Source organism: Achromobacter sp. 1014246743 (assembly GCF_059760725.1).
This window is the reverse complement of sequence record NZ_JCBANA010000005.1, coordinates 56,363-111,146: the sequence shown is the minus strand read 5'-3', so window position 1 is coordinate 111,146 and position 54,784 is coordinate 56,363. Positions and strand designations below refer to the sequence as shown.

The window sequence follows — 54,784 nt, the reverse complement described above, 5'->3', positions numbered from 1 at the left end:
GGCCCGGGGCCACGTGGGCCAGGAAGACCACCGGCTGCCCGTGCACGTGTACTGCGTACCGACCGCGCTGACCCAGGGCGACGACACGGTGCGCGGCTTTTCGGGACGGGTGCTGCCCCGCGGCCTGTCCACCCCCGAAGACGCCTTGTCGCTGGCCGAGGCCATCTGCGACCGGGTGGTGTATGCCCCCGACGACGAGGCGGCGGGGGGCGAACCTTCGGGCGCTGCCCAGGTGCTGGCGTCGGGCCGGGGCGGCAGCCGCGACCAGGCCCACCTGTTCCTGGCCTGCGCCCGGGCCTGCGGCACGCCGGCGCGCTACGTCAGCGGCTATCTCTACACCCAGGAAGACCAGGCCGTGGCCCACGCCTGGGCCGACATCTGGCTGCCCGAACCGGGCTGGGTCAGCGTGGACGTGACCCATCGCCGCTTTGCCTCGGACCGGCATTGCCGCCTGGCGGTGGCGCGCGACCACGATTCCGCGTCGCCGGTGCGCTGGCTGCACGGCCAGGGCGCCGACATGTCCACGCAGATTTCGGTGACGATGCAAGCCGGCGTCTGACCGCACGCGGTTTTCCGCTATCCCTTTTTTTTGCGGCATTCAATCCGCGCCTGGTCCGGCGACCGACCCGAGCCAGGCGCGTTTCAGTATCCCGGCCCCAGGCCCGGTATCCGGAGAAGGCAGTGACGATCCACGTAGCGCTCAAGCATGTGACGCAGTACCGATATGACCGGTTGGTGGGGCTGTCTGCCCAGGTGTTGCGGCTGCGGCCGGCGGCGCACAGCCGCACGCCGATCCTGTCGTATTCGCTGAAGGTCGAACCGGAAAACCATTTCATCAACTGGCAGCAGGACCCGTTCGCCAATTACCTGGCGCGGCTGAATTTTCCCGACAAGACCCGGGAATTCAAGATCACGGTGGACCTGGTCGCCGAGATGGCGGTCTACAACCCGTTCGATTTCTTCCTGGAGCCGGGCGCCGAGGAATACCCCTTTGACTACGACGACGGGCTGGCGCGCGAACTGGCGCCGTACCGGGTGCGCGACGAGGCCACGCCGCGCTTTCTCGACTTCCTGGAACGCGTGGACGTGCGGCGCCAGCGCACGGTGGATTTCCTGGTGGGCCTGAACCGCCAGATCCACCAGGAAATCAAATACCTGATCCGCATGGAACCGGGCGTGCAGACGCCCGAGGTGACGCTGACCCGCAACGCCGGCTCGTGCCGCGATTCGGCCTGGCTGCTGGTGCAGGCGCTGCGCCACCTGGGCCTGGCGGCGCGGTTCGTGTCCGGCTACCTGATCCAGCTGAAACCCGACGTGAAGGCGCTGGACGGCCCGTCCGGCGCCGACAGCGACTTCACCGACCTGCACGCCTGGTGCGAGGTCTATCTGCCCGGCGCGGGCTGGATCGGGCTGGACCCGACCTCGGGCCTGCTGGCGGGCGAAGGCCACATTCCCCTGGCGGCCACGCCCGAGCCGGGCAGTGCGGCGCCGGTGACGGGCGCGGTGGACGAGGCCGAAGTCGAATTCACCCACACCATGGAAGTGACGCGCATCTTCGAATCGCCGCGCGTCACCCAGCCCTATACCGACGACCAGTGGCAGGCGATACGCGACCTGGGCCTGCGCATCGACGACCGGCTGGACCAGATGGACGTGCGCCTGACCATGGGCGGCGAGCCGACCTTTGTGTCGGTAGAGGACCGCGACGGCGCCGAATGGAACACGGCGGCGCTGGGGCCGACCAAGCGCGGCTATGCGGTGGCGCTGCTGAACCGCCTGCGCGAGCGCTACGGCGCCAACGGCTTCCTGCATTTCGGCCAGGGCAAGTGGTATCCCGGCGAGCAGCTGCCGCGCTGGGCGCTGTCGATCTACTGGCGCGAAGACGGCCAGGCCTGCTGGCAGGACCCGGACCTGTTCGCCGACGAACGCGAACGCAGCCGCTACGGCGTGGCCGATGCGCGCCGCTTCATGGGCGCCCTGTGCGCACGGCTGGGCCTGGGCGATGAATACATCGTGCCCGGCTACGAGGATGTCTTCTATTACCTGTGGCGCGAGCGGCGCCTGCCGGTCAACGTCGACCCGTTCGATGCGCGGCTGGACGACGAGATGGAACGCGCGCGCTTGCGCCGCGTGTTCGAGGCCAAACTGGACAGCGTGACGGGCTACGCGCTGCCGGTGCGGCGCGGCGACGGGCCGGACCTGAACGGGCCGGCCTGGGTGTCCGGCCCCTGGTTCCTGCGCGATGAACGCATGTACCTGTTCCCGGGCGATTCGCCCATGGGCTACCGGCTGCCGCTGGATTCGCTGCCCTGGGTGGCCGAGGCCGACGCGCCGGTGCTGCTGGAGCGCGATCCGTTCGAGGCGCGGCGCGCGCTGCCGGCCGCGGCGCCGCTGCGGATGCAGCCGTGGACGGGGGGGATGGCGGCGGGCAGGGACGCGGGCCAGGGCAACGGTCCGCGCGGGAACGGACAGGCGGGCGCGGGCCAGGCAGGTTATGCCGGCCTGGCCGCGGGCACTGACCCGAACGGCAACGCCGGCCGCAGCCCCGACAAGTTCGAGTCGGCCGCCTGGGTCACCCGCACGGCGCTGTGTGTCGAGGCCCGCGACGGGGTGCTGTGCGTCTTCATGCCGCCCCTGCAACGCCTGGAGGACTATCTGGAACTGGTGACGCAGGTCGAAGCCACCGCCGGCGACCTGGCGGTGAAGATCGTGATGGAAGGCTATCCGCCGCCGCGCGATCCGCGCCTGAAGGTGCTGCAGGTCACGCCGGACCCGGGGGTGATCGAGGTCAACATCCACCCGGCGTCGAACTGGTCGGAACTGGTGGACCACACCGAATTCCTTTACCAGGCCGCGTTCGAGACCCGCCTGTCGACCGAAAAATTCATGGCCGACGGCCGCCATACCGGCACCGGGGGCGGCAACCATTTCGTGCTGGGCGGCAAGACGCCGGCCGACAGCCCGTTCCTGCGCCGGCCCGACGTGCTGGCCAGCCTGCTGGCGTACTGGGTCAACCATCCGTCCTTGTCGTACCTGTTTTCGGGGCTTTTCATCGGTCCGACCAGCCAGGCGCCGCGCATCGACGAGGCCCGCAACGACCAGGTGTACGAGCTGGAACTGGCCTTCCAGGAAATCCACAAGCGCTGCCGCGAGCAGGGTGCCCAGGTACCGCCCTGGATGGTGGACCGGGCGCTGCGCAACATCCTGGTGGACGTGACGGGCAACACCCACCGATCCGAATTCTGCATCGACAAGCTCTATTCGCCCGACGGCCCCACGGGGCGGCTGGGCCTGTTGGAACTGCGCGCCTTCGAAATGCCGCCGCACGCCCGCATGAGCCTGGCGCAGCAGCTGTTGCTGCGCGGGCTGGTGGCGCATTTCTGGAAAACGCCCTATACCGCCGGACTGACGCGCTGGGGCACCGAACTGCACGACCGCTTCCTGCTGCCCGCCTTCGTGAAGATGGATTTCGAGGACGTGATGGCCGACCTGAACGAGGCCGGCTACGCGTTCGACGCGGCCTGGTTCGCGCCGCATTTCGAGTTCCGCTTCCCGCTGTTCGGCGACGTGGTCGCGCGCGGCATTCGCCTGGAACTGCGCGGCGCGCTGGAACCCTGGCATGTGATGGGCGAGGAAAGTTCGTCGGCCGGCGCGGTGCGCTATGTGGATTCGTCGCTGGAACGGCTGGAAGTCCGGGTGACCGGCCTGAACGGCAGCCGCCACGTGGTCACCGTCAATGGCCGCACGCTGCCGCTGCAGCCCACCGGCACGGTGGGCGAGTACGTGGCCGGGGTGCGCTACAAGGCCTGGTCGCCGCCGTCGGCGCTGCATCCGACCATCCGCGTGCATGCGCCGCTGACCTTCGACATCGTCGACACCTGGAACCAGCGTTCGCTGGGCGGCTGCCGCTACCACGTGGCGCATCCGGGCGGGCTGAACCCCGAGAGCTTCCCGGTCAATGCCTACGAAGCCGAAAGCCGCCGGCTGGCCCGTTTCGAAAGAATCGGCCATACGGCGGGCCGGCTGGACCCGGCGCCGGCTCGGCCCAGCCGGGAATTTCCGTTCTCGCTGGATTTGAGGCACGATTGACGCCTCTGGTCATTCGATTTCGACGCGTCGTCACCCTTTATGCCGCAATTTCTCTTCCAGACGGACCCGTCCCAGGACGTGGTCTCGCTGGCGGTCCACGCCGCCCTGGCCGCCCGGCCGGGGCACTATGACGAACTGCGTGCGCCCCCCGACGCGTCGGGGGCGACCCAGCTGCGCGAGCCCTGGCCCCGGTTCTTCGAACTGCTGGGCACCGACGGCTTTGCCGACCTGGACCGCCGCGCCGACGGCGTGGCCCGGCAGATCCGCGAAAACGGCATCACCTACAACATCTACGCCGATGCCAACGGCCCGACCCGGCCCTGGTCGCTGGACCTGTTGCCGTTCATCATCGACGACCAGGACTGGGCCACGATCGAGCAGGGCCTCTCCCAGCGCGCCGCGCTGTTGAACCGGGTGCTGGCCGACGTCTACGGCACGCAGGAACTGCTGCGCGAAAGGCTGCTGCCCCCCGCCCTGGTGCAGGGCCACCCGGGCTACCTGCGGCCGCTGCGCGGTTACCTGCCGCCGGGCGGCACCTACCTGCACATCGCCGCGTTCGACCTGGCGCGGGCCAGCGACGGCGGCTGGCGGGTGGTGTCGCAGCGCACCCAGGCGCCGTCGGGGCTGGGCTATCTGCTGGAAAACCGCCTGACCGTGTCCGGCCTGTTTCCCGAGGCCTTCAAGGAACTGCGGGTGCAGCACCTGGCCAGCAGCTACCGCCGGCTGATGGACATGCTGTACCGCCTGAGCCCGGCGGCGGCCCCGGGCACTGCCCGCATCGTGCTGCTCACGCCCGGCCCCTACAACGAAACCTACTTCGAGCAGACCTACCTGGCGCGCTACCTGGGCGTGACCCTGGTGGAAGGCAGCGACCTGGTGGTGCGCGACAACCTGCTGTTCCTGAAGACGCTGCACGGGCTGGAACGGGTGCACGCGGTGCTGCGGCGGCTGGACGATGATTTCTGCGACCCGCTGGAGCTGCGCTCCGATTCCACGCTGGGCGTGCCCGGACTGCTGCAGGTGATGCGGGCCGGCAATGTGCTGGTGGCCAATTCGCTGGGCACGAGCTTCCTGGAATCGCCGGCCATCAATGGCTTTCTGCCGGCCATCAGCCGCCGGCTGCTGGGGCAGGACCTGCTCTTGCCGTCGCTGCCGTCGTGGTGGTGCGGCGAGGCCGCGGCGCGCGAACAGGTGCTGGCGGATCTGCCGGGGGCGGTGGTCAAGGCCACGTACCCCGGCCACGCGCGCGGCGGCTTCGAACCGGTGATCGGCGGCGCGGTGTCGCCGGCCGAGCGCGATGCGCTGCAGGCCCGCATTGCCGAACAGCCGGACGCCTACACCATCCAGCAATACCTGCCGCTGTCGCAGGCGCCGACCTGGGCGGCGGGCCACATCGTGCCGCGCGCGGCCATGCTGCGGGTGTTTGCCATTGCCGACGGGGCAGGGGGCTGGCACGTGCTGCCGGGCGGCCTGACCCGCATCGCCAGCCGCGAACAGCAGATCGTGTCGATGCAGCGCGGCGGCAGCAGCATGGACACCTGGGTGACCACCCGCGGGGCGGTCGACACGTTTTCGATGCTGCCGGCCAAGCTGCGGCCCGAAGACCTGGTGCACAGCCACCGGCCGGTATCCAGCCGCGCGGCCGAAAACCTGTTCTGGATGGGCCGCTATACCGAGCGCGCCGAAAACGACGTGCGCCTGGCGCAGGTGACGCTGACCTGGCTGAACAGCGACGACGACAATGCCCGCGACCTGTTCGAGGCCGTCTCCACGCTCTGCCGCCGCAGCGGCCTGATGCCGCTGGCGCCGACCTTGTCGGTGCGCATGTTCGAACACACGCTGGTGGCCGAGCTGGCCGCCGACGGCGGCGGGCTGGCGCGCAACCTGGCGGCGCTGTCCTTTGCCGCGGGCCAGATCCGCGACCGCCTGTCGCCCGACCACTGGCGCCTGGTCGTCACGGCCGCCGGCTGCCTGGACGGTCTGGCGGTCGACCCGCAAGCGGCCCAGGACGAGGTGCCGGTGTCGGTGCCCGACGTGGTCGCGGCCCTGAAGCGCCTGGGCACGCACCTGTCGGCCATCACGGGGTCGCAGACCGACCGCATGACCCGTGACGACGGCTGGCGCCTGCTCACCCTGGGCCGCCAGCTGGAACGCCTGTGCGCCATGGCCAATCTGCTGAGCGCGCTGTTTCAACGCAACGCCGTGCTGGGCGACAGCGCCTTCGGCCTGTTGCTGGATCTGTTCGACAGCACCATCACCTATCGCGCCCATTACCCGGGCCGCCAGGAAATTCCCGCCTTGCTGAACCTGTTGGTGCTGGAACCGGCCAACCCGCGGTCCATCGCCTGCGTGCTGGGCGTACTGCGCAAGGAATTGGCGCGGCTGCCGGGGGCCGCCGACGGGCCCGGCGCGACGTTGGCCGACCTGTTGCCCGTGCTGGCCGAGGGCGGCGCGGCGGGCACGGCGCTTGCGGCCTTGTGCGAACGCGACGGCCAGGGCCGCTACCAGGCCCTGCTGGACCTGGCCGCGCAGCTCGATGCCGCCGCCAGCGCCTTGTCCAACGAAATCAGCCGCCGCTATTTCAGCCATGCGTCCGGCCGCGACCAGACGCTGACGGCGTAGCAGGGATGCCCGCTCTGCTGCCCAATCGCCGCCGACAGACCCCGAGACCGCCGTCATGACCCTGCCTGTTTCGCCCGACCTGCCCGACGCTTCCCAGACTCTGGGCCTCAGCCACGTCACCGCCTACCGCTACGACGCGCCGGTGGAACTGGCCCACCACCTGTGCTATTTGCGTCCGCTGCACGACGCCTGGCAACAGGTGGACGACTACACGCTGGCCATCACGCCCGCGCCGGCCGACTACGCCGAATCGCTGGATGCCTTCGGCAATCGCCGCGCGACCTTTGCGCTGTACGCGCCGCACGAGGCGCTGACGGTGTGCGCCACCAGCCAGGTCACGGTGCGCCCGCGCTTTGACGGCGTGGACCCGGCGGCCAGCGCCCCCTGGGAGGCCGCGGCCGAACGCCTGCGCTACGACGCCGGCGCCGACTACGCCCCGGAAGGCGAATTCGTGTTTCCGTCGCCCTACGTGCCGCTGCATGGCGAACTGCGCGATTACGCGCTGGTGTCGTTCACGCCGGGCCGGCCGGTCGCGCTGGCGGCCATCGACCTGATGCATCGCATCCACCACGATTTCACCTACGACCCGGCCCATACCCAGGTGTCCACCCCCATCCTGGATGCGTTTCGCCAGCGGGCCGGGGTGTGCCAGGATTTTGCCCACGTCATGATCGGCTGCCTGCGCGCCATCGGCCTGCCGGCGCGTTATGTCAGCGGCTACCTGATGTCGCAACCGCCGCCGGGCCGCGCGCGCCTGATCGGGGCCGATGCGTCGCACGCCTGGGTGTCGGTGCACTGCGCGGGCCTGGCGGCCAACGGCGGCTGGCTGGACCTGGACCCCACCAACGACCTGGTGCCAGGCGTGTCGCACGTGGTGCTGGCGCACGGCCGCGACTATGGCGACGTGACGCCGCTGCGCGGGGTGATCCGTGGCGGGGGGCATGAATTGCGGGTGCAGGTCACGGTGGCGCCGTTGGCGGAATTTCCGACCGAGCCGGCGCCGCCCTTGTTTCCGGAGGCCGACGCATGACCTATTTCTTCGATGCGCTGGGGCGCCAGCTCAATGCGCCCAAGCGCCAGCGCCTGCGGCAGCGGCATGCCCGCGCCAAGGCGTTCCAGTGCGTCTGCGGCCAGCAGATCTTCTTTGGCAATACCGAATGCCTGAACTGCCACCGGCCCTTGGGTTTCGACCCCAAGCGCGGCCACGTGCTGGCGCTGGACCCGGGCAAGACCGAAGGCGTGTGGGCCGAAGCCGGGCGGGTGCGGGGCCGGACCTTCAAGCGCTGCGGCAACTTCGCCACGCCGGCCCTGTGCAACTGGCTGCTGCCGGCCACGTCCCCCGATACGCTGTGCCTGGCGTGCAGCCTGAACCGCACGATTCCCGACCTGTCGATTCCCGAGAACGGCCCGCTGTGGTTCAAGGTCGAAGCCGCCAAGCGCCAGTTGATCGCCCAGCTGATGACGCTGGGCCTGCCGATCCGGCGCTCGCAAGAGCCGGGGGATGGCGGGCTGGCGTTCGACCTGCTGGCCCCGGGGGCGGACGGCGCGCCGCTGCTGACCGGCCACAACCAGGGCCTGATCACCATCAACATCCTGGAAGCCGACGACGCCTACCGGGTGCAGGTGCGCGAGTCCATGCGCGAACCCTACCGCACGCTGCTGGGGCATTTCCGCCACGAGATCGGTCATTTCTACTGGGACCAGCTGGTGGCCGGCGGCCCCTGGCTGGAACCCTTTCGCCAACTGTTCGGCGACGAGCGCGCCGACTACGCCCAGGCGCTGCAACGCAATTACGAGCAGGGGCCGCCCGCCGACTGGGCGCTGCATTTCATCAGCACCTACGCCTCGTGCCACCCCTGGGAAGACTGGGCCGAGACCTGGGCGCACTACCTGCACATGATGGACACGCTGGACACCGCCATCAGCTTCGGCGTCACGCGCATGGCGGTCGAGCAGGCCTACGAACCCTTTACCCGGGTGTCGCTGTACGACCAGGACGACCCCGAGGGCCAGGGGTTCCTGGACCTGGTCAATGCCTGGGTGGCGTTGACCGGCGTGCTCAACGAGCTGTCGCGCAGCATGGGGCAGCGCGATTTCTACCCCTTCGTGTTGCCGGGCGAGGTCGTGGGCAAGCTGCAATTCGTGCATCGGGTGGTCAAGGGCGCGGCGCGCTGAGGAGGCAGGCGGCGCCACGCGGACCGGTCCTGCCCAGGCGCCGGGCCGCGCTCAGCTTCGCCGCGCCGACCATTCGCCCTTGCCGGCGGCGCTGCCGCGGATGGTGGCGCCGTTCACCTCACCCGTGTAGCGCACGCCGTCCACCGAAAACGAGATCTTGCGGCCGTCCATGCGGGCGTCTGAAATCTCGCGGGCCCCCAGCTTGCCCGTCAGCATCTGGTACTGCTGTTCCAGCCGCAGCGTCTGGCCGCCCACGTCCCATTTGCCGTCGACCTTGGCCGGCACGATCCACAGCAGGGCATTGCAGTAGGTCTGGCAGGCCTCGGTGATGGTCTCTGACGCGTCCGGTTCCCAGTCGCCCATGCGGAAGGTGTTGGACACGATGCGCGTGCCCGGTTCCAGCTGCAGCAGCTTCGGGCGCAGCTTTTCGTTGATGGTCGACAAGAGGAACATGGTGATCACGTCGGCCTGCGACAGGTCGGTCTCGAACAGGTCGGCCACCTCGAAGGTGGCGCGGCTGGCCACGCCGGCCTGGGCCGCGTTGCTGCGCGACAGCTTGACCAGGTCCGGGTTGTATTCGATGCCCTTGGCGGTCAGGCCGCGCCGGGCGGCGGTGATGACGGTGCGGCCGTCGCCCGAGCCCAGGTCCATCAGGCGGTCCTGCGGGGTGACGGCGGCCATGTCCAGCATCTTGTCGACCAGGGTCTGGGGCGTGGGCACCCAGATGACGTCCTTGCCGTCCTGGCCCACGTCGGGCACATAGGCATCGGACCTGGCCTCGGGGGGGGCGGCGACCGGTTTTGCCGGGGTGACGGGTAGGGCGGCCGGCCCGGCGGCGCGGGCCTCGGCCAGCACGGCCAGGGACAAGGCCAGCGCCAGCGCGGATGCCATGACGGTCCGGCGGCGGACGGGCGATAGGAAAGCGTGGGCACGTTGCATGGTGAAGACTCCTGGGGCTAGGGAAGGGGGCTGGCCGGCTTGAGAACCCGCAGCATCGGCACGCCCGCGGCCAGCACGGCCAGGCCGATCAGCGCACCGGCGCCGGCGTAGGCCGCGCTGGAATACACCAGCCCGGCGCAGGCCAGCGCCAGCAGCGCGGGGGTCAAGGGATACAGCGGTACGCGAAACGGCCGCGGGCGGTCGGGGTCGCGCCGGCGCAGGCGCCAGACGGACGCGGCCACCAGCAGCATGAACAGCCAGAACACCGGCGCGGTGTAGGCCACCATGGCCTGCACGCTGTTCTGGCTGAAGGCGCCCACGGCCAAGAGGGCCAGCGTGATGACGCCCTGGGCCAGCAGGGCGCTGACGGGGGTTTCGTTGCGCGTGTTCCAGCCGGCCAGGGCCCGCAGGCGCGGCACGTCGCGGCCCAGCGCGTAATACACCCGCGCCCCGGTGATGATGGTGCCGTTGATGGTGCTGAGCGCGGTGGCGCAGATCACCAGGCTGAGCAGCGCCGCCGCATACGGCCCGGCGGCCAGTTGCATGACGGCCGCGCCCAGGGCGGGCGTGTCGCGCAGGCCTTGCAGGCCGAACAGTTCCAGCAACGCCAGGTTGGTCAGCAGGTACGCGCCGGTCACCACCGCGGTGCCGATCAGCAGCACCCGCGCCATGTTGCGCCCGGGGTTGCGCAGTTCGCCGCTGAGGTAGGCGGCTTCGTTCCAGCCGCCGTAGGTGAGCAGCACGAACACCATGCCCATGCCCATCAGCCCGGCGGCGTTGCCGGTCAGGGGCGCCGGCACGGGCGAGACGGGGGACTGGGTGAAGAGCGCGGCGGTCAGCACCGCGGCCAGCGCGGCCAGGGTCAGCAGGGTGAACAGCCATTGCAGGCGCTTGGAATGGCGGGTGCCGGCCACGTTCAGCGCGGTCAGCGCCACCACCGACAGGGCCGCGTGCGCGGTCGCGCCGTGGGTGCCCAGGGGCACCAGTTGCTGGGCGTAGTCGCCATAGATGAAGGCCACGACCGCGATGGCCCCGGTCTGGATCACGGTGCAGCGGGCCCAGGCGAACAGCAGGCCCACCTTCGGCCCCCAGGCGCGCGACAGGTACAGGTATTCGCCGCCCGCGCCGGGGTAGGCCGCGCCCAGCTCGGCGTAGCACAGCGCGCCCACCAGCATCACCAGCCCGCCGGCGAGCCAGAACGCCAGGTACATGACTTCGGACGAGGCATGCTGCGCCACCAGCGGCGGAAAGCCGAAGATGCCGATGCCGATCACCACGCCGACCAGCACCACGGTGGCATCCATCACCGACAGGCCCGGCGGCCCCAGGGCGTCCGCCGCCGCGCCGCCGACCCGCCCGCCGGCTGCGCGAGCGCTGGGGGGCAGGGGGCGGGAATCAGGCGGCATGGAATTCTCCGGTAGGTCGCCGACGCGCGGGCACGCAGCCGGCCGGGCAGCAATTCTGACAATAAGCTGAATAAATAGGGACCCCGGCCGGCCGAAGAAAGTTTCTACGGGATTTCCCGCAGGAGTGGCCAAGGCGGGCGGTAACGGCTAGGCTGGCGGCCATGATGATTTCGCCGCGCCCCACTCCCCCTTGCTTGCCCCCGTCGTGGCGTCCCGACGCGGGTCCTGGCGCCACGGCCAGGCGGGTTGCCGCCGTGGGTATCCTGCTGTGGGCGGCAGGGGGCAGCCTGGCGCAGGCTCAGTCCGCGGGCACGGCGTCGACCGCGCCGGCTTCAGCGCCGCCCGCGGCAGCGACCGCGCCCTACACCGACTACCAGGCCTTCTACGAATCCCTGGGCGGCAACCTGTTTCCAGGCAATGGCGCGCCCTTGGCACGGGCCTGCACCGACACCCCGCGCCGCTGCCTGTGGGTCAACGCCATGCGCGTGGCGGTGCGGCGCTACGCCGCCACCCAATGGATCGCGCCGGGCGAACTCGACATGGACCCGCCCAAGGGCACGCCGGGCATCGGTTTCGATGGGCAGTCCTTGTCGATCGGTGAGCGGCGCTGGCGACTGGCGCAGGGAACGGATTTGGCGGTGGTCGGCCCCCACCGCGTCGCGGCCGCCCCTGACGCGGGTAAAGCGGCCGCCGCTGCCCAGGCCGGGGCCCCGCAGGCCACGCGCCAGGCCATCGCCGCCATCGACCCGGAAAACCTTGCCCAGGTCGCCGTCTGGCGGCGCGCGGGAGGGGCTTGCGTGGAGATGCATTTCAATTCCAGCGGCCGGGGCGGTCGCTCTGCGCAGGTGCTGGTGGCGCAGGGGGACCGCCTGTACGCGCTGCCAAGGTTGTTCTCGGCCTGCGCGGCCGTGCGCGAAGCGCCGGGACAGCGGTTCAGCTATCCCGTCAATACCTACCTGGGGGCGGGCGGCGAGGCCGAACCCGATGGCTTGCAGGTGGACTACCTGCTGTCCGACGGCAAGACGCGCGTCGGCCGGTATCGGTTGCGTTATCTGCAACCGGATAACGTCTATCTGTTCGAGGTCGTGCCGCAGGACCGCCCGCGCTAGGTGTCCTGCCGCGCCGGCTTGATCCGCGAGGGCACGTCGTCCAGGTCGCTGCACACGGCCAGCACTTCGGCTGGCCTCTTGCTCAGCGACAGGTACACGTGGCCGATGCCGCTGTCGAAATAGGCGGATTCCAGCTTGTCCAGCACCACGCTGTCGCCGTTTTCGAACTGGATGCGCACCTTGCCCGACAGCACCAGGGCGAATTCCTGGCCGGGGTGGCGGATGTAGTCCTCGAATTCCACGACCTCGCGCGCGTCGATCAGCGCCACCATGGGCATCATCTTCTTGCCCGGGTACTCGCCCATCAGCAGGCGGTAGTGGTAGTTGTCGGTGACGTAGTCGCGCGCGTCGCGCAGCGTGTTCTTGACGAAGGTGGGCGCCTGGGCCGCCTGCGAGGCATCGCGCAGCATGAACATGCGCGTCATGTCGATGCCCAGGGCGCGGGCCAGCGCGGCGAATTTCTCGTAGCTCAGGGCGATCTGCCCCAGCTCGGCCTTGGACAGGGTCGACACCGCGATGCCGCTGGCCTGCGACAGCGCCTGCAGCGTCATTTTCCGCGCCTTGCGCTCGGCGCGCAGGCGGGCGCCCATTTCTTCCTTGCCCACGATGTCGGGCGGGGGCGTATTGCGGGGTGGGGCCATGTAGCGGTCTGGCGTCTAGGGTTGGGGTGAGAGCGGGGCCCGCAAGCCCCGCTGCGTACGCCGGATTGTAAGGGCTGGCGCGGCTCAGGCGGCGGTCCGGGCCAGCACCCGGCCGGCGTGCTGGCCGGTGAACGCCTGGTCCTGCCAGACCGCCACGCCGTTCACGTACACCGAATGGATGCCGGCGGCGCGTTCGGTGGGGCGTTCGAACGTGGCGGTGTCGGCCACCGTGGCCGCGTCGAACACCACCAGGTCGGCAAAATAGCCCGGCTGCACCTGGCCGCGCTCGGCCAGGCCGAAACGCGCGGCGGTCAGGCCCGTCATCTTCCATACGGCGGTTTCCAGCGGGAACAGGCCCAGGTCGCGCGAATAATGGCCCAGCACGCGGGGAAAGGTGCCCCACAGGCGCGGATGGGGGCGCTCGTCATGCGGCAGCCCGTCGGACCCGATCATCGTGGGGCCGAACGCCAGGATGCGCTGCACGTCGGGCTCGTCCATCATGAAATAGATGGCGCCGGCCGGTTGCAGGTCGGGCACCACGTCGAACTTGGACTTGCCGCGTTCGGCGGCCACCTCGTCCAGGTCGCGTCCGCTCAGTTCGGGAAAGGGCTTGCACCAGGTGATGACGGTGCGCCCGGCCAGCAGCACGCGGTCTTGCTTGAGCATGGTGGAGCCGGCCACGTAGGGGTAGGCATCCAGCGACACGTCCTGGCGCGCCATGGCGGCTTCGATCAGCGGCAGCGTTTCGCGCGAACGGCCGAAGTTGGGCTGCCCCATGACCTTGTGATGCGAGATCACGACCGGCACGTCCAGCTCGCGGCCGATGCGGAAGGTTTCCTCCAGGGCCGCGACGATATGCTCGCCTTCGTCCCGCATATGGGTGGCGTACAGGCCGCCGTGGGGCCGCAGCGGCCGGCAGACCTCGATGATCTCTTCGGTGGTGGCGTGGGCCGCGGGCGGGTAGAAGGTGCCGGTCGAGATACCGATGGCGCCGCTGGCCATGGCCTCTTCGGCCAGCGCCTGCAGGGCGTCGATTTCGGCGGCGGTGGCGGCCCGGTGCAGGTCCGGCATGACGGCGGCGCGCAGGGTGGAATGGCCGACCATGCAGGCCGCGTTGACCGCGGCCGGCGTGGCGCGCAGCGCGGCCAGGTAGTCGGCGAAACGCGTGAAGTGGTACGAGCCGCCTTCGTCCAGCAGGTCCAGCGGCGGGGGCGGGGTGGCATGCGTCAGCGGCGCCAGGCTGATGCCGCAGTTGCCGGTGACCACCGTGGTGACGCCCTGCGAGATCTTGGGCATCATGTGGCGGTGCTTGAGCAGGTAGTTGTCGTCGTGGGTGTGCGAGTCGATGAAACCGGGCGCCACCACCTGGCCCGAGACGTCGATGCGCTGGCGCGCGGCGGCGCCGGCCAGGTCGCCCACGCCGGCGATGCGGTCGCCGCGCAGGCCGACGTCGGCGCGCCGGCCGGGCGTGTTGCTGCCGTCGATGACGGTGCCGCCGGCAAGAATCAGGTCAAAGGGCTGGGTGTCGAGGTGTGGCATGGAAGGCTCCGGCTGAAGGGGGGCGCAATCTATACAGGGGAGGGTCGTCGACGCCAGGACCGGGCGGCGACCAGGTGGGCCGTCAGTGGGGCTGTCATGTGGGCCGTCAGGTGGGCCGTCATGCGGGCCGTCATGCGGGCCGTCCGGCAGGGGGCGGCGCGGCAAAATGGCACGCCACCTCCTGGTCGGGTCCGACCTGGCGCGGGGCGGGCGTTTCCTCGGCGCAGCGCGCCTGGGCCATCGGGCAGCGGGTGCGGAACGCGCAGCCGGACGGCGGCGCCAGCGGGCTGGGGATTTCGCCTTTCAGCACGGCCACGGGGGCGCGTTCGCCCCGGCGAGCCGACGGCACGGCGGCCAGCAGCGCCCGGGTGTACGGGTGCGCCGGCTGGTTGAACACCGCGTCGCGGCTGCCGGTTTCGACGATCTTGCCCAGGTACATCACGGCCACGCGGTGGCTGATGTGGCGCACCACGCTCAGGTCGTGCGAGATGAACACGTAGGTCAGCCCCAGGTCGCGCTGCAGGTCCATCAGCAGGTTGATCACCTGCGCCTGCACCGACACGTCCAGCGCCGACACGGGTTCGTCGCAGACGATCAGGCCGGGGTCCAGCGCCAGGGCGCGTGCGATCACGATGCGCTGGCGCTGGCCGCCCGAGAATTCATGCGGATAGCGGTCGGCAGCATCGGGCCGCAGGCTGACGCGGGCCAGCAGCTGCGCCACGCGTTCACGGATGGCGTCCCGGCCATGGCCGAAATTGCGCAGCGGCTCGCCGATGATGTCGCGCACCCGCATGCGCGGGTTCATCGACGAAAACGGGTCCTGGAAAATGAACTGCATGCGCTGGCGCATGGCGCGCAATTGGCGGCTGTTCATGCCGGCCAGGTCCGCGCCTTCGAGCAGGATGCGGCCTTCGGTGGGGTCGGTCAGGCGGATCAGGCACTTGCCGGTGGTGGACTTGCCGCAGCCGGATTCCCCCACCAGGCTGAGCGTCTGGCCGTGCGCGACCGACAGCGACACGCCATCCACGGCCCGCAGCACGCGGCCCCCTTCGACGGCGAAATGCTTTTTCAGGCCGTCGACCTGCAACAGCGGCGGGGCGGACCGGGGCCCCGCCAGGTTCGCCGCGGACGCGTCCGCCTTCGGCGCAAACGGTGCATCGTGCAGGTTCATCGCGCTTCTCCCGTCATCATCGCCACCGGTTCTTCCTGCCGCGCCCAGCACCACACCCGGTGGCGTTCCCCGGCCGCGACCTCCGGCGGCGTCTCGTCGACACAGCGCGGCAGCGCCTGCGGGCAGCGCGCCGCAAAGGCGCAGCCACGCGAGTCCGGCGTCATCACCGGCACGATGCCCGGCAATTCCGCCAGCCGCGCCGTGTGGTCCTGCCCATCGACAAAATCGGGCAGCGACCGGATCAGCGCCTGGGTGTACGGATGCGCGGCGTGGTCCAGGATGTCGTCGACCGGGCCTTCTTCGACCTTGCGTCCGGCGTACATCACGATGACGCGCTGGCACATCTGCGCCACCACGCCCAGGTCGTGCGTGATCAGCACGATGGCCGTGCCCAGCCGCGCCTGGATGTCGCGCAGCAGGTGCAGGATCTGCGCCTGGATGGTGACGTCCAGCGCCGTGGTCGGCTCGTCGGCGATCAGCACCTTGGGCTGGCAGGCCAGCGCCATCGCGATCATGGCGCGCTGGCGCATGCCGCCGGACAGCTGGTAGGGATACTCGCGCACCCGCCGGGCGGGGTCCGAAATCTGCACCAGTTCCAGCAAGGCCTCGGCCTGTTTCAAGGCCTGGCGTTTGGTCAGCTCCTGGTGCAGCATCAACGATTCGCTGATCTGCCGGCCCACGGTGAACACCGGGTTCAGCGACGTCATCGGTTCCTGGAAAATCATCGACACCTGGTTGCCGCGAATCGCCCGCATGGTTTTCTCGGGCAGGGCCAAGAGGTCGCGGCCTTCGAAGTCGACGCGGCCGCGGGCCACCCGGCCCGGGGCGCGCAGCAGCCGCATGATGGACAGCGACGTGACGCTCTTGCCGCAGCCGGATTCGCCGACCAGCCCCAGGGTTTCGCCCGGCATCAGGTCGAACGACAGGCCGTCCACCGCCACGACCGTGGTGTCGTCGCCGTCGAAACAGGTGGTCAGGTCATGCACTTTGAGTACGGGATCGGATCGCATGGCGGCTCCTAGATCTTTTTCGCCAGGCGCGGATCGAGCATGTCGCGCAGCCCGTCGCCCACCAGGTTGACGGCCAGCACGGCCACGCCCAGGAACAGGCCCGGATACAGGATGATGTGAAACGCCACCGCCACGAAATTGCGGCCTTCGGCCATGATGTTGCCCCAGCTGGGCGTGTGCGGCGGAATGCCCACGCCCAGAAAGCTCAGCACGGCCTCGGTCAGGATGGCGGACGCGGCAATGAAGGTGGCCTGCACCATCAGCGGCGCGAACAGGTTGGGCAGGATGTGGCGCAGCAAAATGGCGGGCACGCGCGTGCCGGACGCCACCGCGGCTTCGATATAGGGTTGCTCGCGGATCGTCAGCACCAGGGCGCGCACCAGCCGCACCACGCGGGGAATTTCCGGCACCACGATCGCCACGATCACCGTGCCCAGCCCGCCTTTCAGGGTGGCCATCAGCGCAATCGCCAGCAGCACGCCGGGAATGGCCATCAGGCCGTCCATGATGCGCATGATCAGCGCATCCAGCCGGCGAAAGTACCCGGCCAGCATGCCCAGCAGCACGCCGCCCACGGTGGCCGCCAGCGCCACCACCACGCCGACCAGCAGCGAAATCCGCGCGCCCCACACGGTGCGCGAATACACGTCGCGGCCCAGCACATCGGTGCCGAACAGGTGTTCGGCCGACGGCGGCTTCATGCGCGCCATCGGGTTGATGTCCTGCGGGTCGACCGTGGCCAGCCAGGGCGCGGCCAGCGCCATCACGGCCAGGACCAACAGGATCGTGCAGCCCACGTACAGCATGGGATGGCGCCGCAGCGAGCGGGTGGCGCGGCGCCAGCGCGGGCGGGCGGTGGCCAGGGGCAGGGTAGCGGTGGTCATGGGTGGCCCCTTTCAATAACGGATGCGCGGGTCGAACAGGCGGTAGCTCAGGTCGACCAGCAGGTTGATCAGCACGTAGATGCCCGAGGCCACCAGCAGCACGCCCTGGATCACCGGGTAGTCGTGGCGCAGCACGGCGTCGATGGTCAGGCGGCCCAGGCCGGGAATGGCGAACACGGTCTCGGTGACCACCACGCCGCCGATCAGCAGCGCCACGCCCACGCCGATGGTGGTGACGATGGGGTTGGCGGCGTTTTTCAGCGCATGCCAGACCACGGGGCCGGCCGACAGGCCCTTGGCCCGGGCCGTGCGGATGTAGTCTTCGGACAGCGCTTCCAGCATGGTGGCGCGGGTCATGCGCGTCAGCAGCGCGATGTACACCAGCCCCAGCGACAGGCACGGCAGCACCAGGTGCCGCAGATAGGGCACCAGCCCGTCGGCCAGCGGCTTGTAGCCCTGCACCGGCAGCCAGCCCAGCTTGATCGAAAAGCCATACACCAGGCAGTAGCCGATCAGGAACACCGGCACCGAGAACGCGCACACCGCGCCCACCATCACCAGCCGGTCCAGCAGCCGGCCGGCATGCCAGGCCGCCAGTACGCCCAGCGGCACGGCGATCAGCACGGCGAACAGCATGGTGAAGGCGGCAATCGACAGCGTCGGCCCCAGGCGCTGGCCGATCAGTTGCGCCACCGGCATCTGGGTGGCGATGGACGTACCCAGGTCGCCGGTGGCCAGGTGCCCCAGCCAGATGCCGAACTGCTGCAGCAGCGGCTTGTCCAGCCCCAGGTTCTGGCGGATCTTTTCCACGTCGTCGGCCGTGGCGTTGTCGCCCGCGATCACCGCCGCCGGGTCGCCCGGCGACAGGTGGATCAGCATGAACACCACGACCGCGACCACGGCCATGACGGGTATGACGGCCGCGATGCGGCGCAGAATGTATTTCACGGTGGCTATCCCCCTGGCGGACGGCCGGACGCGCCAGGCGCCCGGGTGCCGCGTGTTCGCTTGTCCGATACGCCGGCCGCTACGGCTTTTCGACGTTCCACATCACGGGGATGCCGGTCTTCATCAGCTCAGTGTGTTTCAGGCCGCGCACGGCCGACACCGGCTTGAATTCGCCCCACATCACATACGGCACCGTCTGGTAGGCCCGCGCTTGCAGCTGCGCGGCAATCTCCTTGCGTTTGGCCGCGTCGGTTTCCTGGATCCATTGGGTGCGCAGCGTGTCCAGTTCCTTGTCGCAGGGCCAGCCCGGCAGGCTGTTGCCGCAGGCGGCCGACAGCCACGGGTTGGTGACCGGCGTGCTGGCGTCGAAATAGCCGCCCCAGGTCAGGAACACGTTCCAGCCGCCTTGGGCGGGCGGGTCTTTCTTCAGGCGGCGCGCCGCCAGCGAGGCCCAGTCCATCGATTGCAGGTCGACGTTGATGCCGGCCTTTTTCATGTTCTGCGCCATCACCATCACCGCCGGGGCGCTGATGTGGTCGGTGGGGTACAGCAGCACCACCTTTTCGCCCTGGTAGCCGGCCTCTTGCAGCAATTGCCTGGCGCGGGCCAGGTCCGGCTTGGCGTAGGGCGCGGCGCCGGCGTCGGTGGCCAGCGGCGAGCCGCAGATGTACAGCGTGGGGCAGTAGTCCACCCGGTACTTCTCGGGGTAGCCGATGGCCGACACCATTTCCTTCTGGTTCACCAGGTAGTACAGCGCCTGGCGCGCCTGCGGCTTGTCAAAGGGCGGGTGCAGCGAATTGACGATGACCATGCCCTGCGACGCCACGGACGTGCTCAAGGTGATGTCGGGGTTGCTTTCCAGCACCGGCAGGAAGTCGGGCGTGGTCTGCTCGATCATGTCGACTTCGCCGTTCATCAGCGCCGCGGTGGCGGTGTTGCCGTCGGGGATATAGACCCATTCCACCCGGTCGACCTTGGCCACCTTGCCGCCCGCCAGCCCGTCGGCGGGTTCTGCGCGCGGCACGTAGGCCGGGTTCTTCACGTACACCACCTTGTTGCCGGGCACCCATTCATCGCGCTTGAACAGGAACGGGCCCGACCCCACCATTTCGGTCACCTGGGTGTTCGGGTCGGTCAGCGCCAGCCGCTTGGGCAGGATGAAAGGCGGCATGCCCGACGGCTTGGCCAGCGCGTCCAGCACCAGCCCGAACGGCTGCTTGAGCGTCAGCGTGAAGGTATCGTCGCTGGTGGCGGCCAGTTCGGCGCCCGCGGCCATCATCGCCTGGCCCAGCGTGTCTTTCTTGGCCCAGCGCTGTAGCGAGGCCACGCAGTCTTCGGCGGTGACCGGCGTGCCGTCATTGAATTTCAGGCCGGGGCGCAGGGTGAAGGTCCAGCGCTTGCCGTCGGGCGAGGTGGTCCAGCTTTGCACCATCTGCGGCTTGGGCTGGCCCTGGCTGTCCTGCGCGAACAGCGTGTCGAACACCATGTAGCCGTGGTTGCGCGTGATGTAGGCGGTGTTGAACAGCGGGTCCAGCGTCTTCAGGTCGGCGTGCGGCACCATCCGCAGCGTGCTCGGCTTGGGCTGGGCCTGGGCCTGCGGCGCGGTGGCCGCGCCCAGCGCCAGCAGGGCGGCTGCGCCCAGCAGGCTGAAACGTTTCATCATGGTCATCCCCTTGGTCTTGTCAGCCGCCGCCTGTGTGGGCGGCGGCTGTGATTTCAGTGAGTGAAGGCATCAGCCCTTGAAAGGCCATTTCGGCAGCTTGCGCTTGGTGAACGGCAAGGCGTTCAGGTCGTTGGTGATGGCGCCCGGCGTTTCCACATAGATGACGTGGCGGCCCACCTTCGAGTACGAGGCATAGAAATGCTGCGACGACTTCACGATGATCAGCTTCATCGCGTGCAGGTCGACGCCGAACTGGGTGAACAGGTCGGTATCCATGGCCTGGATGCGGTTGGTCGTCAGCACGATCGTCACGCCCTGGCTGCGCACCACGGCCACGTCGCCCAGCAGGGCCGGCGTGCCCGCCAGCCCGGTCATGACCGCGTCGCGCTTGAGCGCCACGATCTCGCAGTCCACATCCAGCGGCAGCCCCGACACCGGCGCCACCTTGCCGCCGATGCGCAGCTGGATGCGCGCGCCCGGGCCGGCCTCGAAACAGAGCTGCACCGCCACCGGGTCCCAGAACGGGCCGGTGGCCACGTCGCGGATGCCGCGCGCCAGCACCCGGTCCAGGATGAAGGTCGCATCGCTGGGCGCGCCGCCGCCGGCGTTGTCGGCCGAGTCGGCCAGCACCACCGGAAAATCGTTCAGCGCCAACGCCTGGTCCAGCGCCTCGTCGGCCCCCGGGTAGGGCGGGGCCAGGCGGTCGCGGAAACCGATCAGTTCTTCGCCCAGGGCCTTGGCCAGCGCGTCCGCCTGGCCCTGGTCGCCATCGGTATAGACCAGCACCTTGGACCCCATGTCCGGCGTATCGCCCCACGGAAAGCCATGGGCGATGGACACCGACAGCACGCCTTCCTTGCCTTCCATGGCCAGCAGGCGGTCGACGAAGCTGCGCATCGGTTCGCGGCTGGTGTGCATGATCGAGATCATGTTGCAGTCGAACACCGCGCGGGTGGGGTGGGTGCGGCCTTCGGCGCGCGCCACGCACAGGTCCACCAGGTCGTAGGCGCGGTCCAGGATGTCGGTGTGGGGGTATTCCTTGAAGCACACCAGGAAATCGGCGCTCTGCACCATGGTGTCGGTCAGGTGGCAGTGCGGGTCCAGCTCGGCGCCAATGACCGTGTCCGGGCCGACGATCTCCCGGGCCCGGCGCAGCAGGTCGCCTTCGCAGTCGTCATAGCCGTCGGCCACCATGGCGCCATGCAGGCCGAACAGGGCGATGTCCACCTTGCCCGCGCGGCGCAGGTCGTCCAGCAACTCGTCGCGCAAGGTTTCGTAGGCGTCGCGGGTGGTGATGCCGGCCGGGGTGGCGCCCGCCGTCATGCCTTCGACCAGCGTCCAGTCCTTGCCCTGGGCGCGCTGGCGCGCGGCCCACAGCGGTCCCGAGAACATCTGCATGCGGTCCGGGTGCTGGCCGGCGGGGAAATAGCCGCGGGCCCGGTAGGCCGACAGGCCGGTCGGGATGGGGGAAAAGGTGTTTGTTTCGGTCGCCAGGGACCCGGAAAAAATCTTCATGCAACCGCTCCGCTCGAAAAGGGATGAAGGGGATACGACGGGGACTGCGTTCAGCGCAAGCGCTCGGGGCGTACCGCGTGGGCATCCACCCCGTGCGCCTGTAAATGGGTCGGGACGGGCTGGTGGGTCAAGAGCGCCGCGGCCAGTTCGGACGTCGCGGCGGCCGTCTGAATGCCGTAGCCACCCTGGGCCGCCAGCCAGAAAAAGGCCGGCGCCTCGGCGTCCCAGCCCACGACGAAATCGCCGTCGCGCACGAACGAGCGCAGGCCGGCCCAGGTGTGCCTGGGGCGCCGGATGGTCATCGAGGTGGCCGCTTCGATGCGGTAGATGCCCGTCGCCACGTCCAGCTCTTCAGGCATGACATCGTGCGCGGCCACCGGGTCGGCGTTGGCGGGCGACCCCAGCAACTGGCCCGCGTCCGGCTTGAAGTAATAGCTTTCGTCCACGCCCACCACCGCCGGCCAGTGGGAAAAATCCACGTCGGTCGGCCCGGCAAAGGTGAAGGCAGTGCGCCGGCAGGGCTGCAGGCCCACCGGCTGCGCGCCGCACAGCGCCGCCGTCTGGTCGGCCCAGGCGCCCGCGGCATTGACCAGCACCCGCGCTCGCAACGTTTCGCCGCCGGCAAGCGTCAGCGTCCAGATACCGTCGTTGAACGATGCCGCCGTCAGCTCGGCCTGGTTGCGCAGCACCGCGCCCTGGCGCGTCATGCCGCGCAGGAAACCCTGGTGCAAGGCATGCACGTCGATGTCTCGGGCATCGGGTTCTTCGATGGCGCCGCAGAGCTGGTCGCCGCGCAGGCAGGGCACCCGCGCCACGGCCTGGTCGGCGTCGATCAGCGTCACGTTGGGCGACTGGCGGCGAAAATCGTCGTACACGTCGTGCAACAGGTCGCGCTGTTCAGGCGTGGCGATGTACAGCACCCCGCGCGGATGCAGCAGCGGATGCTCGGCAAAGCCCTGCGGCGGCTGTTCGTAGAATGCGCGGCTGGCGCGGGTCAGCGCCTTGATCTGGGGCGTGCCGTAGGTTTCCATGAACATGGCCGCCGAGCGGCCGGTGGAGTGGTAGCCCGGCTGGGCTTCGCGTTCCAGCACCGCCACGGAAGCCGCCGCGCTCAGGCGGTAGGCCACGGATGCCCCGGCGATGCCGGCGCCGATGACGGCGTAGTCGTAGAGGGTGTCTGCGGTCATGTTTGTCGGAAGCGAGAATTCTCTTATTTGATAATTCTCGAATACGATAGTTGTTTGAGTCCGGCCGGGTAATAGGGGTTGTCCCGATGCCCGTAAAATCCCGGCCATGCTTCCTACTCAAGTCATCGTTGCGCTGCTGGTTTTGCAGCTTGCCCTGGTCGTGCCGCTGGTGGCCGTCGTCATCCAGCTGTTCCGCCTGATTCACTGGCAATTCCGGGCCGACCCGCAGACCCGCGGCGAACGCCCGCATTTCACCGGCCCGGTGCTGGCCATGCTGTTCAGCGCCCTGGCCGCCAGCGACTTCATCGGTTTCGAGCCGTTCAAGACCGTGTCCGAACTGAACCCGGTGCCGCTGGACGCGCGCGCCTATTTCACCGTGGCCATGCTGGCCCTGGCGGTGTGGTGCTGGGCGTATGCCGGCGCGATCCGCACGCGGATGCGCGCCATGGTGGGGTTTAAGTAGGCCGCTTCGTCCGTGCGCCGAGGGGCGCCTACGCCGCCCACAGTGCCGGCTTGACCACCATCAGGAAATACACCGCCACCATTGCCAGAAAGGCGGGGTAGCCCAGCATTTCCCACCACCGCGCAAAGCGCCAATAGCGCGCCGGCAAGGCGACCGCGCCGCCGGCATGCGCCTGGGCGGCCATCTTGGCCATTTCGTATTGCAGCCACACCACCGGCAGCCAGCACACACCCGCCAGCAGGTACAGCCCGATCGACAGGCTGACCCAGGGCGTGCTCCAGTGCCAGCCGGCGATGTGTGCCAGCCACAGGCCCGACAGCGGCTGGAAGATCACCGCCGGAGTCGTGAACCACAGGTCGGCGCGCACCACCAGTCTCGACACCGCCGCAATTGCCGGAATATTGCCTGTGCGGTTGGCGAAGAACAGGTAGAACGCCGTGCCGAAGCCCGTGCCCACCAGCAGCACCGACGACATAATGTGCAGGGTCTTGATCGTGAGATACGCATTCATGGCCGGGTTTCCTCGCTGAGCAGCATGATTAACAGGGCAAGCACGGCCGCGTTTTTCAGGACGGGGCCGAAGGGATGCAACAGGAATGCCGGCAACGCCACGGCAATCACCACGGAATAGACCAGCACCAGCCCGGCCTGCAGGGCCCAGAGCCGGCGGCCGGGCCGCCACAGCGTGGCGATGCCCAGCCCGAAATCCAGCGCCGCGGCGCCATACAGGGCCGCCAGGGCGGGCGTGCCGTGCAGGCCCACCGGCGCCAGCAGCGCCAGGCTGCCGCCCACGGGGTAGAGCAGGGCGCTGCACACGGCCGTCCACAGCCAGATCAGCGCCAGGGCGCCGCGCAGCAGGCCCGGGCGCCAGGCGGCCAGGGCCTGCTGGCGCATGGCGGGCGCGTCCACCGGGCGGATGAAGGTGTCGATGCCGGCCGGCAGGCGGCCCAGCGCCTGGGCGGTGGCGGCGACGTCGGCCGTGTTGCCGGCCCGTAGCATCCGCCAGGTGTCGCGCGTCAGCATCGAGCCGGGCACGCGGTCCAGCAACGCCGCGCTGGCGCCGATCAGCCAGCCGGGCACGGTGACCCGCCAGGCCGGCGCAAAGCCCATCGATGCCCGATAGGCGGCGAGCATGTCGCGGTACGTGACCTCGGTGCCGCCGACCAGGTCCAATACGGCCGAGGCGCCGTCCGTCGTGTGCATCGGCCCGCGCAGCCACCGCACGACGACCTCGGCCAGCTCGTCCACGTGTATCGGGCGCAGGCGCTGCTGGCCGCCGGCCGGCAGCCAGTGCAGCGGCGCCGACGCCAGCGCACGAAAGAACCGCGCCGATGCCCCGTGCGCGCCATAGACCAGCGCCGGCCGCAGGATGCAGTGCGCCACCGGCAGCGCTTGCAGATGCCCGTCGGCCGCGCGCTTGCTCTCGAAGTAGGGCGTGTCGCCCGTTGCCGCGCCCAGCGCCGACAACTGCACGATGCCCCGCACGCCCGCCTGGCAGGCAGCGTCGAACAGCGCGATGGGTGCGCGGCGGTGAATCCGGTCGAAGGTGGCGTCGCCGCGCTCGACCAGGATGCCGGCGGCGTTCACCACCACGTGGATGCCGCGCAGCCGGTCGGTCCAGGCGGCCGGGTCCGTGTCCGCCAGGTAATCGATGGCGATCTCGTCGGGCTGCACGGGATGGCGCACGCCTTTCAGGACCCGGTGGCCGTCTTGCAGCAGGGCCGCGCACAGGGCCCGGCCGACAAAGCCGTTGGCGCCGCAGACCAGGATGTTCATGCCGTTGCCCTCATCAGGTGGGTGCATCGATCGGTTCTTTTATTTCTGTTATTTCTGTATAGACAGAAATAAAGGTTTAAAAAAAGGGGGTGAAGGGCGGCGACGGGGTTGGCCTGACCCGGCCAGGCCAACCCCGCCCCGAGCCCGTCGCGTCAGCCCTTGCCGCGCCGCATCGTCTTGCTGAGCTTGGCGCCCATGCCCAGCGTCTTCATCAGGGTTTCCGGTTTCATGCGCAGCATTTCGTCCGACCAGGTGGTGAGGATTTCCATGAATTCCAGCGTTTCGCGCACGCGTTGTTCGGTCAGGCGGCTTTCGTTGGCCATCTCGGGGCTGGCCAGGCTATCGCGCAGCACGGTCAGGGTGGGATCGATCTCGCGCTGGCGGCGGCCTTCGACGATCAGCTTGAACAGTTCCCAGATGTCGGTGGACGTCTCGAAGTGGTCGCGGCGGTCGTCCATGACGTGCACCACCTTGGCCAGGCGCCAGGCCTGCAGCTCTTTCAGGCTGTTGCTGACGTTGGACCGCGCCACCCCCAGGGTGTCGGCGATTTCTTCCGCGGGCAGCGGCCGGCCCATCAGGTAGAGCAGGGCGTGGATCTGGGCCACGGTGCGGTTCACGCCCCAGCGCGAGCCCATTTCGCCCCAGTGCAGGATGAAGCGTTCGGCAATCGGAGTCAGTTTCATGGAGCCACTGTAGGGGGTTTCTGTTATTTCTGTCAAGACAGAAATAACAGAAACCCATTCATCCGGTACGCTTGCGGTTTTCGTCTCGCCTGCCTGTGCAATGACCCGACAAGACTACCAGGACACCCTGCGGCGCGTGCTCGACGCGCATACCGACACCGCACTGCGCACGCTGGCCGGCCTGTTTGCACGCCTGCCCGAGAAGGCGCGCGAAATCCAGTTCGGCATCTTTCCCGACCAGGATGGCGAGGGCACGTTTTCGGTGGTGATCGGGCTGGACGGCCCCGACCTGTACGTCTTGAACAAGGCAATTGACGGCTACCGCCACGTGTTCGACGTGGTGCATGGCGAAACCGGCGTCACGCCGCGCGTGCCGCTGTTCGGCGACGAACCGGACTTCTGCGTGCAGGACGCCATTGCCGATACCGCGGCGGACTGGATCGAAGCGCTATGGGAGCAGGGCGGCCGGGCCGTGTCGCCCCTGCCGGCCTGCATCTATGCCGACGAAGACTACGGCACGACCTTGCCCCGCGAGCTGCGGGCGGATGCCGCGCGGCCGGTGCGTTGACGCTTGCCTGTCAGCTGGCCTGCGCCAGCGCCCGCTGCACCGCCGGGCGGGCCGCCACGCGCGCCAGGTAGGCCGTCAGCTTGGGAAACGCCTTCAGGTCCACGCCGTCGCCTTCCAGCCAGCTGCCGATCGTGTACAGATAGGCATCGGCCACGCTGAAGCGTTCACCCGCGACCCACGGCCCGACGATCTGCGATTCCAGGTAGGCGGCGCAGGCCGTCATGGTTTGCGGCACCTTGGCGCGCATGGCTTCATGGGCGGCCGGGTCGTCGGCCCAGCGGGCGCCGCGGCGCTTGTGCGCATGGGCCACGTGGGCGGTCGACGCCAGGTAGCTGTTCAGTTCCTGCAATTGGGCGAACGCGAACGGGTCGTTCAGCGGCGCCAGCCCGGCCTCGGGAAAGCGCTGCGCCACGAAGGCCAGCAGCGCGGGGGTTTCCGTCAGCACGCCGTGTTCGGTTTTCAGCGCGGGCACGCGGCCCTTGGGGTTGATGGCCAGGTACTCGGCGCTTTGCTGCTGCCCGGCGGCAAAGTCCAGCTTCACGACGTCGAAGTCGGCGCCGGCTTCCTGCAAGGCGATGTGGGTAGCCAATGCGCAGGTACCCGGAGCGGTATAGAAGGTCCAACGAGACATGTGCGTCCTCAAGGGAAAGTGCGGGGGTCGAGAGCGCCATTATCGCCAGAATGGGCGCTTGCAGGCCGCTCTTGTGAACGGCGGCGATGACGCGCTGCGGCAATGGCCCAGGCCCCGTCAGCGTGCCCGCGCCGCCAGCGACGTGCGCGCCAGAAAGCGGTCGAACGCCGCCAGGAAGGCCGTTTCCACCGGGCTCAGCTTGCGCTGCTTGTGCCAGGTCAGGAACACGTCGATCTCGGCCACGCTGTCGTGCGGCGGCAGGCGCCGCAGTTCGCCGTTGACCACGTCCTGCGCAATCAGGTGTTCGGGCAGGAAGCTCAGGCCGATGCCGGCCACCACCATGCGGCGCACTTCTTCCAGGTGCGGCGAGGTGCCGACGATGCGCCCGGTAAAACCCTGCTGGTCCCGGAAAATGGTCAGCGGCGACAGCGTGTCGCCAAGCTGGTCGCTGGCGAAGCACACGAAATTCTGGTCCAGCAGGTCTTCGATGGCCACCCGCGGCCGCGTGAACAGCGGGTGCCGCCGGCCGCACACCACCGCGTACTGGTGACGCAGGAACAGCTTGCGTTCCAGCGTCTCGACCGGCTTGCGGCACAGACAGATGCCCAGCGCCGGCACGCGCTTGGCCAGCGCATCGAGAATATCGGCGCTGGGCTGCATTTCCATGTGGAATTCCACCTTGGGATAGCGCTGGTGAAAGTCCGCCAGGAAATCGTCGTAGGGCGTGCTCTGGATGCGGCTCATCACCAGCAGCCGCAAGGTGCCGGCCACCTCGGCCTGGTCCTGCACGGCCGCGTTCTCGATGCGCGCCATGGTGCCGTACATGTCGCGGGCGATGGCGTAGATTTCCTCGCCCAGGCTGGTCAGGCGGAATTCGCCGTTGCGCCGGTGCAGCAACAGCCCGCCCACCGCGTCTTCCAGCCGCTTGAGCGCCTGGCTGACCGCCGGCTGGCTCAGGTGCAGCGCCTGCGCCGCCCGGCCCACGCCGCGCGCCTGCACCACGAACATGAAGGTGCGCAGCAGGTTCCAGTCCATGCGCTCGGGCGCCAGCGGCAAGGCGTTGGCGGGGCGGACGGCGGGGCGGTCGGAAGTGGGGGCCATGACAAAAATGGATGCGGCATTCAAGGGAACGCGGGCAGGACGATGCATCGCCTGCCCGCCGTCGTGCCCCGGCGTGGGGCGGGGTTGGCGGGGCCCCGTCCGCCAGGCCGGCCCCGAATCAGGCGCCGGCCAGTCCCGCGAAGAATCGCGCGGCGTTCGATTCCAGGCCCTCGATATAGTAGCCGCCTTCCTGCACGATCAAGGTCGGCAGCTTCAGGCTGCCGACCTCGCGGCCCAGTCGCTCGAAGCCGTCTTCCGACACCGCCACCATCGCCTGCGGGTCCTTCTCGAAAATATCGAAACCCAGCGACAGCACCAGCACGTCCGGCTGGAACTTCTCGATGGCCGCGCGGGCCTGGGCCAGGCGGTCAAAGAACACCGACTCGGGCGAGCCGTGCGGCATCGGCAGGTTGACGTTGTAGCCGTAGCCTTCGCCCGCGCCGCGCTCGTCCTCGAAACCCGCCACCACCGGATAGAAATTCTCAGGGTCGCCGTGAATCGACACGTACAGCACGTCGCTGCGTTCGTAGAAGATGTCCTGGATGCCCTGGCCGTGGTGCATGTCGGTATCCAGGATCGCCACGCGGCCATATTTGCCGCGCAGGCGCTGGGCGGCAATCGCCGCGTTGTTCAGGTAGCAGAAGCCGCCCGCCGCATCGCGCCGGGCGTGGTGGCCGGGCGGACGGCAGATGGCGTAGGCATGGCGGTCGCCGGCTGCGATGCGGTCGGCGCCGGCAATGGCGCACTGCGCCGCCCAATAGGCCGAGCGCCAGGTGTTCGGCCCCACCGGGCAACTGCCGTCGGCCAGGTAGCGCGCCGCCTGCGCCAGCACGCCGCGCAGCGCGTTGGGCTCGCGCACGAAGACGTTGGACACGACCTCGTCGCCCCAGTCCTCGGGCAGTTTTTTCCAGTCGGCGTGGGCGTTCTGCAGGAACTGCAGGTAGGCCGGCGTGTGCACCGCGGCCAGCGGCTCGGTGCCGTGGTCGGCCGGGGCCTGCACGTCAAAGCCCAGGTGGCGGGCGGCCTGCGCCAGCGCGTCCAGGCGCGACGGCACTTCCTGCGGCGTGCGCATCTTGCCGCGCGAGAAGTAGGTCTGCGGATGATGCAGTTTCTGGTCGTCGTGGAAAAATGCCTTCATGCTTGTTGCCCCTTCAGTTGAAATTGAACGCGGCGCTGGCCATAAGCCCCCAGCAATAGCACGGATACCAGCGACAGCAGCGAAATCGCCGAGAACAGCAGCGCCAGCGGCCACCACTGGCCCTTGAAATTCTCGGCCAGCACCGTGCCCAGCATCGGCGTCAGGCCGCCGAAGATCGCGCCCGACAACTGATAGGCCATCGAAATCCCCGTATAGCGGATCGCCGTCGGAAAGCTGTCGCTGACAAAGCCCGCAATCACCGCATAGTAGGCGCCCATGAACAGCACCGCCACGCCGATGCCCAGCGTGATAGACGAGAGCGACCCCAGGTCCACCAGGTTGAACATCGCGTACGGCGTGAAGATCGACACCAGCGCGGTGAACGCCAGAAAGCGCAGGTTGCCCACGCGGCTGGCAATGTAGGCGGCCACCGGCGTGATGAAGAACTGCATGATCGACACCACCAGCAGGCAGTCCAGGATCACCGCGCGGTTCAGGCCCACGTACTGCGTCGTGTAGGCGATCATGAACGTGCTGGTGAAATAGAACCCCGCGATGCCCAGCACATTGGCGCCCACCGCCATCGCCAGCAGCTTGGGCGCGCCGGTCAGCACCTGCGCCAGCGGGGCGCGTTCGGGCTTGGCGTGTTGAGCCAGCTTTTGCTTTTCGGCTTGGGCCAGCTTTTGCTTTTCGGCCTGGGCCAGCTTCTGCTTTTCGGCCTGGGCCAGCTTCTGCTTTTCATCCCGGGCCTGCTTTTCTTCCAGGAAATCAGGCGACTCGTTCACGCTCAGGCGGATCACAAAGCCCACCGCCAGCAGCACGGCCGAGAACAGGAACGGCACGCGCCAGCCCCACGACAGGAAGGCCGCGTCGTCCAGCCCCGTCACCAGCTTGAACATCAGCATCGACAGGATCAGGCCGGCCGGGCTGCCCAGCTGCGCGAACGACGCGAAGAAGGTGCGCTTGTTCTGGTCCGGCGAATGCTCGCCCGCCATCAGCACCGCGCCGCCCCATTCACCGCCCACCGCCACGCCTTGCACGATGCGCAAGAGCACCAGCAGGATCGGCGCCCAGACGCCGATCGACGCGTAGGTCGGCAACAGGCCGATCAGCACGGTCACCGTGCCCATCATCAGCAAAGTGATCACCAGCGATTTCTTGCGCCCGATGCGGTCGCCGATATGCCCGAAGATCGCGCCGCCCAGCGGCCGCGCGAAAAAGCCCACCGCAAAGGTGCCGAACGCCGCCAGCGTGCCGTAAAAGCCCGTGGCCGACGGAAAGAACAGCTTGCCGAACACCAGCGCGGCGGCCGTGGCGTAAATGTAGAAGTCGTACCACTCGATCATCGTGCCGACGAAAGCGGCCGTGGACGCGCGCACCGGCTGGTGGCCCGTCTTGGAATTTCCCCTCATGTTTATCTCTCTGAAATGGGTTGAGGATGCTGCGTCAGTCGTTATACGCGCGGCCTCGCCATAAGAAAAATTCTGAATTCTTATTCGCGAAATTCAGCGAATTTATGAGTGGAAACCCTAGGATTGGGCTCAGATGCCGTGAAATGCGTCGCCAGGGCAGGCTGGCGGCCCGCCAGCCTGAGCGTGGCTTGCTGCAGGATCTGGTCTGCCGCCAGGGGCGGTGCCGCCTGGGTTCTGCCACGGCCCGGTAGCGGCCGCTTTTCATGAGAATGGCCGCGCAGTGCGCTAGTCGCGCCAGGGCTGGTCCTTGCCGTACACCGTCTTGAAATGCGCCAGCACGTCGGGCGATTGCACATCCTCCTCGGTCAGCGTGACGCCGGTTTCGGCTCGTACCTCATGAATCACGCTGACGATGCAGCCAGGGATCAGCTGTCCGTCGAGAGAGGGCGCTTTGTAGTAAAGCTCGGCAAAGCAATAGAGGGGATACCAGCGCGCCACGGCGGCCTGGTCGGCCGTCAGAAGCGGATGCCCATTGCTCATGGCCTTGAGCAGGCTGTAGCCACTGAGCAGCAGCACGGCCCCACCCATCAGACCCCATGTCCAGAGAAGCTTAGACACAACCTTGTTTCCCGATTGATCTGCGTTGAATATTCAAAGTTGTGCGGCGGCTCGCCGAGCGTGCTCGACGTGGATGCCGTCCGCCAGCTTCGTATCGACGATCGATACGCAACGCGAGATTCTAGGGGTGGCGACGTCGGCAAAGCGTAGGAAATTTCAGATCATCGGGGGACGTGCGCCAAGTCGCTATTTGGGCTGCCGGGCGAGCAGATTCGCCCGTATCGTCGCCATCGCGGCGGGCGAATCCGCCAGCACGGCATCCACCCCCAGGCATGCCGCGGCCTGGTAATCGGCGGCATTGTTCACGGCAATCGCCACGATCCGCACCTGTGGCGATCGCTGGCGAAAGCACGCCACTGACTCGGGCGACCACAGCGTCGCGTCGATCTCCGACCGGCCTTCACCCAGCGTGAACTTCTCGGTCACCGTCACCTTGCGATGCAATTCGAACGCCGTCCAGGTCGATGCCGCCGGCGGCTCGATGCAGCCGGCGCCCAGGCCCACTTGCAGCAGACGCAAACGCGTCGCGTCGCGCGATTCGAACAGGCGGGCTTGCGGATAGGTGGAAAAACTCTGCTGGTAATCGGCTTCCGTCGAATAGATCACCACGCGCGGCCAGGCTTGTTCCTCGGTCAGCACGCGAGCCACGGCCTGCGTTTGCGGGGCGGCGGGCAGGGCCTTCATGTCCAGGATGACCGGCATCCCGGGCGGAATGGCGCGCAAGGCCTCGCGCAGGGTTGGAATGCCTGTCGGGTAGTTGCGGTAGGGGTAGTTGTTGGTGTCGCTGCTGCTGCTGCTGCTGCTGCTGCTGCTGCTGCTGCTGCTGCTGTCGTTGCCCTTGTCTTTGTTGCCCGTACCCGGCCGCTGGAACGTCCACCCGGCATTGACCCGCGCCAGTTCGGCCGCCGTATGGCTGGCGACGAGGCCGCGCGCGTCGGTCAACGCCGACAGGTCGGCCGGTCGGTACAGCACCGGAACCCCATCGCGGCTCAATTGCACCGTCAGCCACAAGGCGTCAGCGCGGTGCTCGATGGCCAGCCGGATCGCTTCCAGCGTGTTCTCCGGCGCATCGGCCGTGCCACCCCGGTGCGCGATGACCATTGGCAGGGACGCGGCGGGGCGGGCTGGGGGAGTCGATGCGCAGGCAGTCAGGAGGGCGGCGCAAAGGGCAAGCAGGCTGGCGCGCAGGGGGGCTTGGGGCACGGGGACTCCGAGGGGACGAGGGCATTCCGACAGGCGTGGCGGGGAGGCTGGCCGTTACCTGGGCAGCCCAAAACGCGAAACGTGCGAGGCATTTTAGGCGCGGTGCGTAAACGGCGGCCAAGGGCTTCGCACAATCGGAATTTTCCGACGTTTTGCGGGGTGTGATTCGTCTAGAGTTTTGGGTTGCCGTCTGGCTTTCCAGGGAGCTGTGTGACGAGATATCAGCCGAAGCTTCCCGTCCCCATGGACGTTGGCCGATATGACGTACAGCATGAGCGGCCTTGTAACTGCTTCATCAAACAAATCGACAGCAACAAGGGTACTAAATGATCAATCTCAAGCCGTCAGTGTTGATTGTCTCCATGATTGCCGCCGCAGTTGTCGGCGGCGTCGCTTCCTGCATCGTTCTCAATGTGCTTTCCTCAAATCCAAAGACGGCCGCTTGCGAACCGGCAGCAGGTCAAGGGAAAAACACGCAGCGCCACGGTGATTTGGTCAACACGGGTCGAGACAAAGGGTATTGAGCTACGAAATGACGCGGGCAACATCAGTTTTTGTTGTCGGATGCTGCTTGCGTAGCTCGCCGATGCGAATGAAAACGTAGTGTGGTTCTCTAGCTGGCGGATAGTTATTTTCTACGCGATCTCTCAAACAAGTTTCCAATGAAATGAAAAACAATAAATTTCTCACGTCAAAGATGTTTGGGGCAGCTGCCATGAGCGTGGGATTCTGCGGCACCAGGGTGACTCGTTCAATCGAATACGACGATTACTGGCTTTTGATAAACCATCAGAAATCGCAGTACAGCAAGTTCTTCTATATCAATGTTTGTATGGTTTACAAAGGATTGATCTTCCCAGGCTTTACAGAGCAAGACGCGTGGAATTTGTATAAGAAGGATGCTGGCTGGTTTCCCCATGTGGCGTTTCGGTTAGAAAACTGCCCAGGAGTTCCGACCTCTCTCATGGAAGATATCGATCGAAGCGTTGAGTGCCAAGATGAGCAACGTTTGAAGGAAATCCTTGTGAGTGGTTTGCGAATGCTCTTGAACTTTATGGAGGATCACCACAGTAGAGAGTCCATACGTCGCCTTTCGAATGAGAAAAAACTCTCGGCCATAGTTTGCAAAGAAGTGTGAGGGCTGGGATGCTCCCGAAGAAAATAACGTGCCCGACTACGCTTTCCCCATTTCAAACTTGAAGCTCCCAGCACAGATACGCCACGCGCTGTTCTGCCTGCTTTTGCTCTGCGTTCCGCTATCAGCGCTCGCCGAAGGCTCTGTGCGCTTCAAGGAAGACATTCTTCCTTTGTTTGCTCGCCAACCAATGCTTGAACGCTTTGTCTTGGCAACATTCGACATCCCGGGGTCGGCAGAGGGCGTCAGGGTCTCGCAGGACGCAATGCCTGCGCTGGCGGGCACCAGAATCAGACCGTATTCGATGCCGGTCTTGTGGAAGGGTCAGGGCAATGCTGTAGCTGTGATGTTGACGATCCACACCACGCAGCGGTTCTATGACGTGAACGGCCAGCTTCTGGCCGGTGATCTCAGGAAGGCCGTGAAGATCGTCGAGGCGGTGGATGCCATCGAGTTGTCCGCCATACCGGAAACGCAGCAGAAATAGCGCGTCTATCCAGGCGCTTTCGAGCCGACCTGAGCCGCCTCTACGCGCATCACCCACCGACGGGCCCGAACGCCAGCCGTTCAACCACCGCCCCGGTATGAAAGTCCACAATCTCCCCCCCATGCGTCAATAGCCGATCACCAAACCAATCCGACGCCAGCCGGGCCGGCGGCCCGCGGTGGCGCAGGATGGCGTTGGCGACCGCGCCGGTGCGGGCGTCGATGACCAGGTCTTCGCCCCAGTTGCTGCGGGGCGTCTCTGACAGGGGCAGGCACAGGTAGGTGCCGTCTTCATTGAAGTAGATGTTGCCGGCGCGGACTTCGCCGTATTCGCCGATATCGCGCGACCAGCGCACTGCGCCGTCGCGGTCGCAGCACAGCAGGCGGTTGTTGGCGGCCGTGGCGAACAATGCGGTGCCGTCTCGGGCGAAACGCACCCGCGCCACTTTTTCGCCCAACGGGAGCCTGACCTTTTGAATGTCGCCGCTGCGGCAGTCGACGGCCAGCACCGAGTCTTTCGCGCGTTCGTCCGGGGCCCACAGGCGGCCATCCAAGGGGTCGACGTCGCCGAAGCGGGCGTCGAGATCGCGCGCGATGGGGTCGCTGCTTTCCCCGGCGTCCAAGTCGATCACTACGGGGCGGCGCTTGCCATTGAAGGCGCTGACCAGGGCAAAACGGCCCGAGGGGTCGAATCGCGACCAGAACGACAGGAACTTGTCGGTCTGGTGTGCCACGGCGCCTTGGGTCACGAAGGTCAGGCGGGTGCGGCTGGCATTGCGCACGGTCACCCAGTCGGCCGAGGCCAGGGCCAGCCTGTTGCCGTCGCGGGACACATCATTGACGACATCCCCAGCCTGCGCGCCGGGCACGGCCGACAGCTGGCCGCTGGCGGGGTCGTATCTGACCAGCCCGGGCTGGGCCAGAAAGCGATCGGTCTGGTCGAAAAACACCGTATGGCGGCGCACATCTACGTACATCCAGGACTCCGGCAAAGGGGCAGGGCAGCACTATATAGGCTGCCGCGCCTGTCCGCTGGCGCCCGGGTATCATTGCGCGATGGTGCGGGCCCGTCGGTGGGATCGCCCGATTTTTGACCGGAGACTCCCATGTTCCCCCTTGAAGTCCTGTTGCCCTATCTGCTCGCCTGCTGGATCGTGGTGGTGTCGCCCGGCCCCGACAACATCCTGGCGCTCAGCCGCGGCCTGAGCCAGGGCAAGGTGGCGGCCGCGGTGTCGTCGCTGGGCGCGGCCGCGGGCATCATGGTGCATACGGTGGCGGCCACGTTTGGGCTGTCGTTGCTGATGCAGACGTCCGAAGCGCTGTTCTGGGGCATCAAGCTGGTGGGCGCGGCCTACCTGATCTACCTGGGCATCAAGGCCTTGCGCGCCAAGGACCTGATCACCTTGCGCACGTCGCAGCACCTGCCGCTGCGCAAGGTGCTGAGCGTGGGTTTTCTGTCGAATGTGCTCAATCCCAAGCCGGGGTTGTTCGTGCTGGCGTTCCTGCCGCAGTTCGTGGATGCCGGGCGGGGCTCGGTGCAGGCGCAGATGCTGGTCTACGGCGCCATCTTTGCGGTGCTGACGTTCGTGACGTTTACCCTGGTGGGCGCCTTTGCGGCCCGCTTGTCGGGGTGGCTGGTGTCGCGGCCGGCGGTGGCGGCGCGGTTGAACACGACGGCGGGGCTGACGCTGGTCGGGGCAGGGGTGCTGGTGCTGTCGTTGAAGTCGGGCAAGCAATGACGGCCGGGTTCGTTACCCCATCCACGGGGCCGTCAAGGGCTGCCACAGCGCGCGCCCCATCGGGGACCATGCCAACGCGAACGTGGCCAGGTTCAACACGACCGTGATCCAGTAGACGATCCGAAACGGCCGTTTCACCGATTTATGCCGCAGCCAGCGCTGGGCAAGCAACGCGCCGGGCCAGCCGCCCGCCAGCGACAAGCCATGCAGGGTGCGTTCGGGAATTCGCCACAGGCCGGCGCGAGCCAGGGCCTTGTCGCGGGCGTAGATGCCGAAGGTGATGAGGCTCAGCACCATGTAGGCAACGCCCACCCACAGCGGCACGGCCCATGAATGGACAGCCAGGCCATAGGCAGCGGCGCAAGCCAACAGGAAGATCGGGCCTTTCATGGGCGGGGCGCCTTGTCACGGCGGCTCGTCGCGACCACGAGGGCGTGGGGGGGACTGGATGGGTTCATTGCATGCGTTCCGTCGCTGCGTTGGAGGGGGGTGACCGCTTGGCGCGCCCAGGGGGCCGACGCAGGCCGGCCGCCTGCACCGCGCCTACCAGCACCGCGCCCGGCGCAAGTCACCGAGTGTAGAGAATTCTGAACAAGCGCATCACGGGGGCCGGCGCCGCGGGCGGCCTCGCCATGGGCGGCGGCGCCTGCCCGCCGGGCCTCGGGGGCTGGGCGCCGTCACCGATGGAGATATTTGCGACCGTGGCGTTAATGTTTTCTTAAATCGGCGGCCCGTAGACTCTGGGCAGACGCCGCCCGGCCGCCCCGTCGGGCGGTGGCGTTTGGCTACGACATGGAACCCTGCAATGACGACACACGCCCGGTATTCGGACTATCTGCACTTCTTCGCGGCCTGGCTGGGGAACCCGCTGAAGGTCGCGGCCATTGCGCCGTCGGGCGCGGCGCTGGCCGACCTGATCACCCGTGAAGTCCGGCCGCGCGGCGGGCCGGTGCTGGAGCTGGGTCCGGGCACCGGCGCGTTCACGCGGGCCTTGCTGCAGCGGGGCGTGGATGAGGCCAGCCTGGTGCTGGTCGAGCCGGACGCCCGCTTTGCCGATCTGCTGCAGCGGCGCTATCCGCGTGCCAGCATCCACCGGATCGATGCGGCGCACCTGGCGCGGGCGGGGCTGGCGGGCGGCGAAGCCGAAGCCGTGGTCAGCGGCTTGCCCTTGCTGGCGATGCCGCCGCGGCAGGTCATGGCCATTCTGGCGGGTGCGTTTGGCCAGCTGGCGCCGCAGGGCTGTTTCTATCAGTTCACCTATGGCGTGCGCTGCCCGGTGCCGCGCGTGATCCTGGACCGGCTGGGCTTGAAGGCGACCCGCATGGGTCGCACGCTGTTCAATCTGCCGCCGGCGACGGTGTACCGGTTTTCACGCCGGCCGCCGGCGCGCGGCTCAGCCGTCCAACCCGGCCCGTCGTACCCGCACCGGCACTGACTTGTAGGACGGCGTGCCGCTGTCCTGGTCGATGTAGTCCAGCGGCACCAGGACGTTGGCTTCGGGGTAATAGGCCGCCACGGTGCCGCGCGCGATGCTGTATTCGATGGCGGTGAGGTTCCTGAGCGTCAGCTGGCGGCCCTCGGTGGCGGTGTCGATGTCGACCCGATCGCCATGTTCCAGGCCCAGTGCCGCCAGGTCGTCGGGGTTCATGAACAGCACGTCGCGCCGGCCGAACACGCCGCGGTAGCGGTCGTCCAGGCCGTAGATGGTGGTGTTGTACTGGTCGTGGCTGCGGATCGTGACCAGGGTCAGGACATCGTCTTCCCACGCGGTGTTGCTTTCGCGGATGCCGGGAAAGACCGAGAACATGGCCTTGCCCGACGGCGTCGGCCAGCGCCGCTCGGTGGGCGGCAGCGGCATGCGAAAGCCGCCCGGCACGCGGATGCGGGCGTTGTAGTCGTCAAAGCCCGGGATGGTGCGTTCGATCAGCGCGCGGATACGGTCGTAGTCGTCCACCAGGCCCAGCCAGTCGACCTTGCTGCCGGGCAGCACGGCGCGGGCCATGCCGGCGACGATGGCCGGTTCGGACCGCAGGTGCACCGAGGCCGGCTTCAAGCCGCCGGCGGACGCGTGCACCATCGACATGGAGTCTTCCACGGTGATCGATTGCGGGCCGCTGGCCTGCACGTCCAGTTCGGTGCGGCCCAGCACGGGCAGGATGAAGGTTTCCTGGCCCACCAGCAGGTGCGACCGGTTCAGCTTGGTGCCCAGGTGCACGGAAAGGCGCAGCTGCTTCATGGCCGCGAAGCAGCGTTCGGGGTCGGGCATGGCCATGGCGAAGTTGCCGCCCAGGCAGATCAAGGCTTGGACCTGGCCGGCGATCATGGCCTGCATGGCCTGCACCGAATCGTGGCCGTGGGCGCGCGGCGGCGAGAAGCCGAACACGTCTTCCAGGTTGCGCAGAAAGCGCTCGGAGGGCTTTTCGGTGATGCCGACGGTGCGGTTGCCCTGCACGTTGGAATGGCCGCGCAGCGGGCAGATGCCGGCGCCGCGCTTGCCGATATTGCCGCGCAACAGCAGCAGGTCGGCGATCAGCCGCACGTTGGCGGTGCCCTTGTTGTGCTGGGTGATGCCCATGCCGTAGGTGACGATGGCGGCGGTGGATCGCGAATAGGCGTCGGCCACCTGTTCCAGGCTGGCGCGAGGCAGGCCGCTGTGTTTTTCGATGTCGTCCCACGAGGTCGCTTGCAGGTCGGCGACCAGCGCGTCCAGGCCCTGCGTGTGCTGGGCGATGAAGTCGTGGTCCAGCGCGTCGCCGCGCTCGGCGTCCAGCGCCAGCAGCGCCTTCATGATGCCCTTGAGCGCCGCGGCGTCGCCGCCGGCCTTGACCTGGTAGTAGGTCGAGGCGATGTCGGTGGACCCGTAGGTTGCCATCTCGACGATGCTCTGCGGGTCGGCGAAGCGTTCCAGGGCGCGTTCGCGCAAGGGGTTGAAGACGATGATCGGCACGCCGCGGCGCGCGGCTTCGTGCAGGGTGCCCATCATGCGCGGGTGGTTGGTGCCCGGGTTGTGGCCGATCGAGATGATGAAATCGGTGTGGTCGAAGTCGTCCAGCGACACGGTGCCCTTGCCGATGCCGATGGACCGCGGCAGGCCGACGCTGGTGGCCTCGTGGCACATGTTCGAGCAATCGGGAAAGTTGTTGGTGCCGAATTCGCGGGCGAACAGCTGGAACAGGTAGGCCGCCTCGTTCGAGGCCCGGCCCGATGTGTAGAACTCGGCCTGGTCGGGCGTTTCCAGTTCGCGCATGACCTGGCCGATGCGGGTGAAGGCGTCGTCCCAGGACACCTCGCGGAAGGTGTCGCTGGCGGCGTCGTAGGCCATGGGGTGGGTCAGGCGGCCGAAGTTTTCCAGCTCGTGGTCCGACAGCGCCAAGAGCGACGTGACCGTGCGCTGGGCGAAGAATTCGGGCGTGACGCGCTTGCTGGTGGCTTCCCAGGTGACGGCCTTGGCGCCGTTCTCACAGAACTGGAAGGTGGATTTGTGCTCTTTGTCGGGCCAGGCGCAGCCGGGGCAGTCAAAGCCGGTGGGCTGGTTGGTGCGCAGCAGCAGCACGGGGGCCTGCACCACTTCCATCTGCTGGCGCACGGCCTGGGCGGTGGCCTTCAGCGCGCCCCAGCCGCCGGCCGGGCCGTTGTAGGGGCGGATGCCGGGGACTTCTCGTTGCTTGCTCATCGTGACTCTCCTGCGGGCGACGGGCCGCGGCCCGTGACGGCAAGACGGTGCCGTCCACGCCCAAGGTCGATAGCCTGCCTTGCGGCGGTGCAGCAGGCCAATCGTTTGACTGAATTTCGTGATAACCAGGGGTTATCACGGGGGGGTAACGCAGTGAATTGTGCGGGTTGAGCCGGTATCGCGATTCAGCGGCTATCGCGATTTGCGGCGGCATCCCGGTTCAGCGGCTCGTTCAGCGCGGCTTCCAGGTCCATCCCCGTGGCGATCTGCCAGGCCGCCTCGGACAAGGCCGGTTGCGGCTCGCGTCGCAAGCGGATCAGGCAGACGTCCTGGGTGATTTCCGGGGTGATGGGATGCACCCGCAGGTCGGCGCCTTCATGGCGGGTGGGCAGGGCGCTCAGCGGCAGGATGCTGAAGGCGCGGCCGCTCTGGCATTCGGCCAGCAGCATGCGCATGTCGTTGGTTTCCAGCACCACGTCGGGCTGGGCGCCCGCCGATTTGAATTGTTCGTCCAGCGTCTGGCGGTTCTGCATGTCGCGGCTGAGCAGGCACAGCGGCAGCTCGGCCACTTCGGCCCAGCCCATCTGGCGCGGCAGCGAGGCCTGGGCGTCGGCCACCAGCACATAGCGTTCGGAGAACAGCGGCAGCACGTCGTAGTCGGCGCCGGCCACGGACCGGTCATACAGGATGCCCAGCTGAATGTCCTGCGATTTCAGGCGCTTGAGGATTTCGGGGGTGCTCAGCGCGGCCACTTCCATCGAGAGCTGCGGCAGGATCTCGCGATACTGCGCGCTGAGCAACGAGGCCGCATGGCCGGCGGTGGGAATGACGCCGAGGGCCAGGTGGCCCTTGGGCACGCTGCGGATCAACCCGGCTTCCTGGCGCAGGCCTTCCAGCGACGTCAGCATCTGCCGCACCCACTGGATCACGCGTTCGCCTTCGGGGGTGATGCCCTGGAAGCTGCGATTGCGCCGCACGATGGTGATGCCCAATTCCCGTTCCAGCTCGCGGATGCCGTTGGACAGGGCCGGTTGCGACACGTGGCAGGCTTCGGCCGCGCGGCCGAAATGCCGGTGCTTGTCCAGGGCGATCAGGTAGTTGAGCTGGCGGATGAACATGGCGGCCTACTTGTCGCGGTCTGAACTCAGGTTGTCCAGCAGGTCGTCCAGTGAGTTGAATTCGACGGTTTCCACGCCATCGCGCTCGTCGATTGAAATATCGTCCAGCGCCAGGTCTTCGTCCAACTGCGCACGCACCCAGTAATCGGGAAACTGCTGCGGCGCCACGAATGACAGTAGCACCGCATCGGCAAAAACGGCCACCGACTGCAGGCGCAGGTCGTCGCGCAGGTCCGTGGGCTCTTGGACCTCGTCGTCTCCCACCGCGTCTTCGACCTCCCGCGCAATGTCGTCGATCAGCTGCGCCCAGTGATCCGCCGGCATCGCCAGCAAGCGCCGCGTGTTGGCGATGAGGGCGTCGACATCCGTCTGCGGGTTGTCGGCCAGTTCCGGGTCAACGTTGACATGGATGTCAGCCCCTGCCGCCTCAAACCGCACGCGGCCGAACACAAAGCCGTCGTCGGCCTGCACGTCCTGGAGAAGCTGGCTCGCCGCGAGGGCGTCACGAAGATCGGCAAGCTGTGTCATGGGGCCATCCTTGCGTTGAAGAAAGTGGCCATCATAAGCGGCGGCTTGCGAGGCCACCAGCGTGCCCACGTATCGCTTCCCTACGCCGCGTTGTCCGCCAGCAAGGGCCGCGCCGCTGACGCGCCGCGCAGCGACTGCAGCAGCACGCGCTTGTTCTCGCGGCTGCGGTAGGCGTGTTCGCGCATCAGGTTTTCGGCGCGCACGGCTTCTCGCCGGGTGATGGCGCGCAGCAGGTCTTCGTGGTCCGCCTGCGCTCGCAGCACAAAGGGCGTTTCCAGCAGGGAAGGGGTGGACGGCAGCGTCAACGCGGCCGGGCCGGCCAGCGGGGTCTTGTTGTTGTGTTCCAGCGCGGACAGCAGGGCGCGGTTGCCGGCGGCCTCGCACAGGATTTCGTGAAAGCGCCGGTTGATCTGGCCCCAGGCGCGCGCGTCGACGGTGGTGTTGGGGTCGCGCCGGGCGGGCGCCAGCAGCGTGCGGCCTTCTTCGACGGCTTCGGACAACTGGGCCAGCACCGTCTCGGACGCGCCGCGTTCGGCCAGCAGCCGGGCCGCCATGCCTTCCAGCACGCCCCGCACATCCACGGCGTCGCCGATTTCTTCGACCGTGAACGCCCGCACCCGGAAGCCCCGGGACGGCAGCCGTTCCAGCAGGCCTTCCTTTTCCAGTTCCGTCAGCGCGATGCGCAGCGGCGTGCGCGACACGCCCAGGCGGGCGGAAAACTGCAATTCGACCACGCGTTCTCCGGGCTGCAAGGCACCCGAAAGCACCATGTCCCGAAGTTCGGAAATCACTTTGTCGATCTGTGCGGCCATAGCGGAGCGTCAGCTGAAGATTGTCTGAAAGGGGGGCTCCAGTGTACCCAGAAAATTGCATGCAATCGCGCAGAGAATTTGGATTTCTGTCTTGCGATTAATCAAAATTGCATGCAATAATCCAGAAAAACAGCGTTCAAGACGCAAATAATTGCCTGAATGCATGCAAAGAAAACTCAATTGCATGCCGTCGGGCACTGCAAAAGCCCAGGAGACAAGATGAAGCTGATCAGCTTCCTGCACGCAGGCCGCCCAGGCTGGGGCGTGTTGCGCGGTACCGAGGTGGTGGTGCTGACCCCCGTATGGCCAGATGTCATCGCCGCGCTGGCGGCCGGCCCCGACCAGATCGCGCAGGCCGCCCAGGCGCCGGGCCTGTCCTGTATTGCGTTGGCGCACCTGCAATGGCTGCCGCCCGTGCCCGCGCCCCGCAAGATTCTGTGCGTGGGGCTGAACTACGGCCGCCATGTGCGCGAGGCCGGACGCGAACTGCCCGCGCACCCGTCGCTGTTTCCGCGCTTCGCGGACAGCGTGGTCGGGCACGGAGAAGCCGTGTGGAAGCCGCGCGCGTCCGACAAGTTCGACTACGAAGGCGAACTGGTGGTGGTGATTGGCCGGGGCGGGCGCCATATCGCCGCGGCGGATGCGCTGTCGCACGTGGCCGGCTACACCTGCATGGCCGAAAACTCGGTACGCGATTTCCAGAAGCACAACGCCCAGGTAACGCCGGGCAAGAACTTCGAGCGCAGCGGGGCGATCGGCCCCTGGCTGGTGACCGCCGACGAGATCGGCGACCCCGCGCGCCTGCAGGTCATCTCGCGGCTGAACGGCGAAGTCATGCAGCACGGCGACGTGTCGGACCTGATTTTTCCCATTCCCGAGCTGATCGCCTACATCAGCGCCTTCACCCCGCTATCGACGGGCGACCTGATCGCCACGGGCACGCCGGAAGGCGTGGGCGCCAGCCGCCAGCCGCCGCGCTTTCTGGCGGCCGGCGATCGGCTGGAAGTGGAGATTCCCGGGATCGGCACCTTGAGCAACCTCGTGGCGGACGAACCCGCCGCGCAACCAGGAGACGCGCATGGCTGATGCGCTGCGGTACCTGACGGAGCGCGATGTCGTGTCCGTCCTGGATATTCCCCGGGCCATCGACGCCTTGCACGACATGCTGATCGCGCAGGGCAGGGAACAGGCGCGCAATCTGCCCAAGACGCTGGCCACCTGGGGCGACGGCAGCTCAATGCATGCATTGGGCTCGGTGCAGACGGGCGAAGGCGGCTACGCCGGTTTCAAGACCTGGGTGCACACGAAGGCAGGCGGCGGATCGCTCTTCAGCCTGTTCGACGCCGGCTCGGGCGCGCTGCGCGCCATCATCGAGGCACGCGCCCTGGGCATGCTGCGCACGGCGGCGATCAGCGGCGTGGCCACCCGGGCGCTGGCGCCGGCGGATGCCACCCGCGCCGCGCTGATCGGCACCGGTCCGCAGGCCGTCACCCAGCTGGCCGCGCTGGCGGCGGTGCGACCGCTGCGCCAGGTCCGCGTCTACAGCCCCACGCCCGAGAAGCGGCGCGCCTTCGTGGCCAGCGTGGCGGGCAAGTATGCATTCGACATCCAGGCGGTGGACACGCTGGAAGCCGCCTTGGCGGGCGCCGAGATCGTCACGCTGATCACGCGCGCCGTCGAACCCTTCGTGGACGCCGCCTTGCTGGCCGATTGCCGGCACCTGAATGCCGTGGGTGCGATTCTGCCCGCCAAGGCCGAGTTCGCGCAGGACGTCTTTGCGCGGGCGGACTGCGTTGTCGTGGACGACCTGGAAAACGCCCGCCGCGGGTCGCGTGAACTGCGCGAACGGTTTGGCGCCGACGGCAGCCCCTGGCAGGGCGTGCAGGCGCTGGGCGATTGGCTGGCGGCCGGACAGGCACGGCCGGACGGCGCCCGCCTGACGATCTTCAAGGGCATGGGCATGGGGCTGTCCGACCTGGCGATGGCCCGGGTGGTCTACGAGCATGCGCGCGAGCACGACCTGGGCCTGGCCCTGCCGCCCCAGACGCGCGAGAACCTGCTGCTGGCGCAGCCCTGATCCGGATTCCATCAACCAAGACAGCCGGCGCGACAGCCCGGCGGCTAGAGGAGACAAGCATGTTCATCGACGTCAGCGGGGCGGCGCCCCGCGAACAGAACAGGTGGCCATCGATCGTGATTCCCAAAGAGGACATCGATCTGGAAATCGCCCGCCTGATCGACGCGCCCCGGCCGGACAACGGGCGACGCGCCTCGCTCATCACCCATCCCGAGGCGACCGTGCCGGGCCTGGGTCTCGCCCCCGGCACGGACGTCACCATCAACGTGGTGAACCCGGGCGAACGCACCTTCAACCTGCGCAAGAACTCCAACATGCTGGAAATCTGTATCAGCGGAGAAGGCGTGGCCACGGTGGCGGGCCGCGACATCCGCGTGGGCCATTGGGACGTCTGGAATACGCCCGCCATGCAGGTGCATTCGTATCGCAACGAGGGCAAGACGCCCTGGGTGCGGCTGTCTTATTCCAACGCGCCTCTCTTGGAAAAGCTGGAGATCCATTACGTCGAAGAGTTCGACGGCGCCGTGCCGCCGGCCGACGCCAATACCCGGCCCGCGCCGCCCCGGGCGCCGGACGCCGCCCGGTCGCGCGACCTGGCGCTGCGCGAACAGATCACGCCCGAGGGCGCGTGGCTGCTGGGCTATGAATGGCTGATCGATATCGACGTGCTGGACTCGAAGGCGCTGCATTGGCCCTGGCAGGCGGTGTCGCGCCACCTGCCCACGGTCGAGGACATGGCGCGGGGCTACAACGGCCGGCGCCTGTTCGTGCTGTACAACCCGGCGACCGAGCGCCGCATCGGCACCACGCACAGCTTTTTCGCGACCATCTCGTCGTCGCCGCCCGACAACCACCATGTGCCCCATCGCCATAGTTCGTCGGCCATCAACTATTACCTGCGCGGCAATGGCTACAGCAAGGTCAACGGCGTGCGGCTGGACTGGAAGGCGGGCGACCTGATCCTGTCGGCTCCCGGCTGGGCCATGCACTCGCACCACTCGGGCACCGAGACCACGTCGGCCCTGACCGTGCAGGACCACCCGCTGCAGATCGCGATGGAATCGCTGATCTGGCAAGAGCGCATGCAGGAACCCATCCTGGCGCTGGGCAGCCAGAGCGGCTTTGAAAGCAATCTGGCCCAGCTGGCCGTGGCCTCTTGAACCCTTGTTTCGCCCCCCCGACATCCGGATCCACCATGACCTTGACCGAACCCTTGTCCGATGCGCCGTCGTTGCGCGCGCGCCTGCGGGATTTCTACGATGACTACGCGTTCTGCCTGGACGAAGACCGGCTGGAACAATGGCCGGACTTCTTCACCGAAGACTGCCATTACCGCGTGCTGTCCCGCGAAAACCACGACGCCGGCCTGCCGCTGGGCCTGATCTACTGCATGAATCGCAACATGGTGCGCGACCGCGTGACGGCGCTGCGCGAAACCACCATGTTCGAGCCGCGCTCGCTGCGCCATTTCATCAGCGGCGTGCGCGTCATGGAAATCCAGGGCGACCACGTCGTATCGCAAGCCAATTTCGCCGTGATGGAGTCGCTGTCCGATCGCGAGCCGACCCTGAACATGGTCGGCCGCTACCTGGACGTGCTGCGCGTCACGCCGGGTGGCATCACGATCAGCCGGCGCGATTGCGTGTACGACAACTACCGCGTACGCACCTCGCTCATCGTTCCCATCTGAACCCGCCGCAAGGAAAACCTGCCATGACCTGTTCCGACTCCGCCGTGCTGGACACGCCTGCCGCGGCCCCCATCCATCTTGAACGTCGCTGGCCCAAAGAGGGCTACACCCGCATTCCCAACTGGGTCTATACCGATCCGGCCATCTTCCAGAAGGAAATGGACGTGTTCTTCGCCGGCCAGACCTGGAACTACGTCGGCCTGGAATGCGAAGTGCCCGAGGTCGGCTGCTACAAGCGCAACTGGATCGGCAACCGTCCGGTGATCATGGTGCGCACCGAAACGGGCGAGGTCGGCGTGCTGGAAAACCGCTGCGCGCACCGGGGTGCCCAGATCTGCTGGCACAACACCGGCAAGGTGAGCGACTTCACCTGCCCCTACCACCAGTGGAACTACGACCTGAATGGCAACCTGCAAGGGGTGCCGTTTCGCCGCGGCGCCATGGGCAAGGGCGGCATGCCCAAGGACTTCGATCCCAAGCAGAACGGCATCCGCAAGCTGCGCAGCGTGAACCGCGGCGGCTCGATCTGGGCCACGTTTTCCGAGGATGCCCCCAGCTTCGAAGACTATTGCGGCCCGGAAGTGCTGGCCGAGATCGACCACATGCTGCCGGGCAAGCCGCTCAAGCTGCTGGGCTACAGCCGCCAGCTGATCCCCAGCAACTGGAAGATGTACCTGGAAAACCTGAAGGACCCGTACCACGCCACCTTGCTGCACACCTTCTACATCACGTTCGGCCTGTGGCGCGCCGATTCCAGGTCGGAATGCATTCCCACCGGCGGCGGGGCGCACAGCGTCATGGTGTCGCACAACGAGGGCAAGAAAAAGACCGAAGCCACCACCGAGATGAGCCGCTTTCGCGACGACCTGGAGCTGCTGGACCTGGAAACCGTGACGCCGCGCGCCGAGTTCAACCGCGGCCGGGTGGGCGGCGCCTGGGTGTTCCCGGCGGCCCAGTTCGGCATCCAGGCGAACTCGCTGAAAACCCGTCACGTCATTCCCCGCAGCCCCACCGAGCACGAACTGGTGTTCACCTATTACGGCTACGAGGACGACGATGAGGAAATGACCCGCTTGCGGCTCAAGCATGCCAACCTGCTGGGGCCGGCCGGTTTCGTGTCGATGGACGACAGCGAGATGCTGAACCAGGTGCAGATCGGGGTGACGGGCTACCCCGAGGCGCGCGGCATGGTCGAGATGGGCGGCCGCGATACCGAGCCGGCCGACTACATGGTGACCGAGGTGCTGATCCGGTCGTTCTACGACTACTACCGCAAGGCAATGGGGCTGTGACCATGGATATCTGGAAACCCGTTGCCCGCGTGGCGGACATTTCACCGGACACTGGCACCCTGCGCGTCGTGCACGAGGGCGAGGCGGTCTGCCTGTACGACCTGCAAGGCGAAATCTGCGCCACCCAGGACCGCTGTCCGCACGGCAATGCCAGCCTGGCGGACGGCTACCTGGAAGACGGCAGGATCGAATGCCCGTTGCACCAGGGGGTGTTCGACGTCCGCTCGGGCAAGCCGCAGTGCCCGCCGGTCACGACCGACCTGCGCCGGTACGAGGTGCGCATCGAGGCCGATACGGTCTACCTGAAGGCGCAAGCAACGTGAGCGCGGACGCCATCGTCATCGTCGGCGCCGGCCAGGCGGGCGGCTGGGCCGCGACCACGCTGCGCGGCCGCGGCTTTGGCGGCCGGGTGGTGCTGCTGGGCGACGAGCCGCATGCCCCCTACGAGCGGCCGCCGCTCAGCAAGGCCGTGCTGGGCGGACAGGCGCCCGCCGAGAGCACCGAACTGTTTTCGGCGCAGCGCCTGGCGGAACTGGACATCGCGTTCCACCCCGGTATTGCCGCCACGCGGCTGCGGCTGGCGGACAGGCAGGTGGAGACGTCAGACGGCGCGTCGATCAGCTATGCCAAGCTGATCCTGTGCATGGGCGGCCGACCCGTGGTGCCGCCGCTGCCCGGCGTGGACAGCCCGGGCGTGCACGTGCTGCGCACCCGCGACGATGCGTTGCGGCTGCGGGCGCGACTGGGGCCGGACCGGCATGTCGTCATCGTGGGCGGCGGATGGATCGGGCTGGAAGTGGCCGCCACGGCGCGCCAGGCCGGCAGCAGGGTCACCGTGCTGGAACAGGCGCCGCGCCTGTGCGCCCGCAGCGTGCAGCCCGGCGTGTCCGCCCACCTGGCCGCCTTGCATGGGGCGCATGGCGTCGACCTGCGGCTGGGCGCCAGCCTGTTGGCCATCCATGCGTTGCCTGACGGCCGGCCGGTCGCCGAGCTGGCCAACGGCACCCGGCTGACGGCTGATGCCGTGGTGCTGGGGGTCGGGCTGGCCGCCAACGATGCGCTGGCGCGCGAAGCCGGCATTGCCTGCGACCGCGGCGTGCGGGTCGATGCGCATTGCCGTACGTCGGCGCCGGACGTCTATGCGGCCGGCGACGTCGCCGTGTCGACGCATCCCGCCACGGGTGACGCCATGCGCCTGGAATCATGGCAGAACGCCCAGGACCAGGGCATGGCGGCAGCCTTGGCGGCGCTGGGCGAGTCCGCCCCGTATGCGCCGACCGGCGCGGTCTGGTCGGAGCAGTACGGCGCCATGGTGCAGATCGTGGGGTTTCCGGCGCTGGCGCAATGCGAAGTGCTGCGTCCGCAAGCCGATCGCCGGATGCTGCTGTCGGTATCGCTGGATGCCGCCGGCCGCGCCGTGGCCGGCGTGGCGGTGGATGCCCCGCGGGAATTGCGCCAGCTGCGCAAATGGATCGCGCAGGGCGCAGTATTGGACCCGGCGTTGGTACAGCGGCCAGACGTGCCGTTGGCCAGCGCCCAGATCGGATGACGAGAATGATGGATCACACCTCCCAGCAAGCGCACGCGGTCAAGGCCGCCTGCGAAGCCGTCGTGCTGACGTTTTTTCACGCGCTGGACACCCGCCGCCATGACGCCGCCGCCGCCTTGATGGCCGCCGACGGGGTGTGGCTGCGGCAAGGCCAGCGGCTATGCGGGCCCCAGGAAGTGCTGGATGCGCTCAATGCCCGGGCGCCGGACCGCAGCACCTGCCACGTCATCACCAACCTGCGCCTGCTGGCGCAGGGCGAGGGCGGCGCCACCGTGGGCTATTTCCTGATCGCCTACGACAGCGTGCCGCAAGCGCAGGGCGGAGCGCCAGGGCTGGCCGCCATTCGGGAATGCCGCGATGTCCTGGTGGCCACCCCCGATGGCTGGCGCCTGGCCGACAAGAGCAGCCGCCGGCACCTGCCGCCGGAATAGCCCTGTCCAGGAGAGCGACCGAACCGATTTTTTCGCATCACAAGAGCGTGCCCGATACACCTAAAACGCCGCGGGCGCGCGCAACAGCATCCCAAAGGAGACAAACCATGAATACCCCCAAGAGCTTGATATGCCTGGCGGCCGCCGCGAGCGCGTGGCTGGCGGCATCCCCCGCGCTGGCCGAGCAGGCGGCCTGGCCCACCCACGCCATCACCCTGGTCGTGCCCTTCGCGGCCGGCGGTGGCGGCGACACGCTGGCACGCCTGGTGGCCGAGCCGCTGTCGCGTGAACTGGGCCAATCCATCATCGTGGAAAACCGCCCCGGCGCGGGCGGCAACATCGGCACGTCCATCGCCGCGCGCGCCGCGCCGGACGGCTACACGCTGTCTTACGGCACCAACGGCACCCAGGCGACCAACCACTGGCTGTACAAATCACCCGGCTACAAGCCGAACGACTTCGAACCGATTTCACGCTTCACGGTGATCGCGGCGGCGCTGGTCGTCAACGGCACGGACGAGCGTTTCAAGACGCTCGCGCAACTGGTGGATTACGCCAAGGCGCACCCCGGCGAGCTGACCTGTGGCTCGGCCGGCAACGGCACCTCGTCCCATCTGGCCTGTGAACTGTTGAACCAGATGGCCGGAATCAAGGTCATGCACATTCCGTACAAGGGTGGCGGCGCCGCCATGACGGACCTGCTGGGCGGGCGCATTTCGTTTTTGATCGACGTCATGCCCAACGTATCGGGCCAGATCGCGGCGGGCAAGCTGCGCGCCCTGGCCGTGACGACGCCCGAGCGCGTGGCCTCCAACCCCGACATTCCCACCCTGAGCGAGGCCGGGGTGAAGGGCTACGAGTTTTTCGCCTGGGACGGCCTGTACGCGCCCAAGGGCACGCCGGCCGCCGTGCTCGACAAGCTGAACGCCGCCGTCAACCGGGCGTTGCAGCAGCCCGAGGTGAAAAAGGCGCTGGAATCGCGCGGCGCCATCCCGTCGCCGACCTCGCGCCAGTCGTTGGCGGAGTTCGGCGCCGAGGAATACACGCGCCTGGGCAAGGTCGTGAAGACCGCGGGCGCCGCCATCGACTGATGGCGCTCAGGGCGCCATCGCCTCGCGCGCCAGCCGCGCGACTTCCTGCGCCACGCCTTTGCGTTCGCTGTAGCGGTCGGTCAGGTAGTCGCTGCGGTCGCGCACCAGCAGCGTGAATTTCATCAGCTCTTCCATCACGTCGACGACCCGGTCGTAATAGGACGACGGCTTCATCCGGCCGGCGTCGTCGAATTCCTGGAAGGCCTTGGCCACCGACGACTGGTTGGGGATGGTCACCATCCGCATCCAGCGGCCCAGCACCCGCAGCGCATTGACGGCGTTGAACGACTGCGAGCCGCCCGACACCTGCATCACCGCCAGGGTACGGCCCTGGGTGGGGCGGACGCTGCCGGTTTCCAGCGGCAGCCAGTCGATCTGGCTCTTGAAAACGCCGGTGATCGTGCCGTGCCGCTCGGGACTGCACCAGACCTGGCCTTCGGACCACAGCGACAGCGCGCGCAGCTCGGCCACCTTGGGATGGTCGGCGGGCGCGCCGTCCGGCAGCGGCAGGCCATGGGGGTCGAAGATGCGCGTTTCGGCGCCCAGCCGGGTCAGGATGCGAGCGGCTTCTTCCGTGAGCAGCCGGCTGTACGAACGCTCGCGCAGCGAGCCGTACAGCAGCAGGATGCGCGGCGGATGCGTGGCGCCGCCGTGCAGCGCCAGGTGGGCGTGGCGGGGCGGATCCAGCAGGGTGTCGTCCAGGTTGGGCAGGGTGAGGTCGGTGAGAGAAGAGGCGTGTGTCACTGGGGCTTGCTCTGGGGGGAGGGGAAGGAGGGTATCGCGGCGGGGCGGCTGAACCAGGCGGCGAGCCAGAAGCTGGCCGCCAGCATCAGGGCCACGACCACGATGGCGATCAACACGGTGCCGTAGGACGCGCCGACGGACCACAGCAGCGCGGCCCCGACCGGCGCCGCGGCGCGCGCCAGGGTCATGGGCACCGTCAACAGGCCGTTGATCGCGCCGTAGGCGTGGCGGCTGAGCATCTCGGGCACCACCATGCCGCGCACGATGGTGAAAATGCCGTTGGCGCCGCCGTAGACGACGCAGATCGCGGCCACGGTGGGGAAATCGGCGCCCAGAAATGCCAGCGCGCCAAACGCCAGCGGAAATATCGTGACGACGGCCGCACCGACGGCGCGCATCGACGCCTGGGCGGCGAACAGGCTGACCACGATGCGGCCCGCGACCTGGGCCGGCCCGATCAGGGCAATGGCCTGCACGACCGATGCCGTGTCCAGCCCGCGTTCGCGCAGCAGCGGATACATATGGAAGGTGAAGGCGGAGAAAGCTGCCGCGTAGGCGGTCAGCGACACCAGCAGGGCCCAGAACACGGGGCGGCGCAGCGCCTGCCGGACGGCCTGGCGGTTGTGGTCGCGCTGCGTCTGGGCAGTGGCGCCCGCGGCGGGTGGCAGGTCTCGCGCCGGGTCGATGAACAGCAGGTAGGCGCCGGCGCACACCAGCGCGTTCACGGCGGCCAGCACCATCAGGGCCTCGCGCCACCCCCAATGCGTCAGCAGCCACTGCACCAGCGGAATGAACACCGTGCTGGCAAAGCCGCCCCATAGCGTCAGCGACGTGATGCCGGCGCGGGAATGGGCCGGGCCGACGCGGCGCGCGACGACGGCGAAGGCCGGCTCGTACAGCGTGGCCGCCTGCAATGCGCCGATGCCCGCCACCAGCGCGTAGAACGCGGCCAGCGACGTCACCTGCGACCACAGCAAGAGCAGCGCCCCGGCCAGCAGCGACGACAAGCCCATTACCCAGCGGCCGTGGCCGCGGTCGACGGCCACGCCGACCGGAAACGCGGCCAGCGCAGCCAGAACCAGGCCCAGCGTGGCGGCGCCGTACAGATCCGGCTTGCTCCATCCCAATTCGGCGCCCATGGCCTCGGCGATCAGGGGAAAGCTGTAGTACAGCGATCCCCAGGAACAGATCTGGCCGATGCCCAGCGCCGTGATCAGGCCGCGGGCCTTGTCGGGCGGCGGGGCCGCGGCCGGCTGGTGCGCGGCGCGATCGCCCGGGCCCGGGCGGGACGACAGGGGGGAAGTCATGGCGGTCAGGGGGTAGGGGCGTCTTGGAGGAAGGCGGCGACGTCGGCGGCCGTGGATTTGGCGGTACGCAAAATGCCGATCAGCGTGGCGGACGCGAAGCCGGTCCATTCGCCATAGCCGACCAGCCACAGGCCCGGCACGGCGGCTGCCCGCGTGCCGTCCAGGGCGATCTTGCCGTCGGCGGCCAGCACGCCCAGCGGCGCCAGCGGGTCCAGCGCGGGCTGGAAACCCGTGCACCAGATCACGGCATCGACCTCGGATTCGTGGCCGTCGGGCCAGACGACGCCGCTGGGGGTGAAGCGCACGAAGGGCCGCACGGCGTGCAGCACGCCGCGGTCGCGCGCCTCGCGCACCGGCGGCACCATGACGATGTCGCCGAAACCGCCGGGCAGGTCGTCGGCCGGCCGGCCTTGCTGCATGGCCTGCCAGCGCAGCGTGGCGCGTTCGAACAGCACGCGGCCGTCCACCTCGTCCGGCAGGAATTGTGGCGGCGCCTGCGTGACCCAGGTGACGTGGGCCGTCTGCGAAAGCTCGGCCAGGATCTGCGCACCGGAATTGCCGCCGCCCACGACCAGCACGCGCTGGCCCGCGTAAGGGGCCGGCGAACGGTAATGGGCCGAATGGGTCTGCGTGCCGCGAAAGGTGGACGCGCCGTCGATGGCGGGCACGAAGGGTTTGCTCCAGGTGCCGGTGGCGCTGATCACCGCGCGGCTGTGCCACGGGCCCTGGTCTGTCTGGATGAGGAAGCCACCGTTTTGCCGCTGCACGGCCTGCACCTGCACCGGCCGGTGCACGGCGAAACCGTAGCGGGCTTCGTAGCGGGTCAGGTAGTCCACGACGTGATCGCGCGACGGATAGCCGGGTGTCGCAGGCATGGGCCAGCCCGGCAGCGAGCTCCATTGCGCGGGAGAAAACAGCCGCAGCGAATCCCAGGCCTCGCGCCAGGCGCCGCCTGGTTGCGGGCGGGCGTCCAGCAGGGCGACATCAAGCGCGTGCCGTCTGGCGAAGTAGGCCGTGGCCAGCGCGCTTTGGCCGGCGCCGATGATGACGACGTCGGCGCGGCGGGTGGGGTGGGCGGTCATGCCGGCAGGTCCGGGTCGGCCGGCAGCGGGGCGCACGCCACACCGCTGCAGCATTCGGCCGTCAGGTACTCGACCAGCCCGAACATCAGGTCGGTATTGGCGCGGTAGCGCATGTAGCGGCCTTCCTGTTCGACGGTCAGCAGGCCGGCCTGGGTCAGCGCTTTCAGGTGAAACGACAGGTTGGTGGGCGGCAGCTGGAGTTCGGCGGCGATCTGGCCGGCCACGCAGCCGGCGGGTGCGGCGCGTACCAGCAGGCGGAAGATGTCCAGCCGCACGCCGGAGGCGAGCGATTCGAAGACGGTGACAGCGGTGTTTTTGTCCATGCAGCAATACTACAACTATTGTTGAACAATTAAAACTTTACGCTTTTCGATATTTCCACTAAAGTCGAATTATGGAAATGAAAGATGCCGTGAAAGCCCTGGCCGCGATCGCCCACGAATCGCGCCTGACCGTGTTCCGTCTGCTGGTGCAAGCCGGGTCGGCCGGTTTGCCCGCTGGCCAGTTGGCCGAGAAAGCGGGCATTCCGCCGTCGTCGCTGTCGTTCCACCTGAAGGAACTGGTGCACGCCGGCCTGTTGCAATCCCGCCAGGAAGGGCGGTTCGTCATCTACGAAGCCCGCTTCGAATCGATGGCCGACCTGCTGGCTTATCTCACCGACAACTGCTGCGGCGGCGCGCCTTGCGCGGTGCTGCCGCAGGTGGCGGGTACCCCAGCCCCCGCCGACGCGGGGCGCGCCGATCCCCTCTGATCCTTCTATCTCATCATGGCTGACAAGGTCTACCACGTACTCTTTCTGTGCACGGGCAATTCCGCCCGCAGCATCATGGCCGAAGCGCTGCTCAATACCCTGGGCAAGGGCCGCTTCCAGGCCTACAGCGCCGGCAGCCACCCCGGCGGCACCGTCAACCCGTTCGCCTTGGAAAAGGTGAGGGTGCTGGACTACCCGCCGGAACGCCTGCGCAGCAAAAGCTGGGACGAATTCGCGGTGCCGGGCGCGCCGCAGATGGATTTCATCATCACCGTCTGCGACAACGCCGCGGGCGAAGTCTGCCCCATCTGGCCGGGCCAGCCGATCTCGGCGCATTGGGGCTTTGAAGACCCCGCCGCCGCGCAGGGGTCCGACGACGACAAGCGCCGCGTCTTCGAAAAGGTGTTCCGCCAGATCTCGGCGCGCATCAACATCTTCGCCAACCTGCCGCTGGCCGCGCTGGACAAGGCCGCGATCCAGCGCGAACTCAAGCAGATCGGCGCCGAACCGCCGGCCGCCTGACGCACGCATGCCGCCACAGGGCGCCGGCCGGCCGCGGCCGCGCCTTTTTTTCATCTTCGACAGACGTATTCATGCTTACCGCCATCGCCATCTTCGTGTTCACCCTGGTCCTGGTCATCTGGCAGCCGCGTGGGCTGGGCATCGGCTGGAGCGCCAGCCTGGGCGCGGCGCTGGCGCTGGCCTTGGGCGCCGTGCACCTGGCCGACATCGCGGTGGTGTGGCAGATCGTCTGGAACGCCACGGCCACCTTCATCGCCGTCATCCTC

55 protein-coding genes (2 of these 55 cut by a window edge) are annotated in these 54,784 nt (G+C 67.9%); 25 read left to right on the top strand and 30 right to left on the bottom strand.

Going from position 1 to position 54,784, the window contains the following annotated elements; genetic code table 11:
• From AC6LJ2_RS03875 to AC6LJ2_RS03855, 5 genes are all read left to right on the top strand, one after another.
• Positions 1-559, top strand: the 3' portion of a protein-coding gene (locus AC6LJ2_RS03875) for a transglutaminase family protein (protein ID WP_445659001.1). 248 nt of this gene lie to the left of the window's left edge; the window shows 559 of its 807 coding nt (coding positions 249-807); its start codon lies off the left edge, out of view; its stop codon occupies positions 557-559.
• A gap of 122 nt (positions 560-681) precedes the next feature.
• Positions 682-4,089: a transglutaminase family protein gene (locus AC6LJ2_RS03870; RefSeq protein ID WP_498150833.1), complete on the top strand. Its 3,408-nt coding sequence runs from the start codon at positions 682-684 to the stop codon at positions 4,087-4,089.
• Between the two features lie 39 nt (positions 4,090-4,128).
• Entirely contained in the window at positions 4,129-6,711 is a 2,583-nt protein-coding gene (locus AC6LJ2_RS03865; protein ID WP_498150832.1) for a circularly permuted type 2 ATP-grasp protein, read from the top strand.
• 55 nt (positions 6,712-6,766) lie between these two features.
• Complete coding sequence (locus tag AC6LJ2_RS03860) at positions 6,767-7,741, top strand: transglutaminase family protein (RefSeq protein WP_263913334.1); 975 nt, start codon at positions 6,767-6,769, stop codon at positions 7,739-7,741.
• Positions 7,738-8,886: a zinc-binding metallopeptidase family protein gene (locus AC6LJ2_RS03855; RefSeq protein WP_498150831.1), complete on the top strand. Its 1,149-nt coding sequence runs from the start codon at positions 7,738-7,740 to the stop codon at positions 8,884-8,886. The genes AC6LJ2_RS03860 and AC6LJ2_RS03855 overlap by 4 nt, the downstream gene beginning before the upstream one ends.
• A gap of 51 nt (positions 8,887-8,937) precedes the next feature.
• Here the strand turns inward: AC6LJ2_RS03855 and AC6LJ2_RS03850 are convergent, their stop codons facing one another.
• Complete coding sequence (locus AC6LJ2_RS03850; RefSeq protein WP_498150830.1) at positions 8,938-9,825, bottom strand: SAM-dependent methyltransferase; 888 nt, start codon at positions 9,823-9,825, stop codon at positions 8,938-8,940.
• A 17-nt stretch (positions 9,826-9,842) separates the two neighbouring features.
• A complete protein-coding gene (locus AC6LJ2_RS03845; RefSeq protein ID WP_498150851.1) occupies positions 9,843-11,129 on the bottom strand; it encodes an APC family permease in 1,287 nt (428 codons plus the stop codon).
• Between the two features lie 356 nt (positions 11,130-11,485).
• Between AC6LJ2_RS03845 and AC6LJ2_RS03840 the strand changes: the two genes are divergently transcribed.
• Positions 11,486-12,340 (top strand): hypothetical protein, encoded by an 855-nt coding sequence (locus AC6LJ2_RS03840; protein WP_498150829.1) that lies wholly within the window; start codon positions 11,486-11,488, stop codon positions 12,338-12,340.
• On the opposite strand, the gene AC6LJ2_RS03835 is transcribed toward AC6LJ2_RS03840, so the two are convergent.
• The 9 genes from AC6LJ2_RS03835 to AC6LJ2_RS03795 all read right to left on the bottom strand — a co-directional run bounded on the left by AC6LJ2_RS03835 (position 12,337) and on the right by AC6LJ2_RS03795 (position 22,898).
• Complete coding sequence (locus AC6LJ2_RS03835; RefSeq protein WP_498150828.1) at positions 12,337-12,981, bottom strand: helix-turn-helix domain-containing protein; 645 nt, start codon at positions 12,979-12,981, stop codon at positions 12,337-12,339. The genes AC6LJ2_RS03840 and AC6LJ2_RS03835 overlap by 4 nt on opposite strands.
• An 84-nt stretch (positions 12,982-13,065) precedes the next feature.
• Positions 13,066-14,520: an N-acyl-D-amino-acid deacylase family protein gene (locus tag AC6LJ2_RS03830; RefSeq protein WP_498150827.1), complete on the bottom strand. Its 1,455-nt coding sequence runs from the start codon at positions 14,518-14,520 to the stop codon at positions 13,066-13,068.
• Positions 14,521-14,650: 130 nt separating this feature from the next.
• Complete coding sequence (locus AC6LJ2_RS03825) at positions 14,651-15,691, bottom strand: ABC transporter ATP-binding protein (RefSeq protein ID WP_498150826.1); 1,041 nt, start codon at positions 15,689-15,691, stop codon at positions 14,651-14,653.
• Positions 15,688-16,701: an ABC transporter ATP-binding protein gene (locus AC6LJ2_RS03820; protein WP_498150825.1), complete on the bottom strand. Its 1,014-nt coding sequence runs from the start codon at positions 16,699-16,701 to the stop codon at positions 15,688-15,690. Before AC6LJ2_RS03820 ends, AC6LJ2_RS03825 begins: the two co-directional genes overlap by 4 nt.
• A gap of 8 nt (positions 16,702-16,709) precedes the next feature.
• Positions 16,710-17,585 carry an ABC transporter permease gene (locus tag AC6LJ2_RS03815; protein ID WP_498150824.1) on the bottom strand — a complete coding sequence of 292 codons (876 nt, stop codon included), beginning with the start codon at positions 17,583-17,585 and terminating at the stop codon, positions 16,710-16,712.
• 12 nt (positions 17,586-17,597) lie between these two features.
• The gene (locus AC6LJ2_RS03810) at positions 17,598-18,533 is read right to left on the bottom strand and encodes an ABC transporter permease subunit (RefSeq protein WP_263913326.1); all 936 of its coding nucleotides are present in this window, start codon (positions 18,531-18,533) and stop codon (positions 17,598-17,600) included.
• 79 nt (positions 18,534-18,612) lie between these two features.
• Positions 18,613-20,196 (bottom strand): ABC transporter substrate-binding protein, encoded by a 1,584-nt coding sequence (locus AC6LJ2_RS03805; RefSeq protein ID WP_498150823.1) that lies wholly within the window; start codon positions 20,194-20,196, stop codon positions 18,613-18,615.
• 69 nt (positions 20,197-20,265) lie between these two features.
• A complete protein-coding gene (locus tag AC6LJ2_RS03800; protein ID WP_498150822.1) occupies positions 20,266-21,711 on the bottom strand; it encodes a M81 family metallopeptidase in 1,446 nt (481 codons plus the stop codon).
• Between the two features lie 50 nt (positions 21,712-21,761).
• The gene (locus AC6LJ2_RS03795) at positions 21,762-22,898 is read right to left on the bottom strand and encodes an NAD(P)/FAD-dependent oxidoreductase (protein WP_445659014.1); all 1,137 of its coding nucleotides are present in this window, start codon (positions 22,896-22,898) and stop codon (positions 21,762-21,764) included.
• A gap of 106 nt (positions 22,899-23,004) precedes the next feature.
• Between AC6LJ2_RS03795 and AC6LJ2_RS03790 the strand changes: the two genes are divergently transcribed.
• Positions 23,005-23,361 (top strand): hypothetical protein, encoded by a 357-nt coding sequence (locus AC6LJ2_RS03790; RefSeq protein WP_498150821.1) that lies wholly within the window; start codon positions 23,005-23,007, stop codon positions 23,359-23,361.
• Positions 23,362-23,389: 28 nt separating this feature from the next.
• On the opposite strand, the gene AC6LJ2_RS03785 is transcribed toward AC6LJ2_RS03790, so the two are convergent.
• The 3 genes from AC6LJ2_RS03785 to AC6LJ2_RS03775 form a co-directional block, all read right to left on the bottom strand.
• On the bottom strand, positions 23,390-23,872 hold the full coding sequence (locus AC6LJ2_RS03785) for a DUF2269 family protein (RefSeq protein ID WP_498150820.1): 483 nt from the start codon (positions 23,870-23,872) through the stop codon (positions 23,390-23,392).
• Positions 23,869-25,137, bottom strand: coding sequence for an SDR family oxidoreductase (locus AC6LJ2_RS03780; protein ID WP_498150850.1), 1,269 nt, complete (start codon positions 25,135-25,137; stop codon positions 23,869-23,871). The genes AC6LJ2_RS03785 and AC6LJ2_RS03780 overlap by 4 nt, the downstream gene beginning before the upstream one ends.
• Positions 25,138-25,289: 152 nt before the next feature.
• Positions 25,290-25,820, bottom strand: a complete 531-nt coding sequence (locus AC6LJ2_RS03775) for a MarR family transcriptional regulator (RefSeq protein WP_263913317.1) — start codon at positions 25,818-25,820, stop codon at positions 25,290-25,292.
• 100 nt (positions 25,821-25,920) lie between these two features.
• Between AC6LJ2_RS03775 and AC6LJ2_RS03770 the strand changes: the two genes are divergently transcribed.
• A complete protein-coding gene (locus AC6LJ2_RS03770; protein WP_263913316.1) occupies positions 25,921-26,388 on the top strand; it encodes a DUF6389 family protein in 468 nt (155 codons plus the stop codon).
• A 10-nt stretch (positions 26,389-26,398) separates the two neighbouring features.
• Here AC6LJ2_RS03770 and AC6LJ2_RS03765 read toward each other — a convergent pair whose 3' ends face one another.
• The 6 genes from AC6LJ2_RS03765 to AC6LJ2_RS03740 form a co-directional block, all read right to left on the bottom strand.
• Positions 26,399-27,019, bottom strand: coding sequence for a glutathione S-transferase family protein (locus AC6LJ2_RS03765; protein ID WP_263913315.1), 621 nt, complete (start codon positions 27,017-27,019; stop codon positions 26,399-26,401).
• A gap of 117 nt (positions 27,020-27,136) precedes the next feature.
• The gene (locus tag AC6LJ2_RS03760) at positions 27,137-28,054 is read right to left on the bottom strand and encodes a LysR family transcriptional regulator (protein WP_445659166.1); all 918 of its coding nucleotides are present in this window, start codon (positions 28,052-28,054) and stop codon (positions 27,137-27,139) included.
• 184 nt (positions 28,055-28,238) lie between these two features.
• Positions 28,239-29,258 carry a histone deacetylase family protein gene (locus AC6LJ2_RS03755; protein WP_263913314.1) on the bottom strand — a complete coding sequence of 340 codons (1,020 nt, stop codon included), beginning with the start codon at positions 29,256-29,258 and terminating at the stop codon, positions 28,239-28,241.
• Entirely contained in the window at positions 29,255-30,670 is a 1,416-nt protein-coding gene (locus AC6LJ2_RS03750) for an MFS transporter (RefSeq protein ID WP_498150819.1), read from the bottom strand. Before AC6LJ2_RS03750 ends, AC6LJ2_RS03755 begins: the two co-directional genes overlap by 4 nt.
• A gap of 285 nt (positions 30,671-30,955) precedes the next feature.
• Positions 30,956-31,288 carry a hypothetical protein gene (locus AC6LJ2_RS03745; protein WP_498150818.1) on the bottom strand — a complete coding sequence of 111 codons (333 nt, stop codon included), beginning with the start codon at positions 31,286-31,288 and terminating at the stop codon, positions 30,956-30,958.
• A 186-nt stretch (positions 31,289-31,474) separates the two neighbouring features.
• On the bottom strand, positions 31,475-32,389 hold the full coding sequence (locus AC6LJ2_RS03740; RefSeq protein WP_498150849.1) for a glycerophosphodiester phosphodiesterase family protein: 915 nt from the start codon (positions 32,387-32,389) through the stop codon (positions 31,475-31,477).
• A gap of 428 nt (positions 32,390-32,817) precedes the next feature.
• Here AC6LJ2_RS03740 and AC6LJ2_RS03735 point away from each other — a divergent pair, with 428 nt between their 5' ends.
• The 3 genes from AC6LJ2_RS03735 to AC6LJ2_RS03725 all read left to right on the top strand — a co-directional run bounded on the left by AC6LJ2_RS03735 (position 32,818) and on the right by AC6LJ2_RS03725 (position 34,113).
• The gene (locus AC6LJ2_RS03735) at positions 32,818-33,015 is read left to right on the top strand and encodes a hypothetical protein (protein ID WP_498150817.1); all 198 of its coding nucleotides are present in this window, start codon (positions 32,818-32,820) and stop codon (positions 33,013-33,015) included.
• A gap of 143 nt (positions 33,016-33,158) precedes the next feature.
• Positions 33,159-33,629: a DUF4304 domain-containing protein gene (locus tag AC6LJ2_RS03730; RefSeq protein WP_498150816.1), complete on the top strand. Its 471-nt coding sequence runs from the start codon at positions 33,159-33,161 to the stop codon at positions 33,627-33,629.
• Between the two features lie 28 nt (positions 33,630-33,657).
• Positions 33,658-34,113, top strand: coding sequence for a hypothetical protein (locus AC6LJ2_RS03725; protein ID WP_498150815.1), 456 nt, complete (start codon positions 33,658-33,660; stop codon positions 34,111-34,113).
• A 49-nt stretch (positions 34,114-34,162) separates the two neighbouring features.
• Here AC6LJ2_RS03725 and AC6LJ2_RS03720 read toward each other — a convergent pair whose 3' ends face one another.
• Positions 34,163-35,089 carry a YncE family protein gene (locus tag AC6LJ2_RS03720; protein ID WP_498150814.1) on the bottom strand — a complete coding sequence of 309 codons (927 nt, stop codon included), beginning with the start codon at positions 35,087-35,089 and terminating at the stop codon, positions 34,163-34,165.
• A gap of 129 nt (positions 35,090-35,218) precedes the next feature.
• Here AC6LJ2_RS03720 and AC6LJ2_RS03715 point away from each other — a divergent pair, with 129 nt between their 5' ends.
• Positions 35,219-35,851, top strand: a complete 633-nt coding sequence (locus AC6LJ2_RS03715) for a LysE family translocator (protein WP_498150813.1) — start codon at positions 35,219-35,221, stop codon at positions 35,849-35,851.
• A gap of 12 nt (positions 35,852-35,863) precedes the next feature.
• On the opposite strand, the gene AC6LJ2_RS03710 is transcribed toward AC6LJ2_RS03715, so the two are convergent.
• Complete coding sequence (locus AC6LJ2_RS03710) at positions 35,864-36,241, bottom strand: DUF1294 domain-containing protein (protein ID WP_263914533.1); 378 nt, start codon at positions 36,239-36,241, stop codon at positions 35,864-35,866.
• A gap of 415 nt (positions 36,242-36,656) precedes the next feature.
• Between AC6LJ2_RS03710 and AC6LJ2_RS03705 the strand changes: the two genes are divergently transcribed.
• Positions 36,657-37,286 (top strand): methyltransferase domain-containing protein, encoded by a 630-nt coding sequence (locus tag AC6LJ2_RS03705; RefSeq protein WP_263914534.1) that lies wholly within the window; start codon positions 36,657-36,659, stop codon positions 37,284-37,286.
• Here AC6LJ2_RS03705 and AC6LJ2_RS03700 read toward each other — a convergent pair.
• The 4 genes from AC6LJ2_RS03700 to AC6LJ2_RS03685 form a co-directional block, all read right to left on the bottom strand.
• Entirely contained in the window at positions 37,245-39,524 is a 2,280-nt protein-coding gene (locus tag AC6LJ2_RS03700) for an FdhF/YdeP family oxidoreductase (protein ID WP_498150812.1), read from the bottom strand. The genes AC6LJ2_RS03705 and AC6LJ2_RS03700 overlap by 42 nt on opposite strands.
• A gap of 185 nt (positions 39,525-39,709) precedes the next feature.
• Positions 39,710-40,642, bottom strand: a complete 933-nt coding sequence (locus AC6LJ2_RS03695) for a LysR family transcriptional regulator (RefSeq protein WP_263914536.1) — start codon at positions 40,640-40,642, stop codon at positions 39,710-39,712.
• Positions 40,643-40,648: 6 nt separating this feature from the next.
• Positions 40,649-41,239, bottom strand: a complete 591-nt coding sequence (locus tag AC6LJ2_RS03690) for a hypothetical protein (RefSeq protein ID WP_498150811.1) — start codon at positions 41,237-41,239, stop codon at positions 40,649-40,651.
• 11 nt (positions 41,240-41,250) lie between these two features.
• A complete protein-coding gene (locus AC6LJ2_RS03685) occupies positions 41,251-41,982 on the bottom strand; it encodes a GntR family transcriptional regulator (protein WP_263914538.1) in 732 nt (243 codons plus the stop codon).
• Between the two features lie 219 nt (positions 41,983-42,201).
• On the opposite strand from AC6LJ2_RS03685, the gene AC6LJ2_RS03680 reads away from it, so the two are divergent.
• The 9 genes from AC6LJ2_RS03680 (at position 42,202) to AC6LJ2_RS03640 (ending at position 50,112) form a co-directional block, all read left to right on the top strand.
• Positions 42,202-43,068: a fumarylacetoacetate hydrolase family protein gene (locus AC6LJ2_RS03680; RefSeq protein WP_263914539.1), complete on the top strand. Its 867-nt coding sequence runs from the start codon at positions 42,202-42,204 to the stop codon at positions 43,066-43,068.
• Positions 43,061-44,059 carry an ornithine cyclodeaminase family protein gene (locus AC6LJ2_RS03675; RefSeq protein ID WP_498150810.1) on the top strand — a complete coding sequence of 333 codons (999 nt, stop codon included), beginning with the start codon at positions 43,061-43,063 and terminating at the stop codon, positions 44,057-44,059. Before AC6LJ2_RS03680 ends, AC6LJ2_RS03675 begins: the two co-directional genes overlap by 8 nt.
• A 59-nt stretch (positions 44,060-44,118) precedes the next feature.
• The gene (locus AC6LJ2_RS03670) at positions 44,119-45,219 is read left to right on the top strand and encodes a cupin domain-containing protein (RefSeq protein ID WP_498150809.1); all 1,101 of its coding nucleotides are present in this window, start codon (positions 44,119-44,121) and stop codon (positions 45,217-45,219) included.
• Positions 45,220-45,254: 35 nt separating this feature from the next.
• Positions 45,255-45,749 (top strand): aromatic-ring-hydroxylating dioxygenase subunit beta, encoded by a 495-nt coding sequence (locus tag AC6LJ2_RS03665; RefSeq protein ID WP_263914542.1) that lies wholly within the window; start codon positions 45,255-45,257, stop codon positions 45,747-45,749.
• A gap of 23 nt (positions 45,750-45,772) precedes the next feature.
• Positions 45,773-47,041: an aromatic ring-hydroxylating dioxygenase subunit alpha gene (locus AC6LJ2_RS03660; protein WP_445659029.1), complete on the top strand. Its 1,269-nt coding sequence runs from the start codon at positions 45,773-45,775 to the stop codon at positions 47,039-47,041.
• A gap of 2 nt (positions 47,042-47,043) precedes the next feature.
• Entirely contained in the window at positions 47,044-47,364 is a 321-nt protein-coding gene (locus tag AC6LJ2_RS03655) for a non-heme iron oxygenase ferredoxin subunit (RefSeq protein ID WP_498150808.1), read from the top strand.
• Positions 47,361-48,590, top strand: a complete 1,230-nt coding sequence (locus AC6LJ2_RS03650) for an NAD(P)/FAD-dependent oxidoreductase (protein ID WP_498150807.1) — start codon at positions 47,361-47,363, stop codon at positions 48,588-48,590. The genes AC6LJ2_RS03655 and AC6LJ2_RS03650 overlap by 4 nt, the downstream gene beginning before the upstream one ends.
• A gap of 5 nt (positions 48,591-48,595) precedes the next feature.
• Complete coding sequence (locus AC6LJ2_RS03645) at positions 48,596-49,021, top strand: nuclear transport factor 2 family protein (protein ID WP_498150806.1); 426 nt, start codon at positions 48,596-48,598, stop codon at positions 49,019-49,021.
• Between the two features lie 107 nt (positions 49,022-49,128).
• Positions 49,129-50,112, top strand: a complete 984-nt coding sequence (locus tag AC6LJ2_RS03640) for a Bug family tripartite tricarboxylate transporter substrate binding protein (protein WP_445659033.1) — start codon at positions 49,129-49,131, stop codon at positions 50,110-50,112.
• A 6-nt stretch (positions 50,113-50,118) separates the two neighbouring features.
• On the opposite strand, the gene arsH is transcribed toward AC6LJ2_RS03640, so the two are convergent.
• From arsH to AC6LJ2_RS03620, 4 genes are read right to left on the bottom strand one after another with little or no spacing between them, the layout of a single operon-like run.
• Entirely contained in the window at positions 50,119-50,856 is a 738-nt protein-coding gene (gene arsH, locus AC6LJ2_RS03635) for an arsenical resistance protein ArsH (RefSeq protein WP_498150805.1), read from the bottom strand.
• Positions 50,853-52,163: an MFS transporter gene (locus tag AC6LJ2_RS03630; protein WP_498150804.1), complete on the bottom strand. Its 1,311-nt coding sequence runs from the start codon at positions 52,161-52,163 to the stop codon at positions 50,853-50,855. Before AC6LJ2_RS03630 ends, arsH begins: the two co-directional genes overlap by 4 nt.
• Positions 52,164-52,168: 5 nt before the next feature.
• A complete protein-coding gene (locus AC6LJ2_RS03625) occupies positions 52,169-53,245 on the bottom strand; it encodes an ArsO family NAD(P)H-dependent flavin-containing monooxygenase (RefSeq protein ID WP_498150803.1) in 1,077 nt (358 codons plus the stop codon).
• Positions 53,242-53,568 carry an ArsR/SmtB family transcription factor gene (locus AC6LJ2_RS03620; protein WP_498150802.1) on the bottom strand — a complete coding sequence of 109 codons (327 nt, stop codon included), beginning with the start codon at positions 53,566-53,568 and terminating at the stop codon, positions 53,242-53,244. Before AC6LJ2_RS03620 ends, AC6LJ2_RS03625 begins: the two co-directional genes overlap by 4 nt.
• A 71-nt stretch (positions 53,569-53,639) precedes the next feature.
• Between AC6LJ2_RS03620 and AC6LJ2_RS03615 the strand changes: the two genes are divergently transcribed.
• The 3 genes from AC6LJ2_RS03615 to AC6LJ2_RS03605 form a co-directional block, all read left to right on the top strand.
• Positions 53,640-53,996 carry a metalloregulator ArsR/SmtB family transcription factor gene (locus tag AC6LJ2_RS03615; protein ID WP_263914554.1) on the top strand — a complete coding sequence of 119 codons (357 nt, stop codon included), beginning with the start codon at positions 53,640-53,642 and terminating at the stop codon, positions 53,994-53,996.
• 15 nt (positions 53,997-54,011) lie between these two features.
• On the top strand, positions 54,012-54,518 hold the full coding sequence (locus AC6LJ2_RS03610) for an arsenate reductase ArsC (protein ID WP_498150801.1): 507 nt from the start codon (positions 54,012-54,014) through the stop codon (positions 54,516-54,518).
• Positions 54,519-54,589: 71 nt separating this feature from the next.
• On the top strand, positions 54,590-54,784 hold the 5' end (the start) of the coding sequence (locus AC6LJ2_RS03605; protein ID WP_263914557.1) for an arsenic transporter. Its footprint extends 1,086 nt past the window's final position; only the first 195 of its 1,281 coding nucleotides appear in the window; its start codon is at positions 54,590-54,592; the stop codon falls past the right edge of the window.

Excerpts from the sequence above, each read along its gene's own strand:
- AC6LJ2_RS03865 (WP_498150832.1), top strand. The coding sequence starts at position 4,129 with ATGCCGCAATTTCTCTTCCAGACGGACCCGTCCCAGGACGTGGTCTCG.
- AC6LJ2_RS03860 (WP_263913334.1), top strand. The coding sequence starts at position 6,767 with ATGACCCTGCCTGTTTCGCCCGACCTGCCCGACGCTTCCCAGACTCTG.
- AC6LJ2_RS03855 (WP_498150831.1), top strand. The coding sequence starts at position 7,738 with ATGACCTATTTCTTCGATGCGCTGGGGCGCCAGCTCAATGCGCCCAAG.
- AC6LJ2_RS03850 (WP_498150830.1), bottom strand. The coding sequence starts at position 9,825 with ATGCAACGTGCCCACGCTTTCCTATCGCCCGTCCGCCGCCGGACCGTC.
- AC6LJ2_RS03845 (WP_498150851.1), bottom strand. The coding sequence starts at position 11,129 with ATGGATGCCACCGTGGTGCTGGTCGGCGTGGTGATCGGCATCGGCATC.
- AC6LJ2_RS03835 (WP_498150828.1), bottom strand. The coding sequence starts at position 12,981 with ATGGCCCCACCCCGCAATACGCCCCCGCCCGACATCGTGGGCAAGGAA.
- AC6LJ2_RS03830 (WP_498150827.1), bottom strand. The coding sequence starts at position 14,520 with ATGCCACACCTCGACACCCAGCCCTTTGACCTGATTCTTGCCGGCGGC.
- AC6LJ2_RS03825 (WP_498150826.1), bottom strand. The coding sequence starts at position 15,691 with ATGAACCTGCACGATGCACCGTTTGCGCCGAAGGCGGACGCGTCCGCG.
- AC6LJ2_RS03820 (WP_498150825.1), bottom strand. The coding sequence starts at position 16,701 with ATGCGATCCGATCCCGTACTCAAAGTGCATGACCTGACCACCTGTTTC.
- AC6LJ2_RS03815 (WP_498150824.1), bottom strand. The coding sequence starts at position 17,585 with ATGACCACCGCTACCCTGCCCCTGGCCACCGCCCGCCCGCGCTGGCGC.
- AC6LJ2_RS03805 (WP_498150823.1), bottom strand. The coding sequence starts at position 20,196 with ATGATGAAACGTTTCAGCCTGCTGGGCGCAGCCGCCCTGCTGGCGCTG.
- AC6LJ2_RS03800 (WP_498150822.1), bottom strand. The coding sequence starts at position 21,711 with ATGAAGATTTTTTCCGGGTCCCTGGCGACCGAAACAAACACCTTTTCC.
- AC6LJ2_RS03795 (WP_445659014.1), bottom strand. The coding sequence starts at position 22,898 with ATGACCGCAGACACCCTCTACGACTACGCCGTCATCGGCGCCGGCATC.
- AC6LJ2_RS03790 (WP_498150821.1), top strand. The coding sequence starts at position 23,005 with ATGCTTCCTACTCAAGTCATCGTTGCGCTGCTGGTTTTGCAGCTTGCC.
- AC6LJ2_RS03785 (WP_498150820.1), bottom strand. The coding sequence starts at position 23,872 with ATGAATGCGTATCTCACGATCAAGACCCTGCACATTATGTCGTCGGTG.
- AC6LJ2_RS03780 (WP_498150850.1), bottom strand. The coding sequence starts at position 25,137 with ATGAACATCCTGGTCTGCGGCGCCAACGGCTTTGTCGGCCGGGCCCTG.
- AC6LJ2_RS03775 (WP_263913317.1), bottom strand. The coding sequence starts at position 25,820 with ATGAAACTGACTCCGATTGCCGAACGCTTCATCCTGCACTGGGGCGAA.
- AC6LJ2_RS03770 (WP_263913316.1), top strand. The coding sequence starts at position 25,921 with ATGACCCGACAAGACTACCAGGACACCCTGCGGCGCGTGCTCGACGCG.
- AC6LJ2_RS03765 (WP_263913315.1), bottom strand. The coding sequence starts at position 27,019 with ATGTCTCGTTGGACCTTCTATACCGCTCCGGGTACCTGCGCATTGGCT.
- AC6LJ2_RS03760 (WP_445659166.1), bottom strand. The coding sequence starts at position 28,054 with ATGGACTGGAACCTGCTGCGCACCTTCATGTTCGTGGTGCAGGCGCGC.
- AC6LJ2_RS03755 (WP_263913314.1), bottom strand. The coding sequence starts at position 29,258 with ATGAAGGCATTTTTCCACGACGACCAGAAACTGCATCATCCGCAGACC.
- AC6LJ2_RS03750 (WP_498150819.1), bottom strand. The coding sequence starts at position 30,670 with ATGAGGGGAAATTCCAAGACGGGCCACCAGCCGGTGCGCGCGTCCACG.
- AC6LJ2_RS03740 (WP_498150849.1), bottom strand. The coding sequence starts at position 32,389 with ATGGTCATCGCGCACCGGGGTGGCACGGCCGATGCGCCGGAGAACACG.
- AC6LJ2_RS03735 (WP_498150817.1), top strand. The coding sequence starts at position 32,818 with ATGATCAATCTCAAGCCGTCAGTGTTGATTGTCTCCATGATTGCCGCC.
- AC6LJ2_RS03730 (WP_498150816.1), top strand. The coding sequence starts at position 33,159 with ATGAAAAACAATAAATTTCTCACGTCAAAGATGTTTGGGGCAGCTGCC.
- AC6LJ2_RS03720 (WP_498150814.1), bottom strand. The coding sequence starts at position 35,089 with ATGTACGTAGATGTGCGCCGCCATACGGTGTTTTTCGACCAGACCGAT.
- AC6LJ2_RS03715 (WP_498150813.1), top strand. The coding sequence starts at position 35,219 with ATGTTCCCCCTTGAAGTCCTGTTGCCCTATCTGCTCGCCTGCTGGATC.
- AC6LJ2_RS03710 (WP_263914533.1), bottom strand. The coding sequence starts at position 36,241 with ATGAAAGGCCCGATCTTCCTGTTGGCTTGCGCCGCTGCCTATGGCCTG.
- AC6LJ2_RS03705 (WP_263914534.1), top strand. The coding sequence starts at position 36,657 with ATGACGACACACGCCCGGTATTCGGACTATCTGCACTTCTTCGCGGCC.
- AC6LJ2_RS03700 (WP_498150812.1), bottom strand. The coding sequence starts at position 39,524 with ATGAGCAAGCAACGAGAAGTCCCCGGCATCCGCCCCTACAACGGCCCG.
- AC6LJ2_RS03695 (WP_263914536.1), bottom strand. The coding sequence starts at position 40,642 with ATGTTCATCCGCCAGCTCAACTACCTGATCGCCCTGGACAAGCACCGG.
- AC6LJ2_RS03685 (WP_263914538.1), bottom strand. The coding sequence starts at position 41,982 with ATGGCCGCACAGATCGACAAAGTGATTTCCGAACTTCGGGACATGGTG.
- AC6LJ2_RS03680 (WP_263914539.1), top strand. The coding sequence starts at position 42,202 with ATGAAGCTGATCAGCTTCCTGCACGCAGGCCGCCCAGGCTGGGGCGTG.
- AC6LJ2_RS03675 (WP_498150810.1), top strand. The coding sequence starts at position 43,061 with ATGGCTGATGCGCTGCGGTACCTGACGGAGCGCGATGTCGTGTCCGTC.
- AC6LJ2_RS03670 (WP_498150809.1), top strand. The coding sequence starts at position 44,119 with ATGTTCATCGACGTCAGCGGGGCGGCGCCCCGCGAACAGAACAGGTGG.
- AC6LJ2_RS03665 (WP_263914542.1), top strand. The coding sequence starts at position 45,255 with ATGACCTTGACCGAACCCTTGTCCGATGCGCCGTCGTTGCGCGCGCGC.
- AC6LJ2_RS03660 (WP_445659029.1), top strand. The coding sequence starts at position 45,773 with ATGACCTGTTCCGACTCCGCCGTGCTGGACACGCCTGCCGCGGCCCCC.
- AC6LJ2_RS03655 (WP_498150808.1), top strand. The coding sequence starts at position 47,044 with ATGGATATCTGGAAACCCGTTGCCCGCGTGGCGGACATTTCACCGGAC.
- AC6LJ2_RS03645 (WP_498150806.1), top strand. The coding sequence starts at position 48,596 with ATGATGGATCACACCTCCCAGCAAGCGCACGCGGTCAAGGCCGCCTGC.
- AC6LJ2_RS03640 (WP_445659033.1), top strand. The coding sequence starts at position 49,129 with ATGAATACCCCCAAGAGCTTGATATGCCTGGCGGCCGCCGCGAGCGCG.
- AC6LJ2_RS03630 (WP_498150804.1), bottom strand. The coding sequence starts at position 52,163 with ATGACTTCCCCCCTGTCGTCCCGCCCGGGCCCGGGCGATCGCGCCGCG.
- AC6LJ2_RS03625 (WP_498150803.1), bottom strand. The coding sequence starts at position 53,245 with ATGACCGCCCACCCCACCCGCCGCGCCGACGTCGTCATCATCGGCGCC.
- AC6LJ2_RS03620 (WP_498150802.1), bottom strand. The coding sequence starts at position 53,568 with ATGGACAAAAACACCGCTGTCACCGTCTTCGAATCGCTCGCCTCCGGC.
- AC6LJ2_RS03615 (WP_263914554.1), top strand. The coding sequence starts at position 53,640 with ATGGAAATGAAAGATGCCGTGAAAGCCCTGGCCGCGATCGCCCACGAA.
- AC6LJ2_RS03610 (WP_498150801.1), top strand. The coding sequence starts at position 54,012 with ATGGCTGACAAGGTCTACCACGTACTCTTTCTGTGCACGGGCAATTCC.